General features: G+C 73.3%; 46 protein-coding genes and 1 pseudogene (2 of these 47 running past the window's edge). 11 read left to right on the top strand and 36 right to left on the bottom strand.

The annotated features are described in order from the left end of the window. The 4 genes and pseudogenes from C4U44_RS03545 to C4U44_RS03530 all read left to right on the top strand — a co-directional run. Positions 1-979, top strand: partial view of a TerD family protein gene (locus C4U44_RS03545; RefSeq protein WP_103884053.1) — the 3' portion only. Its footprint begins 281 nt before the window's first position; only the last 979 of its 1,260 coding nucleotides appear in the window; its start codon lies beyond the left edge, outside the window; the stop codon is at positions 977-979. Positions 980-1,235: 256 nt separating this feature from the next. Next, positions 1,236-1,757, top strand: coding sequence for a hypothetical protein (locus C4U44_RS41845; RefSeq protein WP_200823120.1), 522 nt, complete (start codon positions 1,236-1,238; stop codon positions 1,755-1,757). Between the two features lie 166 nt (positions 1,758-1,923). Beyond that, the gene (locus C4U44_RS03535; RefSeq protein WP_235031764.1) at positions 1,924-2,406 is read left to right on the top strand and encodes a hypothetical protein; all 483 of its coding nucleotides are present in this window, start codon (positions 1,924-1,926) and stop codon (positions 2,404-2,406) included. Positions 2,407-2,741: 335 nt separating this feature from the next. Next, positions 2,742-3,020 (top strand): annotated as a pseudogene (locus tag C4U44_RS03530) (HNH endonuclease family protein); the annotation flags it as partial. Positions 3,021-3,123: 103 nt separating this feature from the next. Here the strand turns inward: C4U44_RS03530 and C4U44_RS03525 are convergent. Continuing rightward, the gene (locus C4U44_RS03525; protein WP_146088189.1) at positions 3,124-4,701 is read right to left on the bottom strand and encodes a hypothetical protein; all 1,578 of its coding nucleotides are present in this window, start codon (positions 4,699-4,701) and stop codon (positions 3,124-3,126) included. A 329-nt stretch (positions 4,702-5,030) separates the two neighbouring features. Here C4U44_RS03525 and C4U44_RS03520 point away from each other — a divergent pair, with 329 nt between their 5' ends. Continuing rightward, positions 5,031-6,824 carry an ATP-binding cassette domain-containing protein gene (locus C4U44_RS03520; protein ID WP_103884196.1) on the top strand — a complete coding sequence of 598 codons (1,794 nt, stop codon included), beginning with the start codon at positions 5,031-5,033 and terminating at the stop codon, positions 6,822-6,824. Here C4U44_RS03520 and C4U44_RS03515 read toward each other — a convergent pair. Continuing rightward, a complete protein-coding gene (locus C4U44_RS03515) occupies positions 6,802-8,184 on the bottom strand; it encodes an aminotransferase class V-fold PLP-dependent enzyme (RefSeq protein ID WP_235031763.1) in 1,383 nt (460 codons plus the stop codon). The genes C4U44_RS03520 and C4U44_RS03515 overlap by 23 nt on opposite strands. Before the next feature lie 148 nt (positions 8,185-8,332). Here C4U44_RS03515 and C4U44_RS03510 point away from each other — a divergent pair, with 148 nt between their 5' ends. After that, entirely contained in the window at positions 8,333-9,622 is a 1,290-nt protein-coding gene (locus tag C4U44_RS03510) for a hypothetical protein (RefSeq protein ID WP_235031762.1), read from the top strand. Between the two features lie 50 nt (positions 9,623-9,672). On the opposite strand, the gene dapD is transcribed toward C4U44_RS03510, so the two are convergent. Together dapD and C4U44_RS03500 are read right to left on the bottom strand one after the other, a co-directional pair. Then, a complete protein-coding gene (gene dapD / locus C4U44_RS03505; protein WP_103884048.1) occupies positions 9,673-10,650 on the bottom strand; it encodes a 2,3,4,5-tetrahydropyridine-2,6-dicarboxylate N-succinyltransferase in 978 nt (325 codons plus the stop codon). Positions 10,651-10,922: 272 nt separating this feature from the next. Further along, entirely contained in the window at positions 10,923-14,933 is a 4,011-nt protein-coding gene (locus tag C4U44_RS03500; protein WP_146088188.1) for a family 78 glycoside hydrolase catalytic domain, read from the bottom strand. A 353-nt stretch (positions 14,934-15,286) separates the two neighbouring features. Here C4U44_RS03500 and C4U44_RS03495 point away from each other — a divergent pair, with 353 nt between their 5' ends. Continuing rightward, entirely contained in the window at positions 15,287-17,494 is a 2,208-nt protein-coding gene (locus tag C4U44_RS03495; RefSeq protein ID WP_103884046.1) for an alpha-L-rhamnosidase-related protein, read from the top strand. A gap of 47 nt (positions 17,495-17,541) precedes the next feature. On the opposite strand, the gene C4U44_RS03490 is transcribed toward C4U44_RS03495, so the two are convergent. The 16 genes from C4U44_RS03490 to C4U44_RS03415 form a co-directional block, all read right to left on the bottom strand. After that, the gene (locus C4U44_RS03490) at positions 17,542-19,359 is read right to left on the bottom strand and encodes a DUF2264 domain-containing protein (RefSeq protein ID WP_103884045.1); all 1,818 of its coding nucleotides are present in this window, start codon (positions 19,357-19,359) and stop codon (positions 17,542-17,544) included. 55 nt (positions 19,360-19,414) lie between these two features. After that, positions 19,415-20,830, bottom strand: coding sequence for a condensation domain-containing protein (locus C4U44_RS03485; protein ID WP_103884044.1), 1,416 nt, complete (start codon positions 20,828-20,830; stop codon positions 19,415-19,417). Positions 20,831-20,880: 50 nt separating this feature from the next. Next, positions 20,881-21,873, bottom strand: a complete 993-nt coding sequence (locus C4U44_RS03480; RefSeq protein ID WP_103884043.1) for an aminotransferase class I/II-fold pyridoxal phosphate-dependent enzyme — start codon at positions 21,871-21,873, stop codon at positions 20,881-20,883. Further along, complete coding sequence (locus C4U44_RS03475; RefSeq protein WP_103884042.1) at positions 21,870-23,282, bottom strand: nucleotidyltransferase family protein; 1,413 nt, start codon at positions 23,280-23,282, stop codon at positions 21,870-21,872. Before C4U44_RS03475 ends, C4U44_RS03480 begins: the two co-directional genes overlap by 4 nt. Continuing rightward, positions 23,279-23,557, bottom strand: coding sequence for an acyl carrier protein (locus C4U44_RS03470; RefSeq protein WP_103884041.1), 279 nt, complete (start codon positions 23,555-23,557; stop codon positions 23,279-23,281). Before C4U44_RS03470 ends, C4U44_RS03475 begins: the two co-directional genes overlap by 4 nt. Before the next feature lie 55 nt (positions 23,558-23,612). After that, complete coding sequence (locus tag C4U44_RS03465; RefSeq protein WP_103884040.1) at positions 23,613-24,839, bottom strand: class-II aminoacyl-tRNA synthetase family protein; 1,227 nt, start codon at positions 24,837-24,839, stop codon at positions 23,613-23,615. 15 nt (positions 24,840-24,854) lie between these two features. Continuing rightward, complete coding sequence (locus C4U44_RS03460) at positions 24,855-26,114, bottom strand: acyl-CoA dehydrogenase family protein (protein ID WP_103884039.1); 1,260 nt, start codon at positions 26,112-26,114, stop codon at positions 24,855-24,857. An 11-nt stretch (positions 26,115-26,125) separates the two neighbouring features. Continuing rightward, on the bottom strand, positions 26,126-27,211 hold the full coding sequence (gene pyk / locus C4U44_RS03455; RefSeq protein ID WP_200823119.1) for a pyruvate kinase: 1,086 nt from the start codon (positions 27,209-27,211) through the stop codon (positions 26,126-26,128). Beyond that, complete coding sequence (locus tag C4U44_RS03450) at positions 27,181-27,981, bottom strand: hypothetical protein (RefSeq protein ID WP_200823118.1); 801 nt, start codon at positions 27,979-27,981, stop codon at positions 27,181-27,183. The genes pyk and C4U44_RS03450 overlap by 31 nt, the downstream gene beginning before the upstream one ends. Then, positions 27,978-28,754 carry an adenylate kinase family protein gene (locus C4U44_RS03445; RefSeq protein ID WP_103884038.1) on the bottom strand — a complete coding sequence of 259 codons (777 nt, stop codon included), beginning with the start codon at positions 28,752-28,754 and terminating at the stop codon, positions 27,978-27,980. The genes C4U44_RS03450 and C4U44_RS03445 overlap by 4 nt, the downstream gene beginning before the upstream one ends. An 8-nt stretch (positions 28,755-28,762) precedes the next feature. Next, entirely contained in the window at positions 28,763-30,067 is a 1,305-nt protein-coding gene (locus C4U44_RS03440) for a hypothetical protein (RefSeq protein ID WP_200823117.1), read from the bottom strand. Between the two features lie 69 nt (positions 30,068-30,136). Next, the gene (locus tag C4U44_RS03435) at positions 30,137-31,303 is read right to left on the bottom strand and encodes a nucleotidyltransferase family protein (protein WP_103884037.1); all 1,167 of its coding nucleotides are present in this window, start codon (positions 31,301-31,303) and stop codon (positions 30,137-30,139) included. A gap of 39 nt (positions 31,304-31,342) precedes the next feature. Beyond that, positions 31,343-33,142: an ABC transporter ATP-binding protein gene (locus C4U44_RS03430; RefSeq protein WP_103884036.1), complete on the bottom strand. Its 1,800-nt coding sequence runs from the start codon at positions 33,140-33,142 to the stop codon at positions 31,343-31,345. Beyond that, on the bottom strand, positions 33,139-34,812 hold the full coding sequence (locus C4U44_RS03425) for an ABC transporter ATP-binding protein (RefSeq protein ID WP_235031761.1): 1,674 nt from the start codon (positions 34,810-34,812) through the stop codon (positions 33,139-33,141). The genes C4U44_RS03430 and C4U44_RS03425 overlap by 4 nt, the downstream gene beginning before the upstream one ends. A gap of 141 nt (positions 34,813-34,953) precedes the next feature. Beyond that, on the bottom strand, positions 34,954-35,961 hold the full coding sequence (locus C4U44_RS03420) for a methyltransferase (RefSeq protein ID WP_103884034.1): 1,008 nt from the start codon (positions 35,959-35,961) through the stop codon (positions 34,954-34,956). Positions 35,962-35,965: 4 nt separating this feature from the next. Next, positions 35,966-36,649, bottom strand: coding sequence for an LmbU family transcriptional regulator (locus tag C4U44_RS03415; RefSeq protein ID WP_200823116.1), 684 nt, complete (start codon positions 36,647-36,649; stop codon positions 35,966-35,968). A gap of 373 nt (positions 36,650-37,022) precedes the next feature. On the opposite strand from C4U44_RS03415, the gene C4U44_RS03410 reads away from it, so the two are divergent. Beyond that, the gene (locus C4U44_RS03410) at positions 37,023-37,610 is read left to right on the top strand and encodes a hypothetical protein (protein WP_103884033.1); all 588 of its coding nucleotides are present in this window, start codon (positions 37,023-37,025) and stop codon (positions 37,608-37,610) included. A 43-nt stretch (positions 37,611-37,653) separates the two neighbouring features. Here the strand turns inward: C4U44_RS03410 and C4U44_RS03405 are convergent, their stop codons facing one another. The 5 genes from C4U44_RS03405 to C4U44_RS03385 all read right to left on the bottom strand — a co-directional run bounded on the left by C4U44_RS03405 (position 37,654) and on the right by C4U44_RS03385 (position 43,734). Then, the gene (locus C4U44_RS03405; protein ID WP_200823115.1) at positions 37,654-38,841 is read right to left on the bottom strand and encodes an MFS transporter; all 1,188 of its coding nucleotides are present in this window, start codon (positions 38,839-38,841) and stop codon (positions 37,654-37,656) included. 124 nt (positions 38,842-38,965) lie between these two features. Further along, positions 38,966-40,432, bottom strand: coding sequence for a GMC family oxidoreductase (locus tag C4U44_RS03400; protein ID WP_103884031.1), 1,467 nt, complete (start codon positions 40,430-40,432; stop codon positions 38,966-38,968). Positions 40,433-40,484: 52 nt separating this feature from the next. Further along, positions 40,485-41,564, bottom strand: a complete 1,080-nt coding sequence (gene aroB / locus C4U44_RS03395) for a 3-dehydroquinate synthase (RefSeq protein ID WP_235031760.1) — start codon at positions 41,562-41,564, stop codon at positions 40,485-40,487. Between the two features lie 215 nt (positions 41,565-41,779). Continuing rightward, entirely contained in the window at positions 41,780-42,769 is a 990-nt protein-coding gene (locus tag C4U44_RS03390) for a sugar phosphate isomerase/epimerase family protein (protein ID WP_103884029.1), read from the bottom strand. Beyond that, positions 42,766-43,734 (bottom strand): BadF/BadG/BcrA/BcrD ATPase family protein, encoded by a 969-nt coding sequence (locus C4U44_RS03385; RefSeq protein WP_103884028.1) that lies wholly within the window; start codon positions 43,732-43,734, stop codon positions 42,766-42,768. The genes C4U44_RS03390 and C4U44_RS03385 overlap by 4 nt, the downstream gene beginning before the upstream one ends. Before the next feature lie 219 nt (positions 43,735-43,953). Between C4U44_RS03385 and C4U44_RS03380 the strand changes: the two genes are divergently transcribed. The 3 genes from C4U44_RS03380 to C4U44_RS03370 are packed head-to-tail and all read left to right on the top strand — an operon-like array spanning position 43,954 to position 46,901. After that, complete coding sequence (locus tag C4U44_RS03380; protein ID WP_103884027.1) at positions 43,954-44,871, top strand: SDR family oxidoreductase; 918 nt, start codon at positions 43,954-43,956, stop codon at positions 44,869-44,871. Further along, entirely contained in the window at positions 44,865-46,145 is a 1,281-nt protein-coding gene (locus C4U44_RS03375) for a glycosyltransferase (protein WP_103884026.1), read from the top strand. The genes C4U44_RS03380 and C4U44_RS03375 overlap by 7 nt, the downstream gene beginning before the upstream one ends. 42 nt (positions 46,146-46,187) lie before the next feature. Then, positions 46,188-46,901, top strand: a complete 714-nt coding sequence (locus C4U44_RS03370) for an HAD-IA family hydrolase (RefSeq protein ID WP_200823114.1) — start codon at positions 46,188-46,190, stop codon at positions 46,899-46,901. 70 nt (positions 46,902-46,971) lie between these two features. On the opposite strand, the gene C4U44_RS03365 is transcribed toward C4U44_RS03370, so the two are convergent. The 11 genes from C4U44_RS03365 to C4U44_RS03315 form a co-directional block, all read right to left on the bottom strand. Continuing rightward, complete coding sequence (locus tag C4U44_RS03365; protein WP_103884025.1) at positions 46,972-48,360, bottom strand: SGNH/GDSL hydrolase family protein; 1,389 nt, start codon at positions 48,358-48,360, stop codon at positions 46,972-46,974. A 203-nt stretch (positions 48,361-48,563) separates the two neighbouring features. Beyond that, on the bottom strand, positions 48,564-50,219 hold the full coding sequence (locus tag C4U44_RS03360; protein ID WP_146088187.1) for an MGH1-like glycoside hydrolase domain-containing protein: 1,656 nt from the start codon (positions 50,217-50,219) through the stop codon (positions 48,564-48,566). A gap of 139 nt (positions 50,220-50,358) precedes the next feature. Further along, positions 50,359-51,069: a DUF4232 domain-containing protein gene (locus C4U44_RS03355; protein WP_103884023.1), complete on the bottom strand. Its 711-nt coding sequence runs from the start codon at positions 51,067-51,069 to the stop codon at positions 50,359-50,361. A 305-nt stretch (positions 51,070-51,374) separates the two neighbouring features. Beyond that, complete coding sequence (locus tag C4U44_RS03350) at positions 51,375-51,722, bottom strand: metal-sulfur cluster assembly factor (protein WP_103884022.1); 348 nt, start codon at positions 51,720-51,722, stop codon at positions 51,375-51,377. Then, complete coding sequence (gene sufU / locus C4U44_RS03345; RefSeq protein ID WP_103884021.1) at positions 51,719-52,174, bottom strand: Fe-S cluster assembly sulfur transfer protein SufU; 456 nt, start codon at positions 52,172-52,174, stop codon at positions 51,719-51,721. Before sufU ends, C4U44_RS03350 begins: the two co-directional genes overlap by 4 nt. Before the next feature lie 13 nt (positions 52,175-52,187). Continuing rightward, a complete protein-coding gene (locus C4U44_RS03340; RefSeq protein ID WP_407642773.1) occupies positions 52,188-53,438 on the bottom strand; it encodes a cysteine desulfurase in 1,251 nt (416 codons plus the stop codon). 23 nt (positions 53,439-53,461) lie between these two features. After that, positions 53,462-54,226, bottom strand: a complete 765-nt coding sequence (gene sufC, locus C4U44_RS03335) for a Fe-S cluster assembly ATPase SufC (RefSeq protein WP_103884020.1) — start codon at positions 54,224-54,226, stop codon at positions 53,462-53,464. A 7-nt stretch (positions 54,227-54,233) separates the two neighbouring features. Then, the gene (locus tag C4U44_RS03330) at positions 54,234-54,551 is read right to left on the bottom strand and encodes a non-heme iron oxygenase ferredoxin subunit (RefSeq protein ID WP_103884190.1); all 318 of its coding nucleotides are present in this window, start codon (positions 54,549-54,551) and stop codon (positions 54,234-54,236) included. A gap of 8 nt (positions 54,552-54,559) precedes the next feature. Further along, positions 54,560-55,741 (bottom strand): Fe-S cluster assembly protein SufD, encoded by a 1,182-nt coding sequence (gene sufD, locus C4U44_RS03325; protein WP_103884019.1) that lies wholly within the window; start codon positions 55,739-55,741, stop codon positions 54,560-54,562. A gap of 76 nt (positions 55,742-55,817) precedes the next feature. Further along, on the bottom strand, positions 55,818-57,239 hold the full coding sequence (gene sufB / locus C4U44_RS03320; protein WP_103884018.1) for a Fe-S cluster assembly protein SufB: 1,422 nt from the start codon (positions 57,237-57,239) through the stop codon (positions 55,818-55,820). Further along, a protein-coding gene (locus tag C4U44_RS03315) for a helix-turn-helix transcriptional regulator (RefSeq protein ID WP_235031759.1) crosses the window boundary here: on the bottom strand, positions 57,236-57,671 show its 3' portion. 449 nt of this gene lie beyond the right edge of the window; only the last 436 of its 885 coding nucleotides appear in the window; its start codon lies off the right edge, out of view — the gene reads right to left on this strand; it ends in the stop codon at positions 57,236-57,238. Before C4U44_RS03315 ends, sufB begins: the two co-directional genes overlap by 4 nt.

Below are 57,671 nucleotides of genomic sequence, written 5' to 3'. Positions count from 1 at the left end.
CGGCACCACCCCGACCGCGACGGTCCGCGGGGTCGACGACGGCTCGGTGGTCGCGACCTTCGAGCCGACCGGGCTCGGCCCGGAGACGGCGCTGGTGATCGTGGAGGTCTACCGGCGGGCCGGCGCGTGGAAGGTGCGCGCGGTCGGCCAGGGGTACTCCAACGGCCTGGCGGGTATCGCCACCGACTTCGGCGTGAGCGTCGAGGAGCCCGCGGCGCCGGCCGCGCAGCCGGTGGCGCCGCCCGCCCCCGCCGCGCCGCCCGCTCCCCCGGTCGCGCCCTCCTCGCCGCCGCCGTCCGGCCCGCCCGCGTCCCACCTGCCGCCGCCGCCCGCCGGCGCGCCGGCCGCGCAGTTCCCGCCGCCGCCCGCCGCGGCTCCGCCGGCGGCCGCGCCCGGCGCGGGCCGGATCAGCCTCGACAAGGGCCGGGTGAACCTGCAGAAGAACCAGTCGGTCTCGCTGGTGAAGGCGGGCCGTCCGGTGCTGTCGCTGGTGCGGATGGGCCTGGGCTGGGAGCCGGCGTTCGGCGGCCGGGCGATCGACCTGGATGCCTCGGTCATCGTCTACGGCCCGCAGCGCGAGCACCTCGCCACCTGCTACTTCGGCAAGCTGACCGTCCTCAACGGCGCGATCCAGCACTCCGGGGACAACCTGACGGGTGCCGGCTCCGGTGACGACGAGGTCATCTCCATCGACCTCGGCACCCTCCCGCCGAACGCCACGGGCATGGTCTTCACCGTCAACTCCTACAGCGGCCAGAAGTTCAACAAGGTCGCGAAGGCGTACTGCCGGCTGTTCGACGGTTCCACCGGCGAGGAGATGGTGCGGTTCGACCTCACCAACGGCGAGGCGCGGCGCGGGGTGTTGATGGCCAAGATGATCAAGCAGAATTCCGGCGAGTGGGAGATGACCGCGCTCGGGATCTTCGCGGACGGGCGCACCGCGAAGGCGATGGTCGAGCCGGGGGCCGCCGCGCTGTAGCCGCCCGCCCGCTCGGCACCCGCCGAACCCGCACCCGCCAAACCGGTACCCGGCGGGGCACTTTGGCGCATCACGATTCGAACATGCGGCCCGGTTCCCCTGCGGGGACCGGGCCGTTGCCATGCCGTCACCGAACAAAATGTCATGGTCACCTAAAATTTACCGCTGACTGTCTACCCGCATAGACCAGAGCCCGGGACGCTGGTGGGGCACCTCTCCGCACCCTCCGCCCCTCTAGTCACGGGAGCGCTCGGTCATGCCCAAAAACCGTCTCCTGCACGGCATTTGCGCGGCAGCCGGCGCCGCACTGCTCGCGGCCACGATCCTCCTCACCGGCAGCGGCACCGCGCAGGCCGCGCTGCCGACGCCCATCGCGGCGTCCACGGCGCGCACGTACCTCTCGGAGATGACCGCGACCCCCGAGACGCAGGCCTCCACCTACGACCGCGACCTCTTCCCGACCTGGATCACGATCTCCGGCACCTGCGACACCCGCGAGTACGTCATCAAGCGGGACGGTTCCAATGTCGTGACCGACAGCTCGTGCAAGGCCACGTCCGGGAACCGGACCAGCCCGTACGACGGGGTGACCACCACCAACCCGTCGACCTTCGACATCGACCACCTCGTATCCGCACCTGCGTCGAACCATGCGCCAGGAACAGCAGTTCACATTGTCAGCGACATACCGCTCACAAACGCGGCAGCGCCCCCGATCGGCCGGACGTCCGCTCCTGATACGGCGACGAATCTGCCCGCCGAGACCCGCGGTCTGTAGCCCGGAGTGTGCCGCGGAGCCCAACGATCGGCGGCACAGCCCGGACGACGGAGCGCTGCCCAACGTCCGCGAAACACACCTGTCATGAGCCTGACTAACCAAGGAGATCGAGATTCCCGTGCCTTCCCGAATACGAATAGCGACTGCAACCGGCTCCGCTCTCGCCTTGGCGATCAGCGGCCTCATCCTCGGCGTCAGCGCCGGCACCGCACAGGCCAGCACCTGCTCCCAGTCCTATCTGCCGCTGCCGGACCCGTCGTGTACGCCCGGTGTGTACAACTCTGCTGTCACCCAGTCGACGATCGGCTCCACGATCTGCGTGTCCGGCTGGACGGCGACCGTCCGCCCGCCCACCTCCTACACCAACGCGCTCAAGGCGCAGGGGATCATCGACTACGGCTACAGCGACACGAACATGTCCGACTACGAGGAAGACCACCAGATCCCCCTCGAACTCGGCGGATCACCGCGGGACCCGAACAACCTGTGGCCCGAGCCGCACTCCGGCACAAAGAACTCCACCACCAAGGACGGTGTGGAGACGAAACTGAAGAACGCGGTGTGCAAGGGCACCATCACCCTCAACGCCGCCCGCACCGCGATCAAGGCGAACTGGACCACGGCTCTCAGCGTCACCGGCATCGGCTAGAAGGAAACTGGCCGGTGACGTCCATCCGGTATCAGGCGTCACCGGCCAGTGCCTGCCACTCGAACTGGGCGAGCGCCCGCCACAGGGCGAGGTTCTCGCCTTGCGGGACTTCCAGGGCCGTGCGGAGCCTTGCCACCTCCTCGTGGTGAGCGTGCTGTTGCCGCGTCAGGCGTGCACTCAGCGCTCGCACCGCGGCCGAGGTCGAGGAGTCGGTCGGACGATCCGCGGGAATTGCGGAAGCCGGTCCGCCCTTGGCGCGGTGCGGGAGTGTCTGATCAACGGCGCACGGCCGTCTGTCACCGACGTCAGCGGCAGTCATTTCAGGGTGCGGATACCACCTCGTGCCCCTCTCCGAGGCATGGGACTCCGGCGCCTGGGCCTGGACCACCGCCCAGCGGCAGGCGTACGCCAACGACACGACCCGCCCCCAGCTCCTCGCGGTCTCCGCGTCCTCCAACCGCTCGAAGGGCGACGACGACCCCGCCGAGTGGCTGCCGCGCGCGTCCTACCAGTGCACCTACGCCCGCGCCTGGGTGCAGGTCAAGCACTACTACGGCCTGACGGTGGACAGCGCCGAGAAGTCCGCGCTCAGCTCGATCCTGAGCGGCTGCTAGCCGTAACGTTCCGCCTCCCCCTCGCCGGAGGAGGCGGAACGTTCAGGCACCTGGCCGGGCGTGCCCGACTCCCGTGCCGGGCTGGGCGGTTCGGGGCGCCCGGTCAGCGACGGGGGCGCGAGCGGGCCTTGAAGGCGGCCTTGCGCGAGGCCTTCGCGGTGGGGCGATCGGGGTGCAGGCGGCCGATCGCCTCGAGGACCGCGGCGGTGGCCGGGTGGTCGACGCGCCAGGCGTCCGCGAAGAAGGCCTCGTGCCGGGCGACGAGATCGGTGATGAGCGAGGCGAGCTCGTCCGAGTCGCCGTCGGCGGCCAGTTGGGCGGCGATGGTGTCGATGGTGAGCCAGTAGACCATGTCGGTGCTGGGCGCGGGGACGTCGGGCAGCTGCCGCTCGGTGAGCCAGACCCGGGCGAGCCCGCCGAGATGCAGGTCGTCCAGGACGTCACGCACCGCGGGTTCGGCCTCGGTGCCCAGCAGCGCGAGCACCTGCTGGCAGACCAGCCGGCGGGTGGGCCCCTCCGCCCCGTCCTCCCCGGCCGCGGCCAGCAACTCCGCCGCCGCCTCGGACGGTTTGCGGCCGGCGAGCCACGCCTCCGCCTCGTACCGCACCGCGTGGTCCGGGTAGGAGCCCAGCGCGCCGAGCAGGTCGTCCGCGGCGACCTCCGCGAGGTCACCGAGCACGGGCGCGTGCGCCCCCGCGTCGGCCAGCCGCTCGCGTACGCCGTACACGCCGAGCGGGGTGAGCCGGACCGCGCCGTACCGGGCGATCTCGTCGTCGTCGGGCTCGCCCGAACCGCCGCCCAGTACGGCCACGCCGTCGTCGTCCGCCTCCTCGATCAGCGCCTCGTCCATCGGCGCGTACGCGAGCAGGCCGGTGGACTCCAGCAGCCGGAAGTGGTCGTCGAGCAGCAGCATCACCTCGGTGACCTCTTCGAGGACGTCCTCGCTCGGCTGGTCCATCTCCTCGGGCACCACCAGGGAGGCCGCGAGGACGGGCAGCGGCACGACGTGGCCGTCCTCCGCGAGGTCCTCGTGGTCACCGCTCTCCCGGGCGCCGCCGTCCGCCTCGCCCGCTCCGGGCTCGGCCACCGGCTCGATCGCCGAGAGCGCGTAGAGGTTCACCAGGGCCGCGTCGAGGAGTTCGGCCTCCTCCTCGGCCTCCCGGTCCGCGTCCTCCGGAGTGATCGGCTCGCCGTCGCCGTCCGCCTCGCCGGACAGGTGGTGGTAGTCGGGCGCGGTGGCCTCGGCCAGCGCGCACTCCACCGCCACGAGCCACAGGTCGAGGACGTCGTACGGGTCGGCGTCGGTGCCGTCCGCCGCGTCACCGCCGCCGATCCGCGCGTACAGCTCGCCGGGCACCGCCCGCCCGGCCGCCTCGCCCGGCGGGGTGGACTCCTCGGCCTCCTCGTCGATCTCCAGCACCAGCAGCCCGGCGTCCACCGCGACGCCCCACGCCTGCGCCGCCTCGGCCGCCCCCTCCTCGCCGCTCAGGCCCAGCACCTCGACGGCGGCGGCGAGTTCGTCCTCCAGCAGCTCGCCCATGCCGTCGACACGGCGCTGCTCCCCGGTCCACCGGGTCAGCCGCAGCACGCGGTCGAGCAGCGGCGCGGCCAGGGCCTGCCGGGCGAGCACGTCCACGGGCAGCAGCCGCACCGGTGGCAGGGCGAGAGGACTTGCGGACATCGTGCGGGCTCCGATTCGGCGTGAGGGGGTGAGGATACGGGCGGGGGTGCGGGGCGGCGGGCCGTTCCGCGGCGGGTGCCGGCGGCCGTGGGGCACCGGCCGGTCCGGCACCGCCCGCTCCGGCCGCGCGGGACCAGCGTATTGCCGCGGCGCCGCATCCCCGCATTCGCGGACCGGCGGATCGACACCGGCCCGCAGTGTTCATCCGTACGCAGGACACCGTTCACCTCTCCCGCGTTGACGCCGATCCTCTCGCGTACGCTACGTCCGCCCCGGGGGCAGGAGTTGGGACGGGTCCCCGGGACCGGACGGAGGGCGAGGTGGGCGAGATGGCGGACCCGGGCGAGGCGGCGGGCGCGGGCGGCCTGACCGGCACGAACGGCGTGGACGGCGCGGGCGGCGCGGGCGGCGTCGGGCTGCACGTGGCGGCCTACGGGGTGGGCCAGCGGGTGCGCGGCGGCCGGGAGACGCTGGACGGGGTGCACCTGGCGGTCGCACCCGGCGAGGTGCTCGCACTGGCCGGCGGCAGCGGCTCCGGCAAGACCACCCTGCTGGAGATCCTGGCCGGCATCCGGCTGCCCGCGCGGGGCCGGGTGCTGCACGACGGGGCCGACCCGGCGGGGCTGCGGCCCGCGCTGGGCTACCTGCCGCACGGCAACGTCATGCACGAGGACCTTCCGCTCGTGCGCGCGCTGTCCTACGCGGCGCGGCTGCGGATGCCCGCCGGCGCCGGACCGGAACGGCGCGCCGCCGCGGTCGACGGCGCGATGGCCGCGGTGGGGCTGTCCGCGCGGGCCGACCAGCGGGTGCGGACGCTGAGCGAGGGCGAGCGGCGCCGCGCCTGCATCGCCGTGGAGCTGCTGACCCGGCCGCGGGTGCTGTTCCTGGACGAGCCGACCACCGGCCTGGACCCGGCGTCCGGGGCCGAACTCATGCGCACGCTGCGGGACCTGGCGGGTGAGGGGGTCACGGTGGTGCTGACCACGCACGCGCCCGCCGACCTCGCCCGCTGCGACCGGGTGCTCTTCCTGACCCCGGACGGCCGCCCCGCCTACCTGGGCCGCCCGCGGGAGCTGACCCGGGTGTTCGCGGTGCCGACGGTCGAGGAGGTGTACGCGGCCGTGGCCCGCCGGGGCGCGCGCGAGCTGCCGGAGCTGCCCGAACCCGACGCCGTTGCGGACGGGTTCACCCGCACCCCGGGGAAGCCGGCCGGCCGGGACGCGGACCGCCCGCTCGGTGCGGCCGGCCAGTGGTGGCTGCTGACCCGGCGCAGCACCGAACTGATGCTGCGCAGCCGGCTGACCGCCGCCGTCGTGGTGGGGTCCCCGGTGGTGATCGTGGCGATGTTCGCGCTGCTCTTCCGGCCGGGCGCCTTCGACCCGGCCGCGCCGAGCCCGGGTTCGGCCGCGATGATCCTGTTCTGGATCGCCTTCGGCGGCTTCTTCTTCGGGCTGACCTACGGACTGCTGCAGGTCAGCACGGAGTTGCCGGTGGTGCGCCGGGAACGGCTGACGGCGCTGCGGCTGGGCCCCTACCTGCTGTCGAAGGCGGCACTGCTGATGCCGGTGCTGGCCGGGGCGGACGCCCTGCTGCTCGCGGTCCTGCGCGGCCTGAACCGGCTGCCCGCGGCCGGCTGGGGCACCTACGGCTCGCTGTTCACCACGGTGCTGCTGGCGTCGGCCGCGGCGCTGGCGCTGGGGCTGCTGGCCTCGGCGGCGGTGGCCGAGCCGCAGCAGGCGACGCTGATGCTGCCGCTGCTGTGCTTCCCGCAGGTGCTGTTCTCCGGCGCGTTCGTGCCGGTGCCGCAGATGGCCTGGGCGGGGCGGCTGTTGAGCGCGGCGATGACCAACCGGTGGGCGTTCGAGGGGCTGGGCGGCGGGATCGGGCTGCCCGGGCTGTGGGCACACGGCGCCTCGCCGCTGGGCCCGCCGCTGCTGGCCTCCTACGGCGACTCGTTCGGCCGGGCGGTGTGGGCGGACTGGCTGCTGCTGGCCGGGTTCACCGTGCTGTTCCTGTCGGGCGCGTGGGCGGTGCTGGCTTCCAAGTGCCGTACGGTGCACCGCCCCGCGCCCCGGACCGGTCCGGTGCCCGTGGTGGCGGTCAGCACACCAGCCGAGGGCTGAGGCCGGCCGGGTCGGGCCTGCGGTCGCGGTAGGTGCCGGCCACGAAGTCCAGGAACGCGGCGACATCGGCGCGGCTGGAGGACAGTCCGAGCGAGACCCGGACCGCACCGCCCGAGGGGAGGCCGAGCCGGCCGAGGTAGTCGTCGATCGTGCCGGTGGCGGTGCGCACCGCGCCGTCCAGGGTGCGCCGCTCGATCGCGAACGCGGCCTCCCCGGTACCGGGGTTGCAGAAGCAGCCGGTGCGCAGCGAGATCCGGTGGGCGGCGCTGTCGCGGGCGACGATCCGCTCGTCGACGACCGCCCCGTCCGGGCCGAGCAGGTTCAGCGCCACGGTGCCGCCGCGGCCGGTGGTGTCGGACGGCCCGTAGACGCGGGCCAGCGGCTCGCCGCCGGAGTGCCGCAGCGCGGCAAGCCCGTCGAGCAACTCTGCGGTGAGCGCGGTGACATGGCGGTGGATCGCGTCGGTGCCGATCGCCCGGATCCAGTCCAGGCCGAACTCGATGTCCGGGATGCTCAGGTAGTTGACGGTGCCGTCCTCGAACGCCGCCTCGCCCTCGGCCATGTGGTGCCACAGGCCCTGCGCGCTCACCACGTGGATGGTGCCGCCGGAGAACCAGGGGCGGCGCAGCCGGGCCAGCGCGTCGCGCCGGGCGACGAGGCAGCCGACGCCGGTGGGGTAGCCGAAGACCTTGTACCAGCTCACCGCGACGAAGTCCGGGTGCACCGCGGCCAGGTCGAGCGGGTTGGTCGGCACGTAGGCCGCGGCGTCGAGCAGGACGTCCCAGCCGGCCGCCTTCGCCCGGGTGATCCAGTCCAGGGAGTGCCGGACCCCGCTGAAGTTGCTCTGCGCGGGGTACGCCAGCAGGCCGCCGCCCTCGGGGGCCGCCGCCAGCACCGCGTCCATCGCGGCCGCGTCGAGGTCGAGCCCCGGCGCCCGGAGCGGCACGTACACCGTGTCCGCGCCGCGGCTCCTGGCGTATTCCCGCAGCCCGTTGACCGAGTTGTGGTTGTCCAGGGTCAGCACCAGCCGGCCGCCCGGCGCGAACGGGTACGCCTCCCCGACCAGCCGGCAGGCCCCGGTGGCGTTCGCCGTGAACACCACCGCGTACTCCCGCGGGTCCGCGCCGAAGTGCGCCAGCACCCTGCGGCGGGCCCGCTCCACCAGTTCGCCGGACGCCTCCGAGGCGGGGCTGACCGAGTGCGGGTTGCCGAAGCAGCCGCCCGCGATGCGCTCCGCGTGCGCCCACAGCTGGGCCCGGGCGGGAAGGCCCGCGCCGGTGTGGTCCAGGTAGACGTGGCCGCCCTCGTCCAGGTACCGGTACCCGTCCTCGGCGGCCCGCAACGCGTCAAGTGCGTGCATCCGTGCCCCCATTCGTGCTGTCGTCCGCCCGATCCCCTCCAAGGATGACGCTCCCGGCCCCGCCTTGCGGCTGCGTTGGGCAAGGGCTGCCCTTCCGTTGCGGACGGGCCGCTTGCGCGAGGGGGAAGGGAGGCGTGAGGGTAGGAGGGTGACGGAGCCGGGGGGCCAGACGGAAGAGCTGACGCGCGCGTTCATGGACGCGGTCGGCACCCGGCAGACCGTGGCCGTGCTGCTGCCGGTGCGGCTGCCCCAGGACCCGCCGTGGCCGGCCGGACCGCTTCCGGTCGCGGCCCACGCCGCCGAGGCCGAAGAGGCGGCGCGCCGGCGGCTGTTCACGCCGTCGGCCGGGCGGGTGCTGTACGACCGGCGCTGGCACACCCGCCCCGATCCGGGGCTGTCCCACGGCCCGATGCGCCTGGACGCCATGGAGTTGCTGCGCACCGCGAGCACCCGCTCCCCCGACCGGGCCCTGGCGGTCCTGCACTTCAGCGTGGCGGGCGCTCCGCTGCTGCCGCTGCTGCGGGCGATCAGCCACCGGCGCCAGAGCGCCGACGCGGACCCGCTGCGCGGCCCGTTCGATCCGGCGGCGCTGCTCGCGGGCGTCGCCGAGACCGAGGTGCCCGCCGGGCCGTTCGCGCTCGCCCGCCCGTACACCGTCGCGTTCATGACGCCGCCCGCCGCCCTCACCCGGGTGATGCGCGACCCGGCGACCGGGGAACTCCCCCTGGACGCCGACCTGTTGCTGCACGCGCTGGCCTCGCGGGCGTCGCCGTCGGACCTGCCCAAGGGAGCCGAGTCACTGCCCGAGCTGCGCGCCCGGACGAACCGGATCTCCGCGGACTGGAGCGCGCGGGTGCTGCGCCAAGGCGCCGCTTTCCTCGGGAACCGCCCCGACGGCGGGCCCGGCGACTTCTACGACTACGCCGTCGGCAACGCCCGCGGCACCTACCTCGACGCCATCCTGCTGGGCGCCGCGCAGCGCGATCACATCGACGAGCTGACCGACGACCTGTCCGCGGTCTTCGGCGGTCCCGGTCTGGCCCGCCGCGTCGCCGCCCTGGAACGCCGCATCGCGATGTTCCGCAGCACCCACTGGCGCCAGCACCTCAGTGCGTACGGCCCGGCCAACGACCTGCTGCTGGCCTTCCACCGGACCTACCACCTGCCCGAGCGGTTCGCGCAGATCCTCGCGGAGGCGGCCGACTACGCGCGGCTGGCGCAGAACCAGGAGAGCCAGCAGATCGCCGGGGCGCTGGGGGTGCTGACCGTGCTGGGCCTGCCGGTGTCCACCGCGCTGTCCGTCCTCCAGGTGCTCGGCGACACCAGCGCCACCGATCTGCTCGTGGCGCTGGGTGCCTCGCTCGCCGCGACGGCGGCCGCGCTCACCACCCGCTACGGACGGCTGGTGCTGTCGTCGCTGCGCGGCAGCCGCTCCTGACGGCGCCGGGCCGTCAGGAGCACTCGCGGTCGACTTTTCCTGACCCGCCGTCAGTTGTGGCTGTGCAGGGCCGCGTTCAGGCCGCCCCAGGAGCCGGTGCGCTGGAAGACCTCCACCTTGCCGGTGGTGGAGTTGCGGCGGAAGAGGAGGTTGTCCGCGCCCGACAGCTCGACGGCCTTGACGATCTCGCCGTCCGGGAGCGTGACGCGGGTACCGGCCGTGACGTACAGGCCGGCCTCCACCACGCAGTCGTCGCCCAGCGCGATGCCGAGTCCGGACTCCGCGCCGAGCAGGCAGCGCTCGCCGACCGCGACGCGCTGGGTGCCGCCGCCGGAGAGGGTGCCCATGATCGAGGCGCCGCCGCCGACGTCGGAGCCGTCGCCGATCACCACGCCCTGCGAGATGCGGCCCTCGACCATGGAGGTGCCCAGGGTGCCGGCGTTGAAGTTGCAGAAGCCCTCGTGCATCACGGTGGTGCCGGAGGCCAGGTGCGCGCCCAGCCGGACCCGCCCGGCGTCCGCGATCCGCACGCCGGCGGGTGCCACGTAGTCCGTCATACGGGGGAACTTGTCCACCCCGAACACCGACAGGTGGGTGCCCTCCGCCCGCGCGGCGATCCGGGTCTCCTCCAGGTGTGCCACCGGTACCGGGCCGAGCGAGGTCCACGCGACGTTGGCCAGCAGGCCGAAGATGCCGTCCAGGTTCTGCTCGTTCGGCCGGACCAGGCGGTGGCTGAGCAGGTGCAGCCGCAGGTACGCGTCGTGCGCGTCGAGCGGCTTGTCCTCCAGCGAGCCGATCACCGTGCGGACCGCCACCACCTGCACGCCACGGCGCGGGTCCGGGCCCAGCGCCTTCGGTACGGCCACGCCGAGGAGTTCCGCTGCGCGCTCGGCGGGGAGCTGCTCGGTCCCCGCCGGACCGGGCCGCTCGGCCAGCTCCGGGGTGGGGTACCAGGTGTCCAGTACGGTGCCGTCGTCGGCGACGGTGGCGAGGCCAGCGGCTACGGCGCCGGGGCGGGTATCAGTCATGGTCAGCACGCTACCCGCTTGCCGCGAGCTGAGCGGACCCGCCCGGCTGCCCCGTCCTGCCGTCACGGGACCTTGCGGTCCGCGGTGGCGTGGGGGCACCCCCAGGCGGAGCTCTGGGGGGAGCGCAGTTCCCCGCGCCCCTGGCTATCTGCGAGTCCCTCCGCGAAAGGAGGGTCACCAACCGAGGGGCGCGGGGAACTGCGCGAGCAACCCACCACCGGCAGGTGGTCCCTCAACCGGGGGACGGGGCAGCCGGGTGGGTCAGGGGCACCCTAGGGAGCCACCTCGGCGACGCGGGTGAAGCCGTCCTGGGTGCCGTTGACGACGACGCGGACCTGGGTGGTGGTGACGGACGAGGGGAAGTCGATCCGGCGGCTCACGGAGGAGTTGCCGGTGACGGTCGCCTGGGTGGTCCACTGGGACCCGTCCCACGTCTGGACGGTGAAGTCCGTGGGGACGCCGTCCGCGAAGGACACGAAGGTGACCCCGCCGAGCGCGACCGCGGAGGGCGAGGTGATCGTGAGCGTGTCCGGATAGGCGTTCTGCGTGTCGTCGTTCCAGAAGGTGGAGGTGTCCCCGTCGATCGCGTTGCCGGGATCGTAGGTCCGGGTGGCACCGTCGACGACGTTGGGGGCGTGGAAGCTGGACGCGGTCGCGGTGGTGCCGGCGGGCCAGCTGCCGTACACCGAGACCTGGACGGTCGTGGTGGCCAGCGTGCCGTCGGGCGCGCGGACCTGAACGGGTACCGCGTGCACGCCGCTCGCCGCGTCCGCCGGGACGGAGACCTTCACGGTGGCGAGGGTCACCGAGGACGCCGGAGTGAGCGGGATCCCCGCGGGGCTTGCCGTCGCGGTCCAGCCGGCGGGCACGTCGGCGCCGACGGTGGCGGTGCCGGCCCGGGTCGAGGACGCCTCCACCACCGCGCTGATGTCGCCGCTCGTGCCGGCCTTGATCGGCGCGGGGGCGGTCGCGGTGAGCGACAGCCGGGTGACCGGGGACTGCGGCGGGGTGACGGTGAAGGTGTAGTCACCCGAGCCGGCGGTCAGGGTCAGCGCCTGGTCCCCGGCAGCACCGACGGTCAGCCCCGGGTCGGACTGGCCGGTGTGCCCGCCGTTGAGGATCGTGCGGCCGCTCTCGCGGACCGTGGAGCCGCGCCCGCCCAGCAGCGGCAGCCGGATCGTCGCCGTGGAGCCGACGGGGATCACCGCGTGGTAGGTCAGGGTGCTGCCGTCACGCTGCCAGGAACTCTGCACGGTGCCGCGGACGGTCTGCTGGGAGGCCGACACGTGCGTGAGGTCGCCGACGACGCTGGGCGCGAGGGTGAGGTTGCCGTACCCCGCCTCGCCGGTGGCGCCCGTCGCACCCGTCTCGCCGCCGCCGGGCTGGATCCCGGCGAGCTGCTGGTAGAACCACTGCCCGATGGAGCCGCCCAGCCCGATGTGGTCCTTGGACGAGGTGCCGTCGGGCGCCGAGGAGTTGGGCCACTTCTCCCAGATGGTGCCCGGGCCCTGGTCCACCATGTAGCCGAAGCTCGGGTAGTCCGCGCGCTCGGCGATGGCCAGCGCGACGTCGTTGCGGCCGTAGGCGCCGAGTGCCTGGTAGACGAAGGTGGTGCCGACGAACCCGGTGGTGACGTGGTCGCCGTGCGCGGCGATGTCCTGGACCAGCCGGTCGAGGCTGGTCTGCTCCTGGCCGGCCGGGACGAGGCCCAGGACCAGCGGCATCGCATAGGACAGCTGCGAGCCGTTGCCGAAGACGCCGGTGGCGGCGTTGTAGTACCGCTTGAGGAAGCCCGCCTTCACCTGGTCGGCGACCGCGCCGTAGTGGGCCGCGTCGGCGGTGTTGCCGGTCACGGCGGCCATCTTCGCCAGCAGGCTCGCGTCGAGGTAGGAGAAGCCGGTCTGGAAGTAGCTGTGCGGGGTGCTCACAGTGGACAGCCAGTCGTCTCCCCACGAGGTCGGGGAGTTCACCACGACGTGGTCGGCGTCGCTGATGGTGGCGAGGTAGTCGACCCACGCCTTGACCTGGGCGTAGTTGGCGGTGATGGCCTGCTTGTCGCCGTACTGCGTGTAGGAGTCCCAGATGATCTGCGGGTAGGCCGTGCCCCAGGCCGGGTCGGTGGCCCAGGAGCCCTGTCCCCCGTTGGCGGGGGCGACGGACGGAAGGCTGCCGTCGGCGTTGGCGCTGGAGGTGATGTCGCCGAACCACTTGGCGTAGAACGACTGCATGTCGTAGTTGCTCATCGCCTCCTGGTCGCTGTCGCCGGCGTCGCCGAGCCAGCCGTGCCGCTCACGGGTCGGGCAGTCCATCGGGATGGACTCCAGGTCGTTGAGCTGGGTCTGGGCGACCGCGTCCTGGATCTTGTTCAGCAGCGGGTTCGACGTGCTGAACTGCCCGGTGGTGGGCACGTCGGAGTGGGCGGCCTGCGCCGTCACGGTGACCTGCGCGTCGTCGGGCAGCCCGGTCAGCTCCGCGTAGCGGAAGCCCGCGTAGGTGAAGTGCGGGGTGTAGGTCTCCGTGCCGGAGCCGCTGAAGGTGTAGTGGTTGGTCTGCCGGGGCGGGTCGGAGGCGGAGAAGCTGATGTTGGAGGTGGTCACCTGGCCGGTCGCGTCCAGGATCTCGCCCTGGGTCAGGGTCACGGTGGTGCCGGCGGGTTCGGCGGCCTTGATGGTGACCCAGCCGGTCCGGTTCTGCCCGAAGTCGTAGACGCGCTCGCCGGCCGCGGGGCGGGTCTCCTTGACCGGGGCGACCGTCCGGACGACCCGGATCGGCGGTGACACGTCGGCCCGCAGCGCGGTCATGGCGTCGTAGCCGACCGCCGGGTGCGCGCCGTAGACGCCGAGTTCGGCGAGCCGGAAGGTGCAGCCGGCGGAGTTGCAGGGCAACTCGGTGGCGGTGACGCGGACGTAGCGTGCGGTGGTGTCGGTGCTGAGGGTCACCGGTGAGGTGCCGGGGTTGGGCTGGTCGGAGCCGGTGCGGTCCACCACGGTGGTCGCGGTGGCGAAGGTCGGGTCGTCGCTGACCTCGACCTTGTAGCGCAGCGGGAAGCCCGCGCCGATCAGGTCACCGGACGTGTCGTTGGTGGGGCGGGCCGGGAAGAGCGTGATCGACCGCAGCGGCTGGTCCGAACCGAGGTCGGTCTGCACCCACTTGGTGGTGTCCGCGGTGGTCTCGATCTTCGAGTGGTAGCCCTCGGAGGCGTCGACGGAGTTGTCGATGCCGTCGGTGAGCGCGGCCGGCGACCATCCGGCGGTGGTCGTGGTGTCGAGGGAGGTGACCGGCTTGCCCTGCGCCAGGCTGACCGGGTGCGCGACCGGGAAGAGCGCGTGCACGGCCGTCCAGGAGGAGTCGTCGTACCCGGGGGCGTCCCAGCCCGGCGCCGCCTTGCGGGCGTCGTAGCTCTCGCCGTACCAGAAGTCCTCGCCGGTGACCGGGCCGGCCGTGGTCCTCCACGACGGGCCGGTGCCGAAGGTCGCGGTGGAGCCGTCGGTGTAGGTGATGTCGAGCTGCGCGACGAAGACCGGCTGGCCGCTGAACTGGCCCTTGGCCGCCATGAATCCGAGGGTGTTGGTGCCCTGGCGCAGCTGCTCGGTGACGTCAAGGTCGCGGTAGAGCACCCGCGTGCTGTAGTCGGTGACCGAGGAGTCGAGCACCTCGGACGGCTGCACCCGGGCACCGTTCAGGTGCGGCTCGACGATGCCCTGGGCGCCGAAGTACAGGCGGGCCCGGGCGACCGGGCGCTTCACGTCGAAGTCGCCGCGGGTGAGGGCGCCGTCGGAGGTGCGCAGCCACCACGCCGACCAGTCGGTCGCCTTGAGCAGCCCGGTGTCGAAGGAGGCGGGGGCGGACCAGGGCGACGCGTGGCCCTGGCTGTTCCAGGTCCTGACCGTCCAGGTGTAGGTCCGGTCGGCGGCGAGCGCGGGCCCTGCGTAGGCCACGTCGGTGGAGTTCGCGGACGCCACCCGGCCGGAGTCCCAGCCGGTCGCGGCGGCGTGCTGCGCGCCCGCGGCGACGGGGGCGACCCGGATCTCATACCCGGTCTGCGACTCGGCCCGGCCGGTGTCGCGCACCGTCCAGGCGAACGACGGGTGCGCGGCGTCGGTGAGCACGTCCGATGCCTGCCCGTCGGCGCGCAGCCCGGTGGGGGCGAGCGGACCGCCGTCGGCGTGCCCGGCGGGCGGTGCAGCCGACGCGGCGGTGGGTACGCCCAGCGCGGTCGCGACGAGGGCGGCCAGCACCGCCCCCAGTCTCCTGCGGCCTCTTCGACGTCCGGATACGGTCATGTGGCCTCTCCCCAGGGGAACCATAACGTTTCATACGCGACGGCCACGTCCTACCGGTAATCCCGCGCCGAGGACAAGAGTGAGGACGCAGATCGGTACCGGAAGCGAAAACCCGGCGAGGGCTTTTCCACCGAATCATCCGGTAAGCGCCTCCTCGATCCTGCGAGTTGCCGGAAAACTGGGCCCCGCACGACGGTTGCCCTGCCGGAGTGGCCGTGGATAGCGTGTCCACCGATCGGGTCTGAAACATTTCAATCCGCAGCACCCTCACCGACGACGACGTACGCCCCGGCGCCGGCCGTGACCGCGTACGCGACCCCCGGACCACCTCACCGCCCCGACAGGAGCGAACCATGTCGAACAGCACGGAACCGGGCGCTGGGCCGAAACGGCGGGCGTTCCTCAGAGCCGGCGCGGCGACGGTGGTCGCCGCCGCCGCGATGCGCGGCGTGACCGCCGAGGCCGCCACGCCGGAAGGGGCGGTGCCGGAGGCCGCGCCCGGGGCCGCACCGGCCGCCGCGGCCTCGGCCGCCGCCGCCGGCGGCAAGGCGTCCGCCGGGCGAGCCGCCCCGAGCGGCCCCTGGGACGCCTTCAAACTCTCCCCGGCGAGCCGCACCGTCACGCCGGTCGCGGTGCACGCCACCACCGGCAGCGTCGCCAACTCCGGTGACCTGGTGCGCAAGTCCGGTTCCGCGGCCACCCGGCTGAGCGAGGCCGGCTCCTCCGTCACCCTCGACTTCGGCCAGGAGACGGGCGGTTACGTCACCCTGACCTTCGGCGACACCTCGGACGCCGACCAGCGGGTGGGCCTGACCTACAGCGAACTGTCGACGTACGTCAGCACCACCTCCAGCGACGGCTCCAACGGCGGCTCCAACAACGAGCCCCCGGTCTGCTACACCGCCGAGCCCGCGGGCCGGATCAGCACGCAGACCTCCGTACCGGTCTCCGGTACCGACGCCGCCGACAACCCGGCGACCCAACTCCGCGGCGGCTTCCGCTACCTGACGGTGGTCAACCAGACCGCGGGCGCGGTGCTCCTCACCGGCGTCAGCGTCGAGGTGACCTTCGCCCCCAACGCGGCGGATCTGCGCGCCTACCCCAACTACTTCTCCTGCGACGACGACCTGCTCACCCGTATCTGGTACGCGGGCGCCTACACGGTGCAGACCAACATCGTCGCCAACAACCAGGGCCGGGTGTGGGGTCCGCCCGCGCTCGGCTGGAACAACGGCGCCAGGATCGGCGAGGCGGGCGACACCGTGCTCGTCGACGGCGCCAAGCGCGACCGCACCGTGTGGCCGGGCGACCTCGGCATATCGGTGCTCACCGACTACGTCTCGCTCGGCGACATGCGGACGGTGCGCGACTCCCTCCAGACGCTCTACAACCACCAGGCGGGCAACGGCGCCCTCCCCTACGCGGGCCCGGCCGTCGACTTCATCGGCAACTCCGACGCCTACCACCTGTGGACGCTGATCGGCACCGCCTCCTACCTCCAGTTCACCGGCGACACCGGCTGGTCGACCGCGATCTACCCCAAGTACAAGGCGGCGCTGGACTACATCACCGCCAAGATCGGCACCGACGGCCTGCTGAACGTCACGCAGAGCGCCGACTGGGCGCGCGGCGACTCCGACGGAAAGAACATCGAGGCCAACGCCATCATGTATCGGGCGCTGACCAGTGCCGGGGCCTTCGCACGGTCGGCCGGCGACACGGCCGCCGCCGCGGACAGCGCCGCGAAGGCCGCCGCCCTCAAGTCCGCGGTCGAGGCGGGTGGTTACTGGGACGCGGGCGCCGGCCTCTACCGCGACAAGCCCGGCAACTCCCTGTACCCGCAGGACGGCAACGCGCTGGCCGTGTGGTTCGGGCTGGTGCCCGACGCCGACCGGGCGAGCGCCGTCAGCCAGGCGCTGGGCGAGCGGTGGACCGCGGTCGGCGCGCTCACCCCGGAGAAGAGCGCCACCTCCGTGCACCCGTTCCCCGGCGGGATGGAGGTGCACGCCCACTTCGCGGCCGGGCGGGACGGCACCGCCCTTGACCTGATCCGGCGGGAATGGGGCTACATGCTCAACGCGCCCCAGGGGACGGCCAGTACGTTCTGGGAGGGCTACCGCACCGACGGCAGCTCCGACTACTCCGGCTCCTACATGAGCGCCGCGCACGGCTGGTCCACCGGGCCCACCTCGGCCCTGACCTTCCGGCTGCTCGGCATCGCGCCCGACGACGAGGGCGGCACCGGCGGCTACCGCGTGGCCCCGCACCCGGGTGGAGTCGGGCGCGCGGAAGGGCAGTTGAGCACCCCCGGCGGGGTGATCGGGGTGTCCTGGCAGGACCGTGGCCGTGGCGGGTTCGACCTGAAGGTGACGGCACCGGCCGGCGCGGTCGGGGAGATCGCGGTGCCGGTGCCGACCGGCGGGTCGTACGCCGTGCGGGTCGACGGCGCCCTCGCCTGGGACGGGTCGCCCCGGGCGTACGCCGCCCGCCAGGACGGCGGATACGTGCGGCTCACCGGGGTACCGGCGGGCAGCAGGAGCATCACCGTCCGGCGCGGCTGAGCACGGCGGGGGCGAGCGGCCCGCCCGGGCAGCGGGCGGGCCGGGCGTCAGACGGTGGGGGGCGGCACCGGCCCGTCCCACGCCGCCGCCCGCGCGGGCCCCGCACCCAGCACCGCGCACCGCAACCAGTGCTCCCCCGGGGCCAGTTGCGCGGTGAGGGTGGGCAGCACGGTGCGCCGGGCGAGGAGGTTGGTGCCGGGCAGCACCTCGATGACCCGCCCGGCGCGGGCGGCGCCGTCACCGGCGTCGCGCAGCCCGCTGAGATCGCCGGCGGCCGACACCGCGACCGCGCTGCCGTCCGCCTCCTCGCGGCGGGCGAGCCCGCCGTCGCGGTCGACGGCGAACCCGCCCTCCGCGGTGTGCAGCGGCCGGGCGGTGCGTATGCGGTGGGTGCGCAGGTGCCAGGGCGCCGCCGCCGTGACCCACGTGGTGATCTCGACGTCGGGCCAAGGGTGCCAGGTGGCGCACACGGTGCCGTCGTCCGTGGTCCGCGGCTCCTCGCTCGCCTCGCGCACCCGGAAGTGCACCGGCTCCGCCGCGGGGTCGTCGTCGCTCACCGCGAGCATCGAGTCGTACGCCCCGTGGATCAGGCCGAGTTCGCCGGCCGGGACGCTGAACCCGAAGCGGGTCGAGTACGCGAACTTGGCGTACTTCGCCGAGCCGCCGCGCGGCCAGGTGCCGTGCTGGAGCCCGCTGAGCAGGGTCACGTCCCCGCCGGAGCGCATGACGACGGCGCCCGCGTGCGGCTGCACCGAGATGCCGGAACCGGGCGGGTCGGCGGCCTCGGCCGGCGCGGCGGCCGGGTGCGGCTCCTCCGGCGCGGTCCAGAACGGGTGGGCGGCGGGCAGCGCGAGGGGCAGGAACGCCTTCATCGCCCAGTACGGCGAGCCGGGCGAGTTGTACTGCTCGGCCATCAGCGGCTGCGGGTAGGCGTACCCGATCGACAGCACCCCGTCGGTCGCGGTGTCCGCCTGCCGGGCCCGCCACCAGCGCAGGTGCCGCAGCAGCAGCCCCTTGACCTCGCCGTGCGACGGCGTGTCGACCCCGGCGTACGGCAGGGCCCCCCAGAAGGAGCCCTGCGCGAAGCGGTAGGTGAGGCTGCGGCCGAAGGGCACCGCGGAGCCGTCGTCGGCGAACCAGTGCCGGAAGTCCCCGGCGAACGCGGCAGCGCGCTGCCGGAAACGCTCGGCCCGGGCCGGGTCCTGGTCGCCCGCGAGCGCCGCGTGGACGAGGCCGTAGAAGTGCATGGCCCACGGGACGTAGTAGTCGCGCTGCGGGGTGGCGCCGTCGCCGTACCAGCCGTCGCCCAGCGCGTAGGACTCCAGGGTGTCCAGGCGGGCGTTCCGGGCGTCGCGGTCGTGGGCGTGGCCGACCCGGTCCAGGCCGAGGCTCACCAGGACCGGGAAGAAGTTCCAGTTGTTGGGCGGGGTGGCGCGGTCCAGGGAGCCGGCCAGCCAGCGGCCGACGCGGTCGCGCTCCTTGCCGTCGAGCGGGTCCCAGAAGCGCTCGGGGGCCAGGGCCAGCGCGAAGCCGATCGCGGCGGTCTCCACCTGGCGCTGGTCGAGGTCGCCGATGTCCCCCCAGTACTCGGGGTGCGCGGGATCGGTGCCGGCGGCCAGCCCGCGGGCCCACAGGTCCCAGTGCGCGAAGTCGCCGCCGCCCGCGGCCAGCGGCGCCAGGCCCCACAGCGGGCGGGCGTAGCCCTCCAGGTCGGCGGCGGCGTCGTCATGGTGGGCGATGTTCAGGCCCGGCCTGATCCGCGCGCCCCCTGGACTCGCGTGCGGGACCAGCGCCTGCGCCAGTTCACCGACGTACGCCTGAAGGTCCGCGCGCGCCTGCGCGCCGCCGCCGATCCCGGTGGTCATGGGTGCCGCCTCCCGATCGAAGTTGCGATAATTTTCGCAACGCGATCGGGAGGCGTCAACGGCCTTCGGTCCCGGACCCCGTGGACCGCGTGGACGGCGCTTGCCGTGCGGCGAAGGCCCGCCGCATCTCCTCCGGGCCGCTGCCCGTGCGCCACATCGCCACCCCGACCCAGTCGAGGTCCCACAGGAACCTGTCCGGCGCGACGAACCGGCGGTCCGCGCACAGCGTCAGCACTGCCTCGTCACCGACCGCCGAGACGTAGACGAAGAACTTCGACCCCTTCTGGTCGCCACTGCGGTCCGGCACCGTCACCTCGGTGCGGTGCAGCAGGTCGACGATCGCGTCGCGCGCGCCCTCGACCGCGGCGGGCGGCGGATCGGCCACCGGGCGCACGTCGTTGAAGAAGCAGTAGCCGTCGGCCTCGATGCCGCGTTCCCGGGCGGCCTTCATCACCACGTCGTTCAGGAGGTCCTGGCTGCACTCGCAGGTGGTCAGCGCCTTGAGCCCGGCCCGCCTGACCCGCGCGAAGAAGTCCGGCGCGGGCTCGTCCACCAGGTCGAGCCGGAACATCGCGTTCAGGTTGAACGCGCCGACGAGTTCGGCCGTCTGCGGCGTGAAGCGGGTGCCGACGATGCCGCGCAGCGCCCCGTCGGTCTCGTCGTGCTCGAAGGCGAGGGTGAGGGAGATCAGCGCCTGAAGGACGGTCGCGGTGGTGAGCCGGTGCTCGGCGCCGATCTCGCGGACGGCCACCGCCAGTGCGGGTGACCGCAGTTCGGCCCAGCGCCGGTCCGCCGGCCCGGCCTCGGGCAGGTCGGCCAGCCAGGTGGCCGCGGTTTCCCGCGTGCACTGCTCCCAGAAGTCCAGCGCGCGCCGCTGGCGGCGCTGCATCACCGGACCCGCCTCGTGCCGGGCCCGTTCCAGCGGCTGCTGGGAGCGGGGCCCGAGCTGCCGGCCGGACAGCAGTCCGTCGAGATCGGCGGCGACGATCCGCAGGCTCGACGCGTCGACGGCGAAGTGGCTCAGCGCGAGGCACAGCCGCACCGGCGCGCCGTCGCTGACCACGACCCCGGCGCGCATCCCCGGGTCGCGCGCCAGGTCGAAGGGCAGGGCCCGCAGGTCGGCGGCGAGTTCCGTGCCGGCCACTCCCGCTTCGGCGGCCGGCGCCTCTCGGGTCCAGAGGTCGAGCGCGCCGGCGCCGAGGCGGACCTGTGCCGGCTCCTCGCCGGTCGTGTCCACCGTGGTACGCAGCGAGTCGTGCTGCCGGACCAGGGCCAGCAGCACGCCCTCCACCTCGTCCCTGCCGAACGTGTCCGGCACGGCGCGGACGAGGGTCTGGTTCAGCGAGGCCTTGCGTCCGGGGGGAAGCCAGTTCAGCACGTTCCAGATGGCGTTCTGACCCCACATCAGGGGCGCCCGGTCGCCGTCGCCGTAGTCGAACGGGACGAGGGTCCTGGCTGCCGTACGGTTCATGGGTACTCCCGTTCGGTGGTCGGGGTGGGATGGACCGGCGGCGTCCCCGGTCAGGGGAACGACGTGGGGGTGAAGCCGGGCCGGAGGCGCGCCATCGTCTCGGCCGCCCGCACCGCCTGCGCCGCGGTCGTCCCGGAGAAGGCCAGCCGTACCGACGGCGCAGGGCAGCCGAACGCGCTGCCCGGCGAGACCTCCAGCCCCTGCCGGGCGAGCAGTTCGACGGCCTCGGCCTCGCTGCTGCCGGGGCAGGTGAACACCGCGGACAGGCCGCCGCCCGGCACGCCCCGGCCGGTCAACTCGCAGGCGCGGGCGGCGAACGCCTGCCGTGCCTCGGTGGTGGGTTCGACGCAGTCGGCCCGCAGGGCGCGCAGCGTGGCCTCGTCGAGGAAGCCGGCGCAGGCCCGCTGCCAGGCGGTCGGCGGCCCGTCGCTGGTGAGCGTGCGGGGGACGGCGTCCGGCCGCGGGGCGACCGCCCAGCCCAGCCGCAGGCCGCCGCCGGCCATCTTCGCGAACGAGGTCACCGTCCACGCCCCGTCCGGTGCGGCGGGTGCGGGACCGGCCGCGTGGAACCAGCGGTAGACCTGGTTCACCACCACGGTGTGCCCCTGCCCGGCCAGCCGGCCGACGGCCTCCGTCTCGCCCGCCGTCAGCGACCTCCCGTCGGGGTTGCGGAACGGGCTCGTCAGCCAGATCGTGCCCGGCGGGCCGGCGGCGCCGCCGGTCAGCTCCCGCCACGGCACGCGGCGCACCGGCAGGCCCGCGCCCAGGATCTGCGGGATGTCGGCGAAGGTCGGCGCCTCGACGGCCGCCGGGCCGGTGCGCACCGCCCAGCTCGTCGCGAACTGCCGTACCCCGCCGGTCACGACCGTACGCTCGGGCGGGCTGCCGAACAGTTCGGCCAGCCGGTCCAGCAGTTCCGGCTCACCGCGCGGCGCGGGCGGGCGCCACCACGACCGGGTCCGGGCCCCGCCCGCCAGGCACCGCGCGAACCGCTCCGCCAGCCGGGCGGACCACGGCCGGAGCGGGCCGGTGAGGTCGATCACCGGGCCGGAGCCGGGGCCGCGGCGGCCGCCGCGGCCGCCTGCCGGACCAGGCGGGGATCGAGCCGGTAGAGGACCGTCGCGACGAAGAACTCCTCCTCGACGCGGACGTACATGCCCGCCGGGGTGTCGATCCGCTCGACGTCGGTGCCGGTCCCGACGAAGGACCTGCGCTCCGGCAGCGTCGCGGGCCGGCCGCCGGCGGTGCCCTCGTCCAGCAGCGCGACCGCGAGGTCGACCGGGACCAGCCGGACGCACGTCCACGGGTTGAGCGCGAAAGGCCGGACGGGGGACTGCCGCCCGCCCGGGGCCAGTTCCAGCTTCAGGTGCCTGCGGTAGTAGCCGAAGGCGTCCGCGGCGACCCTGACCGCCGGCACGATCCCGTCGGCGCGCCTGGTGGCGAAGGCGTGCAGCGCGGTGCCGGCGCAGCGCCGGTTCCAGTCCGGCGCGTCCGGCCTCGGGGCGGGCTCCGCGGTCCGCGGGGTGGGGATGGCGGCGAGCCGGCCGCGCTGCTCCGCGGTGAGGACCGACGACGCCTCGAGCGTCCTGGCCACGAAACCGAAGAAGCCGGCCAGGTGGGAGGAGCGCAGCAGTCCGGCGAAGCGGTCGGCGTCGAAGCCGGGCAGGGACAGCGCCATGAGCAGGTCGTTGGTGTCCTTCGCCGTCACGAAGTAGTCGCCGGCCGCGTTGTTGACGATGCAGGCGAGGTTCTCCTCCGCCGGCACCATCCGCAGGCCCGGCGCGCCGCCGGTGTACATGCCGGTGATGTCCAGCCGGCCGCAGTGCCGGACCGAGTAGTCGCCGAAGTGGATGTCGGCGTTCACCAGGTCGGGGCTGCCGTCGGGCGCGACCAGCGCGATCTGGCCGTACAGCATGCCGTCGGACGGGTCGAGCTTGAACCACGGCAGTTCGTACTTCTGGTAGCGGAAACCGAGTTCGTGGCGCAGCACCCGGGACAGCGCCGTCGCGTCGGCGCGGGTGCGGACGAACAGGTCCAGGTCGTTGAAGTCGCGGGCCGACCGGTCGGTGTAGGTGGCGTGGGCGCTGATGCCCTTGCCGCCGAAGAGCTCGACGCCCAGCCGGATCGCCAGCTGCTCCAGGCGCTTGAGGTTGTCGTCGAGCACGTCGTGCATGTGGCGCAGCCGGGCGACCTTCGGGGCGAGCGCCTGCGCGCACGCGCGGACCGCGGGGTGGGCGGATTCCACCGCCGCCAGCCGCCGGGCCACCAGGGACCTCATGCGCAGCGAGTCCAGGAAGCGGTGCGACTCCTGCGCGCCCAGCGCCTCGATGGCGGCCAGGGACCGCTCCAGCGGATGGCGCGGCTGAAGGGCGGACAGGCTCCTGAGCGCGAGCAGGTGCCCGTCGCGCTCCGCTCGGCGGGCGGCCGGGCCGGCCGCTCGGTTCCCGGTCATCCGGCCGCCTCCTGACCCTCGTCCCGCTCCGCGCCGGCCTTCGCCAGCAGCGCCCACAGGCCGGCGGTGTCGGCCGAGCCCAGCACGGCGAGCTGGTCGTCGGCGAGGGTGATGGCGTACTGCTCCTCCAGGTCGAGCAGCAGGCCCACCGTCGACAGCGAGTCCAGTCCGTAGTCGAAGGGGGTCAGCTCCGGGGCGATCTCCTCGCCCTCCCCGAGGGACAGATGGGTGCGGAGCAGCGCGTCGAAGCTCGGCGGCCATGGGCGTTGCGGCATTTTTCCCTCCGGTGCTGGGCAACTGGCTTTCCGTGTGCGGTGGGTGGGTCGTGGGTCAGCTCGGCAGGCGCGCCCGCAGGGCGGCGGGCCATCCGGTGGGGTCGGTGCCGTGCCGGCAGAAGAAGGCGAACGCGAGCCGTTCGAGCCCGAAGCCCACGCACGCGGTACCGGCGGTGGTGCCGTTCGGCAGGGTGATCCGGTAGCTCTCGCCGAAGGTGGTGCCGTGCACGTTGAAGGAGGCGGCGGCCACGCTCCGGCCGTCGTCGACGGGCAGCCGCAGTTCGTACTTGGCGGCCGTCAGCCGCTGCGCCAGCAGGCGCCTCGGCACGGTCGGGGCCGCGAAGAAGGGGTCGCTCGCGGGCTCCACCCAGCCGGCCAGGCCGAGTTCCCCGACGTAGCCGCAGGCCGCCGTCAGGAAGTCGGCGCGCCGGCGTGCCACGGTGTCCGTGTCGCCGAGGAACACGATCTCCCGGATGGTGAAGTCCCACAGCCGCTCCAGGGACCGGCTGTAACGCGACTCGAAGCGGAAGGACTTGCCGCGCGAGGTGACGACGGCGCCGCCGGCCGGCAGCGGCCGGCCGGCCAGTTGCAGGTAGGTGTGGAAGCACATCGTCGGCGGCAGGCAGTACCCGGAGTGCCGGCTGTACCGGTCGATGACCGCTGCCGGGGAGTCGGCGTCCTCGCTCGGCGGCGCTCCGGCCGACGGCTCCGCGGCCGCCGCCATCCCGTCGACGAACGCGCGGTACACGTCGAGGTCGGAGCTCACGCAGCTCGCCGTCATCGCGAACTGCGGGAAGGACGTCAGGTAGCCGCCCTTGTGCAGGGCGGCGGTGCTGATCAGGGCCGGGTAGCGGAACTCCTCGGCGCCGAAGGCGTCCGTCGCGAGGGCGAGGACGCCCGCGTCGAGCGCGTCCAGCACCTCGCTGAACAGCCGTCCGGTGGCAACGGCCCCGGGCCCCATCTCGTGGACGGCCCCCAGTTCCCGCAGCCGCTCGAAGGTGCCCGAGGAGGCGGCGGGCGGGTGCGGGGACGTCCACAGGGGTGCCGCCGCGGTCAGCCGCTGCGGTCGGACCTCGGTGCGGCTGACGTGGTCGAGCCTCCTGGCCAGCCCGGCGGGATCGGCGTCGGCACGGGTGGTGATCTCCACTCCGGTGACCCGGTCCTCGCTGCGGACGAGCGCGAAGGCGTCGATACCGTCGGCGAGGTAGTAGATCCGCTTGGCGAGTTCGTCGCCGAGTGATTCCGGGAGGGGTTCGGCGAGGTTCACGAGGTAGGTCGGCATCGTGTCCAGGTCCCGTCAGATGAGGGTCACGCCGCGGTCGAGCATGGAGAGCGCGCCGACCCCCACGGTCAGCGCGTCGTTGGCGTGGTTCAGGCTCGCCGAGCGCAGGTCGCGGAAGTGCCGCTCCAGGGCGAGTTCGGAGTTCTTCAGGTAGCCGGTGCGCAGTCCGGCGATCTGCACCATCCGGTCCACGGCCTCGAACGTCAGGTCCGCCGCCGCGATCTTCAGCGTGTTCAGCTGGATCTGGCCGCGCGGACCGTCCATGCCGGACCCGCCGGACCGCGCCCGCTCGACCTCCTCGCGCACCCGGGTCAGATACGCGCTGACCAGTTCCAGGGAGATCCGGACCCGGCCGATCCGCTCGGAGGACAGCTCCGACGGGCCGCCGTCCCGGCCGCGGCCGCCGCCCGAGGCCGCCTGCCAGCGCAGCAGGTCCCGCAAGGCCCCGCGGGCGGCGCCGAGCCAGCACGCCGACCAGCCGAGGTGGGAGAGCGGCACCATGCTCTGCCGGGCCACGTCGGCGAACCTCCCGGGCACACCGACGACGTTGTGGGCCGGCACCGTCCCCTTGAGCTTCATGCCGATGCTCTCGGTGGCGCGCATGCCGAGCGCGTCCCACTCCCCCGCGGTCTCGATCTGCAGGTCGGTACGGTCGGCGTAGACCAGCGAGACCTCGTGCGGCCGGGCCGTCGGCGAGGCGCGCATCGTGATCAGGTACCCGTCGGCGTGGTCGCCGCCGGTGACGACGGGCGCGTCGCGCTCGAGGGTCAGGCGGTCCCCGCCGCTGCCGGCGTCCAGCGGCGCGTCCGCGCTGAACAGGTCGGCCCTGCGGCCCCGTTCGCTGGTCACGGAGCCGATGTAGACCTCGCCCGCGGCGATCCTCGGCAGCAGGGCCGCCTTGAGCGCCGGGGTGCCGTGCCGGACGATCGCGTCGACCTGGAAGCAGTGCATCGCCCAGATCTGGCCGGTGGACAGGCAGTGGCCGGACAGGCCCTGGGCCACCTCCACGAAGGCGGCCAGGCCGGCTCCGGTCCCGCCGTACTCCGACGGGACGAGCAGGCCCATCAGGCCGTGCCGGCGCAGGGCCGCCACCGACTCGCGCGGGAACGTCGCCCGCTCGTCGTGGGCGGCGGCGTGCTCGCGCAGCACCGGCGCCACCAGGTCGACCGCCGTCGTCGGTGCGGCCGTCCCCGCCGGAGTGCCGGTGCCCGTGCCCGGGTCGGCCTCCGTGCCCGCGCCCCGGTCCGTTCCCGTCTCGGCCCTGTCCGTCCCCATGTCCGTCCCTCCTACTCGGTAAGGGTGTTCATCGCGGCGGGGCCCTCCTGCTCCGCCCGCTCGACGATCCGGCGCAGCACCTCCACCACGTGCACCGGGTGCCGTCCGTAGCCGGTCTCACCGGTCAGCAGCAGCCCGCCCGCGCCGTCCCGCACCGCGTTGGCGACGTCCGACACCTCCGCGCGGGTGGGCCGGAGGCTGGTCCGCATCGAGTGCAGCAACTGCGTCGCGACCATGGAGTCCCTGCCGCTGCCGCGGCAGCCGGCGAGCACGGCGCGCTGGACGTGCGGGACCTCCTCGAAGGGCAGTTCCACGGCGAGGTCGCCGCGGGCGACCATCAGGCCGTCGAACGCCTCGACGAGTTCGGGCAGCCGGGAGACCGCGGCCAGGTTCTCGACCTTGCCGATGACGACCCGGCCGGGGGCCAGCGCCCGCACCGCGGCGCAGTCGTCGGCGCTCTGCGCGAAGGAGAGGGCCACCATCTCCACCCCGAGCCCCGTCGCGAACTCCAGGTCCGCGCGGTCGCGTTCGCCGAGGCCGGGCGGGAAGAGCGTCAGCCCGGGGATGGTCACCCCGCGGCCGTTGCTGAGCGGGCCGCCCTCGACCACCTCGCAGTGCAGCTCCGCCCGGCTCACCTCGGTCACCGCCAGGGTCACCGCACCGTCGTCGACGAGGACAGCGGTGCCCTTGCCGATCTGCTCCGGGTCCCAGGAGTAGCTCAGCGACGTACGGTCCGGGGCGAGCGGGCCGGGCGACGCGGTGAGCACCACCGCGTCGCCGGCCGCCCACCGCGTCTCGCCTCCGGGGAAGGCTCCGAGCCGGTTCTTGCGGCCCTGCAGGTCGGCCAGGAACCGCACCTCGCGACCCTGCTCGGCGGCGGCCTCGCGGACCAGCCGCACCACCGCGCGGTGGCGCTCCCGGGTGCCGTTGCTCATGCTCAGCCGGACCACGTCCATGCCGGCGGCGACGAGCCCTTCGATGCAGGAGCGGGTCTCGCTCACCGGTCCCAGGGTGGCGGCGATGGCGGTCCTCCTGGCCGGCCGGTCCACCCGCTGCGCGTCGCTGGTCAGCAACTCGGCACCCCCTTCACGCTGCACCGGTGGAACTCCCGGACGAAGCTGCTCCGGTCCTCGGGCACGACCGGGGTGAAGCCGTGCAGGACCCCCGCGCCGGGAAAGTTGTTCACGTAGACGATCTCGTCGGGCCCGGGGCGCCCGAGGTCGATGCCGCACTCGCCGAGGGCCGGCCCCTCGTGCTCGGCGCGCAGCACCGGCTTGCTGCCGGGGGTCGGCTCGCGCGACCACTCGAAGAGGTCGTCGAAGCGCAGGGCGCGCCGCCGCATGTAGGTGCGGATGTCCACCAGTCGCAGCGTGCCGCCGCCGAACCCCGCCGCCGGGCCGTAGAGATGGGAGAAGAGCAGCGCGTCCCGGTCCATGTGCAGCTGCTTGAAGCTCCACCGGCTGCCGTACAGCTCCAGCGGTATCGCCCCGTCGGAGGTGACGTTGACCTTGATCCGGTAGTGGTCGCCGGGGCCCTGCGGGCCGGAGCGGCGGTTGACCTCGTCCCACACCCGACCGAACAGCGCCTCGTGGAAGGCCCGTGCGGCGGGCAGGTCGAAGGAGCGGGACAGGCCGGTCAGCACCGCAGCGCCCGCCCCGTGCGTCCCGTCGTCGCGGACGAGCCGGTCCGCCACCGCGGTGACCAGGCCCGGGGGGATATCCCGGGCACCGTGCGGCGGCAGGTGGTCCTCCAGCCGGACCCGGACGCCGGCGAACGGCCGTCGCGCGGCGGCCGGTTCCGGGAGATCGGCCATCGCGTTCAGGGCCGTGCGCCGGGCGGTCATCATGTCCGTCATCGGCGTGGTCATGTGTCCCCTCCTTCGGGGTCGGGCCGGGTGGCGGGCGGTGCTCCCGCCGCGGATGCGGCGGCCGTCGGCAGCAGCAGGTCGAGCAGGTGCCGCCGCACCTGCGCCGGGCTGCGCAGCCCGTCCACGGTGTGCAGCAGCCCGCGGGCCCGGAAGTACGCGCGGACCCCGGCGCTCACCGTGCGGTAGTCGGCCAGCCGCCGTGCCAGCCGCTCCTCGGCGTCGTCGTCGCGCGGCGCGACGGCTCCGCCGCACGCGGCGCAGCGCTCCTCGGGGCGGCCTGCCGCGGGCATGGCGGCCCCGGCCGCTCCCGCCGCTGGTGCGGCGGCCGTGGCCCCTTCCGGCGCGGGGATCCCGCAGCGGGTGCATATCCGCCGGCCCACGACCCGGGCCCGGACCTCCTCGTCCGGCAGTTCAACCGCGACGAGCCCGGCGAGTTCGCCGTCCACCGCCGCCACCACCTCGGTGAAGTCCCGGCACTGGCGCGGGTCGCGGGGGTACCCCTCGACGGCGACGGCGGCGACCTCGCCGGACAGCCGGTCGAGGAAGCACCGGAACTCCCGCCGCACCAGCGCGTCGGAGACCAGCCCGCCGCGCAGCAGTGTCTCGCGCATCCGCAGGCCCAACGGGTCGCCCGCGCGGGCGAGTTCGAGGCCGAAGTCCCGTACGCCGAACCTGGCGAGCTGCGGGTGCTGGGCCGCCAGGGAGATCAGTGCGGTGGTCTTTCCGGCCCCCGGCGGCCCGGTGACCGGAAGGATGCGCCTCTTCGGTGCCATCGCCGGCCTCACCCCCGTCCCGGCAGCGGCACGCCCTCGTCGGCCAGCGCCTGCCAGGCCCTGGCCAGCAGCTTCGGCTCGACCGTGACGCGGCCCTCCTCGACGTGGAGTTCCAGCGCGCGCAGCGTCGCGTACAGGCGGCGCTCGGGCGTGGTGAGCAGTAACTCGGTCAGGTGGTAGAGCTGGTTGGTGTCCGCCGCGACCGTCGCGGCCTCGGGAAAGGCGTCGCTGATCAGGGCGGCCAGGGCCTGGGGGCCGTTGTCGACCAGGTACACCGTGATCGGGTCGGCGTAGAGGTACGCCACCGCCTCCGGCCAGTGGTCGATGTCGCGGACGTTCACGCAGCGGTGGGGGTCGTTGCCCTCCAGGATCCGGACCCGGCCGTCGTCGTCGATCAGGCAGGCGAGCCCGTCCAGATGGCGTACCTGCGGGCCGTTGTACGTCCGCGCGGGGACCTGGCGGCCGTTGCCGTCGACGAAGCGCTTGCCGAAGACGTCCGCCCGGGAGGCGGTGGGCAGGCCGATCGGCAGCCTGGACAGCTTCCGCTCGTTCATCCGCCCGTCGACGATCAGGTTCTTGTAGTAGACGAGGATGGTGCGCCCGTCCGGGAGGACGATCTCCTGCTGGTAGTCGCGCAGTTCGGTCAGGTGCCCGCCGAGCATGGCGCTGAGGTCCGCCATGGTGGAGTCGTTGTCGAGGAGGACCGAGCGGACGTAGCAGCCGACGTCCCGCATACCGGGGTCGCCGAGCACGCGGATCACGCGTGCGGCGGGCTCGACCCCGATGCGCTGGGCGTGGAACCAGTCGAGGCTGATGCGCACCGAGAAGTGCGCCCGCGCGAGGTCGGGGGACCTGCTGCGCCACGCCTCGACCAGCCGTTCCAGGCGCAGCCGGGTCTCGGCCGGGTCGGCGGCGAAGTGGGCGCTGGTGATGAGTTCGATCTCCTCCAGGCCCGGGGAGTCGATCTCGTTCACGAAGCGCTCGCAGAACTCCGGTTCCACCATCGGCTCGCCGCCGCCGGACAGCACCGCCTTCCACAGGCCCATGCTGTTCATCAGGCGCAGCACCGGTCCCGGGTCGCGGGCCACGCTGTACCTGGTCAGCCGGTCCAGCGACAGCGGCGAGGCGTAGTTGCAGTGCCCGCAGCCGACCGGGCACTCCGAGGACGGCCACACGTAGCAGGTGGAGGCGTGAGTGGGTCCGTGCTCGGAATACCGGGGTATCCCGTCGATGATCTCCTGGCGGACGAGGTCGAGTTCCGAGGTCTGCTGCGCGGACGAGTGGGTGGTCTGTTTGAACACTGAATCGGGCACGAGTTCTCCTCTTCCCGTTCCGTATCACGGTGTGCCGCGACGCCCGCGGACGGGAATCGGCGCGACGTGTCAGACGACCGAACGCGGTCCCGGCACCTTGCTCCGGCCGGCGACTTCCTCCACTCGGCGCGGATCGAAAAGGCGCTCGCTGAAACTCCGCTGCCAGGTGTACCGCACGCCGTCGAAACCGCCGTACTCGTCGAGATAGGCGATGTCGTCGGGCCGGAACCCCTCCAGGAGTTCATCGGACACTGCATCAGGATAGAGCAGCCGGGTGAAATGCAGTGAATAGAAGGCGCTCTTCTCGACACCGAACTTCGCGACCCGCTTCCGGAACGCCTCGGGGAAGCCGGCGGGCGCCTGCCGGAGCAGGTGGGCGAGGTCGAGGAAGTTTCGGACCAGCAGGTCCTTGCCGCTTTCGATGTAGTAGAACAGGGTGGCCCTGAGATGGATCTGGATGCAGGAGTCGAGTACCTGGTCCACCGGGTCCAGCATGCGGGAGGGCTCGCCGTACAGCACGGTGGGAACGCTGCGTTCGAGGAAGTCGTCGGCGTCGTCCTGAATTCCGAGCATCGGCTGGAAGAGGCTGAACATGCACGACAGGAGATACGACTCGACGAGGTCGCGATCGCCCACCCGTGCATAGGGCAGGGAGGTGTTGGTGAGATTCATCTTCCAGTACAGCTCGGTCTTCCGCGCGAACGGCACGATCGACGACCCGTTCGCGGACAGCTCGCCCATCCGGAATCCGAGATCGGTGGCGAGTTGCTGGAACCGGGGATAGTCCCGGCGGCGCATGAAGACGTCGATGTTCGAGATCCGGCGTGCCGCGCGGTCGTGGTAGACGTGCTCGCCGAGGACCGGGCCCTTGCGGATGAGGTAGTCGATGCCCACCTCGTCGAGGGCGCGCAGGACGACCGCGTACTCGTTGGCGAGGGCCTCGTTGCGGCGGCGGCTGCCGTTGTAGACGTCCGAGTAGAGCCATGCGAAGGGGATGATCTGCTTCCCCTCCTCGGTGTGGGTCAGGCGCAGCCGGGTGAGGTGGCGGGAGACGAGGGGCATCACCTGGTGCCGGGCCGCCTGCTCGACGAACTCCCCCCAGTGCAGGTGGCCGGCGGAGCCGGCGACGAGCCGGCGGACGTGCTGCTGGTCGGCCGCGGTCAGCCGCGGCTGGGACAGGGCGAGGATCAGCTCGTGTTCGGGCCGCACTGCGCGAAGTTCACTGCTCTTGGGCATCGCAACCTCATTCGGCTGGGTGTCAACGGACTGCGGGTGTCAGCGGAAGCCGCCTTCCGCGGGGGCCTGCTCGTCGAGGGGCCGCGCGAACTGCGCGGCGTGCAGCCGGGCGTAGGCACCGCCCGCGGCCAGCAGCTCGTCGTGGGTGCCCTGCTCGACGATGTCGCCGTCCACCATCATCAGGATCAGATCGGCCTCCCGGATGGTGGACAGCCGGTGGGCGATGACGAAACTGGTACGGCCCCGGCTCAGCCGTGCCATCGCCTGCTGCAGGAGCAGTTCGGTCCGGGTGTCGACGGAACTGGTCGCCTCGTCCAGGACGAGGATCAGCGGGTCGGCGACCATCGCCCGGGCGATGGTGAGGAGTTGCCGCTCGCCCGCGCTCACCCCGGAGCCCTCGTCGTCGATGACGGTGTCGTAGCCGTCGGAGAGGGTCCGGACGAAGTGGTCCACGTGCGCCGCGGCCGCCGCCGCCCTGATCTCCTCGTCGGTGGCGCCGGCCCGGCCGTAGCCGATGTTCTCCCGGATCGTGCCGCCGAAGAGCCAGGTGTCCTGGAGCACCATGCCGATCAGGGAGCGCAGCGCGTCGCGGTCCATGGTCCGGATGTCCACGCCGTCGACGGTGATCCGGCCCGCGTCGATGTCGTAGAACCGCATCAGCAGGTTGACCAGGGTGGTCTTGCCGGCGCCGGTCGGCCCGACGATGGCGACCAGCCGGCCGGGTTCGACGGTCAGCGTGAGGTTCCGGATCACCGGCCGGTCCGGCCGGTAGCGGAACGCGACCTGCTCGAAGCACACCCGGCCCCGGTCCGGCCGCGGCGCGGCGGCGCCCGGCGCGGTCGGCACCTCCTCCGGCGCGTCGAGGAACGCGAAGACCCGGTCGGCGGAGGCGACCCCTGACTGGACGAGGTTCGACAGCGCGGCGGCGGCCATCAGCGGCTGGGTGAACTGGCGCGAGTACTGCACGAACGCCTGGACCGCGCCGATCGACAGCGCGCCGGAGGCCAGTTGGAGCCCGCCGACGACGGCCACCACCACGTAGCTGACATTGCCGATGACCGTGGTGACCGGACCGATCGCGCCGGAGACGAGCTGCGCGCGGGCGGAGGAGTCGTAGAGCAGTTCGTTGTGCGCGTCGAACTCCGCGGCGCTCTCGTCGTGCCGGCCGAACGCCTTCACCAGGGCGAAGCCGGTGTACGCCTCCTCGATGTGGGAGTTGAGCTCGCCGGTGGTCTTCCACTGCTGGTCGAACTGCGGCTGGGCGCGCCGCCCGATCAGGCGGGTGGTGTACATCGACAGCGGCACCGCCACCACCGCCACCAGGGCGAGCAGTGGCGAGATCCAGAACATCGCGCCGAGCACGCCCACCAGCAGGAGGACGGAGTTGGTGATCTGGCTGAGCGTCTGCTGCATGCTCTGCGCGATGTTGTCGATGTCGTTGGTGGTCCGGCTCAGCACCTCGCCGCGCGGCTGCTGGTCGACGTACGACAGCGGCAGCCGGGTCAGCTTGTCCTCCACGCTCGCGCGCAGCGCGTACACCGCGCGCTGGACGATCCTGGTGGTGAAGCGGCCCTGCAGGGCCCACAGCAGTCCGGAGCCCGCGTAGGCGCCGGCCGCGGCGAGCAGGGGCAGGACCACCCCGTGGACGCTCAGCCCCGACGACGTGGCGCGGGCGTGGAAGACGTGGTCGGTGGCGCGGCCGAGCAGCCAGGGGCCGCTCACGTTCAGGGCGATGCTGCCGACGCCGAGGACGGCGACCCCGGACAGCCGCCGATACGGCCTGATCAGGCCGAGCAGCCGCAGCGAGGTGCGCCGGAAGCCGGGCGGAGCGGTGGTCATCGCCGGGCCCCTTCCACTCCCTGGGAGCGCGCGATCTCGCGGTAGACCGGGCTGTCCCGCAGCAGCGCGTCGTGGGTGCCGACGCCCGCGACCGCGCCCTCGTCGAGGACCACGATCCGGTCGGCGCGGGCGATGGTGCTCACCCGCTGCGCGACGACGATGACGGTGGCGTCGGCGGTCCGGGCGGTGAGGGCGTGCCGCAGCGCCGCGTCCGTGGCGTGGTCCAGCGCCGAGAAGGAGTCGTCGAAGAGGTAGATCCGCGGCCGGTGGACGAGCACCCGGGCGATCGCCAGCCGCTGCCGCTGGCCACCGGACAGGTTGCGGCCGCCCTGCGGGACCACCGCGCCGAGCCCGCCGTCCATGCGCTCCACGAAGTCCCGTGCCTGCGCCGTCTCCAGGGCCTGCCACAGTTCCTCGTCGGTCGCGTCCGGGCGGCCGTAGCGCAGGTTGGAGGCCACTGTCCCGGAGAACAGGTACGGCTGCTGCGGCACGAGGCCCACCGCGGCGGAGAGCGCGGCCGGGTCGAGCGACCTCACGTCCACGCCCCCGACCAGGACCCGGCCCCGGGTGGGGTCGAAGAGCCGGCAGGCCAGACCGATCAGGGTGCTCTTCCCGCTGCCGGTCGAGCCGACGATCCCGGTGGTGGTGCCCGGGCCGGCGACGAAGCCGACACCGCGCAGGATGTCCTTCTCCGCGCCGGGCGAGCGGAAGTGCACGTCGCTGAACTCCACGTGCCCGGGCACCGCGAACTCCCCGACCGGAGCCGTCGGCGGGGCGACGCTCGGCTCGGTGCGCAGCACCTCCTCGACGCGCGCCGCGCACACCTCGGCCCGGGGCAGGCCCATGATGACGAAGACCGCCGAGAGCAGCGCCGTCTGGACCATGACGAGGTAGACGAGGAAGGCGGTCAGCGCGCCGACCGGGGTGTCCCCGTGCTGGACCCGGTACCCGCCGATCCCCACCGCGAGGGCGCCGAAGACGTTCACCGCGTTGACCACCAGCGGCAGCATCAGCGTGGTGACGCGGCCGAGCGACTCGGAGACGTCGGCGAGTTGGCCGCTCGCCGTCCCGAAGCGCCCGCGTTCGTACGCCTGCCGGCCGAAGGCGCGGGTGACGCGGATGCCGGCGATCTGCTCCCTGACCACCCGGTTGACGGTGTCGACCCGGGTCTGCAGGGTCCGGGACAGCGGCCGCATCCGCCGGATCAGCAGGGCCACCAGCACGCCGATCACCGGGATCAGCACGACCATCAGCAGGGACAGGACGACGTCCTGGGCGAGCGCGAGGACGACACCGCCGACCGCCATGACGGGCGCGGTCACCACGAGGGTGAGCAGCGACAGGAACAGCATCTGGATCTGCTGTACGTCGTTGGAGGTACGGGTGATCAGCGAGGGGATGCCGAAGGACTCCATCTCCCGGGCGGAGAAGCGCTGCACCGTCCGGAAGACCGCCTTGCGGATGTCCCGTCCGACGGCCATCGCGGTCCGCGCGCTCAACCGCACCGCGGCGATCGTGGCCGCGCCCTGCACCGCGGCGACCAGGATCATCACCCCGCCGAGCCGGCGGATCAGCCCGGTGTCGTCGTCGGCCATGCCCTGGTCGATGATGTCGGCGCTCAGCCGCGGCAGGTAGAGCAGGGCGACCGTCTGGACGACCTGGAGCAGCACGACGACGCCGACGGCCCGGGCGTGCGGCCTCCCGTACGTCCTCAGCTGCCGCAGCAGCGCTCCGCTGCCGGCTCTCGAGTCGACGCTGGTCAGAACCTTCTCCTTTGCGACGTCGCTGGTGGTGGCGGGCTCGGGTCCCGGTCAGGCCGCCGCGGCGGGGTGGCCGACCATCAGGAGTTCCAACTCGCCGACGGGCGCGTGCCGCACCAGCTCGGCGCCGGCCCGCGCGAAAAGGCGCCGGTAGTCGGCGAGTGAGCGGTGCCGGCCGCCGGAGAAGACCATCAGCTGCAGGTCCTTGAGCAGCGTGTCCAGCGCCGCCCCGGCCGGTTCGATCACCTCGTCGACCACGATCACCCGGCCGTACCGCTCCAGGCACCGGCGCAGCAGCGCGACGCAGGCGTCGTCGTCCCAGCTGTGCAGGACCGCCGAGAGCAGGCAGACGTCACCGCCGGCCGGCAGGTCCCGGCGGAAGTCCCCGGCCACGACCTCGCAGCGGTCGGCGACGCCGAACTCCGCCAGCAGGTCGGCCGCGCCACTGACCGCGTAGGGCAGGTCCATCAGGATCCCGCCGAGGTGCGCGTGGCGGCCGAGCACCTCCGCCAGGACCGCCCCGCGGCCGCCGCCGGCGTCGACCAGGCAGGTCGCCGAGGAGAAGTCGTACGCCTCGGCGATCTCCTTCCCGCGGCGCTTTGCCTCGTCGGTGACCCGGTTCATCATGGTGTCGCCGGTGCCGGGGGTGCGGTCGAAGAACTCGAAGGAGTTCGATCCGTGTGCGGCTTCGAAGGCCGGAACTCCGGTGGTGACGGACTCCAGGAGGCTGCCCCAGGCGTCCCAGTGCCACGGTTCGCCCACCAGCGAGGCCCGTAGCCACTGCGAGCTGTCGGCGTCCCGGCACAGCAGCCGGCCGCGCCGGGTCAACGCGAAGCTGCCGTCGGCGAGTTCCTCGGTGATCCCCATGGCCCGGCCGGCCCGCAGCATCCTGAGCAGCGAGTCCGCGTGGCAGCCGGTCCGCTCGGCGACGTCCGCCGCCGGCGCCGGCCCCGCGGCCAGCGCGTCCGCGACTCCCAGCCGGGCGAGGACGTACAGCACCTGGCTGAGCCGGTAGCCCAGGATCATCGCCTTGAGCGCGCCGCCGTCGGATTCCGTCACGGCGTCAGATCCGTTCTGCGGGCTGCTCGCCGGAAGGGAGCCGCGGTGCTTCCCGTGCTGCGCATACGACACCGTCCAGTACCTCCACGATCCAGTCCTGAAGTTCCGCGTGGTCGAGTTGCGCCGCCCGTTCCCAGCGCAGGTACCGCTCCCGGCTGAGATCGAGTTGCAGGCTGATGCCGGCGTCCTGCTCCTCGCCGCCCGACGTCTCGGCGCTGGCCCGCAGTTGCCTGCGCAGCTCGTTCCTGGACCATTTGAGCCGGACGGCGAAATCCAGCCAGTGGTCCTGCTCGGCCGGCCGCAGCTTGGTCACTTCCATGTGGTGCTGGAACGTCAGGGTGTCTCGCCGGCGAGACGGCGGGAACGCCCGTGCGACCCACGCGTAGTTGCGCAGCGTCTGGTAGTCCAGCGAGGTTCCCGCTATCGCCCGCTTGTAGCGGTCGGGGTACTTCTCGCACCCGAAGACCAGCCAGTCCCCGACCCACCAGCAGGACGCGTCGGAGACGGCGAGTAATCGGTCTCCGATCCGGCACCAGTCGTTCAGTGTCAGGTCGTCCGGCAGGGAGAGTCCTGTCCTCTCCACGGCCGCCCGCGGGTCGATGTCCCCGCAGTATCCGCAGGTGTCCGGACCGGACCGCTCGTCGGGTCCGGCTGCGCGAGGTAGCCGCGCTGTTCTCGTCGCCGGCATGGGTCCCTCCTCCGTCGTGAGCGCTCACCAGGAGTGCACGACGGAAGCGGCATCGGTCGCCGTGTACGGTCCCATCCCCCGCGCAGACCAGCTCTCGTTCTTGGGATTGTGCCATCCAATGGATCGGATTTTGCAGCAGGATGTTCACTTGGCCGCAATCAAAGGGGCGAGTGGGGCAGGCGGGGCGACAGAAAATCCGTTCATGGCGGATGACGTCAGTGTTTTTCATCGTTTCTCAGCGGTTTCCGCCCTTTCCCGACGTGACCCCGGTGCTCGGCCCGCACGCACACCCCGCACACCCGCAGCCGGCACTCACCCGCACCACGGCACGCACCCCGCACCTGACCCCGCACCCGATCGGAGGCACCGCAGAATGATCCGTCCCGGATCCCCCTCCGCCGGCGCCGGCTCTGCCCCGCACCGGCAACCGCCGCGCCTCATCGATCAGTTCGCCGCGCTGCTACCGCCCGGCGCGGAGTGCGCGCTGGCCCAGGTGGTCGGAAGCGGAGCGGCCGCCGAGCTCCTCGACGCCGGATCCTTCGACACGGCGGAGACGTGCTACGAGCGCGTCACCGGATCGCCCCCGCGGCTCACGGTGGAACGCATCCACCCCACCCGGCACGGCCACGGCAGGGCCGTGTTCTCCGGTGTCTGGTGTCCCCGCCTCGATCCCGCCGCGGACACGGACTCCGCGCTGCGGAACTTCGCCGACCTGCTCGTGCCGCACGGCGCGCTGTGTCTGGGAGTTCCCCTTCCGTCCGTGGAGCCGTCAGAGACGGAAGCGGAACTCGCGGCCCGCCTCGGCGGCGCGCTTCGCGACGCCCGGTTCCACGCCTTCTCCCTCACCGTCCAGCGGGCGGCGGAAGGGGACGCCGGCTTGGTGCGCGCGCTCGCGATCAGGAAGGGGCGCTGCTGCGCCGACGGTTGGCAGGTCAGCTACGACCGGCACGCCCTGTCCTGAGCGGCGTCCCATCCTGTCCCGAGGGGTGCGGTGTCCTGAGCGGTCACCGCGCTTCGGCGGACTCCGCGGCCGCGGGCATCCGCGGGACGACGGGGTCCTCGCGCCGTCGGGCGGCGGCCGCGGCGAGGGCCGTCGGCGCGATCAGCGTCGCGATCACCCCGACGGTGCCGACGGCGAACGGCAGGCTGGACAGCGACGCGATGCCGCCGATCATGGGCGGACCGAGGAGGAAGCCCGAGTACGCCACGGTCGTCACGAAGCTGATCTCCCCCTCGCCGCCGGTGCCGTCGCCGCGCCGGCCGGCCGCACCGGCGAGGTCGAGCACGACGGGGAAGGCGAACGCGACGCCGGCGCCCGCCAGGACGTACCCGGCGAAGGTGACCTGCGCGACGGGCACGCTCGCCGCCGCGAGCAGGCCGATCCCGGTGACCACCGCACCGGCGACCAGGACCCGCACGGCGCCGAGGCGTTCGATCTGCTCGCCGAAGAGCCTGACCAGCCCCATGGCGAGGCAGAAGACGGAGAACATGATCGCGCCGACCGCGGGGGTCATGCCCCGCTCCCGGACCGCGAACAGCGAGGACCAGTCGTAGCTGGAACCCTCCACCACGGCGGAGAGCAGCGCGACCGCGCCCAGCAGCCACAGCACCGGGCGGCGCAGCATGCCGCGCCGCAGTCCGCCCCGCGGTCCCGCGCCGGTACCGGGCGGTTCCCGCGGCACGAACCGGATCACCGCCAGGGTGACGGCCAGCGCGGTCGCCGCGGCCGTACCGAAGTACGGCAGCAGGGCGAGGTGGTGGCCGGCGGCGAACGCGGCGCCCACCGAGCCGGCCAGCGCGCCGAAGCTGAACCCGGCATGGAAGACCGGCATGATCGGCCGCCGCACCCGGCGGACGACGGTCACGGCGGCGATGTTCATCGACACGTCGAACAGGCCGAAGGACGCACCGAGCAGCACGAGCAGCAGCCCGAGTTGCAGCGGGGTCGTCACCAGTGCGAGCACCGGCAGGACGCAGGCGGCGAGCAGCACCGCCGCGCACACCATCACCGGTGCGCCGAAGCGGGCGCACAGCCGGCCGGCGAGCGAGGCGGCCGCGGCCAGACCGATGTTGGAGCCCAGCAGCACCAGGCCGAGCACGCCGGGGCTCGCGCCGATCCGCTCGGCGAGCGTGGGCATCCGCGGCGCCCACGAACCGGCGACGACCCCGTTGAGGACGAACACGACGAACACGGAAATCCGCTCCGAGCGCACTGGGCAGACCCTTCTCCTCGTCACTGCGGACCGCCGGCGGCGTGGCACCCGGTCGGCCGCCGCCGGTGCGCGGTCCCCGGCCCGGCGGGCGGGGACCACGGCCTCACCGGACCGACCCCGCCACCCGGGCGGCGACCGCGACGGCGGTCAGGTGGGTGTTGGCGCGCGGGATCACCGGCATCAACGACGCGTCGCCGACGTAGACATTGGACAGGCCGTGCACGCGCCCGTCGGCTCCGGCCACGGCCGCCGGGTCGCCCGCCGGCCCCATCGCACAGGTGCCGACCGGGTGCCAGTACCCGCCCGCCGCCTCGACGAACGCCGCACGGCGCGCCGGTGACCAGGCGTCGAGCGCGGCCAGCTTGCGCACCGGTGCGGTCGCCGCCAGCTCGTGGGCCAGTTCGACGCCGTCCAGGGCCACTTGGCGGTCGTGGCCGTCCGGGTCGGAGAGATAGCGGTGGTCGATCAGCGGCTCGGCCAGCGGATCGAGCGACCGGGCCCGGACCACGCCGCGGGATCGGGGCGCGAGCACGAACACGTAGAGGGCGACCGCAGTCGGGCCGGCGTAGCGGCCGCGCGCGTCCTCCTCCGGTCCCGCGGTCGGCACGATGTGCAGGTCCCAGTGGTCGTCGGCGGCCAGCCCGGACCTGGCCTTGACCAGGCTCTGCGGCACGTACACCCCGTGGCCGGGGAGGACCAGCGCGTCGGTCGGGTCCAGCAGCAGGTGGGCCTTGGGGTGGTCGATCAGGTTCTCCCCCACCCCCGCCAGCGGCAGCACCACCGGCGCGCCCAGCTCCCGCAGCAGCGGCTCGGGGCCGATGCCGCTGCGCATCAGCAGCGGCGGGTTGCCGTAGGTGCCGGAGGCGAGTACCACCGTGCCCGCCGTCACCGTCTCCGGCCGCCCGGCCCGCAGGATCTCCACTCCGGTGGCGCGCTCGCCGCGGGTCGGGATCCGGACGGCCTGCGCGTCGGCCACCACCCGCAGGTTCGGCCGGCCGCGGGCGGGGTCGAGGTAGGCGAACGCCGCGTTCCAGCGGGTGTGGCCGACCGCGTTGAGCGGCACCCAGCCGGCACCCTCCCTCGCGTCGGGGCCGTTGACGTCGCCCAGGCGCGGCAGGCCCAGCTCCTCCGCCCCGGCCAGCACCGCGCGGTGCCAGGCGCCGCGGTCGGACTCCGGCACGCCGCGCACCCGCAACTCGCGCAGCGCGTCCGCCAGGTGGGGCGCGAGCGCGGCGTGGTTCCAGGCGCCGCCGGAGTACGGTCCCCAGGCGTCGTAGTCGGCCGGCGCGCCGATCGTGACCCAGCAGGCGTTGCTCACCGAGGAGCCGCCGATCACCCGCGCCCGCGAGTGGTGCGGCGGCCCGTCCGGGTCCCAGTCGTGGCTGCGGGCGGGGAACCGGCAGTCCAGCAGGTCGGCCGGCCAGCGCCCCTCCTGGCGGGGCCCGTAGTCCGGGCCCGCCTCCAGCAGCAGCACCGAGCGACTCCCGTCCGCGCTCAGCCGGTTGGCCAGCACGCAGCCGGCGGCGCCGCCGCCGACCACCACGACGTCGGCTCGCAGTTGGTGTGCCATCGTCCCTCCATCCCCCTCGCGTCCGGCCGGCGGTCGCCGCCGGCTGCCGGTCTCAGGCCGTGATCGCGGTGCGGACCTCCGCGTCGCCGACGTCGTCGACGATCACCGTCTCGCCCAGCGCGACCGGCAGCACGAAGCGCAGCCCGCCGTCGCGGATCTTGCGGATCTGCCGCAACGCGGCCACGGTGGCCGCCGGGTCCAGCGGGGCGGGCAGGTCGCCGATGACGACCGGCAGCCCGACCGCCGCGAGCAGGCCGGTCAGCCGCGCCGAGGTCCTCGGGTCCAGCAGGCCGCGCCGCTCGGCGATCCGCGCCGCGCACGCCATGCCGAACGCGACCGCCTCGCCGTGCGCGATCGGCCGGTAGCCGGTGACCGTCTCCACCGCGTGGCCGACGGTGTGCCCGAAGTTCAGCGCCCGCCGCAGGTCCTGCTCGTACGGGTCCCTGGCGATCAGGTCGCACTTGACCGCCGTCGCGCCGTGCACCAGCCGGCTCGTGGTCGTCGGGTCCGCGGCGAGGACGTCGCCGTGGTGCCGCTCGACGAACGCGAACAGGTCCGGCGAGGCGATCACCCCCTTCTTGATCACCTCGGCGAGCCCGGAGCGCAACTGGCGCCGTTCGAGGGTGCGCAGGTAGCCGACGTTGGAGACGACCGCCTTCGGCTGGTAGAAGGCGCCGACGAGGTTCTTCGCGCTGGGGTGGTCGACCGCCACCTTCCCGCCGAGCGCCGCGTCCACGTGGGCGAGCAGGGTGGTGGGCACGTTGATGTACGGCACCCCGCGCATATAGGCGCTGGCCACCCAGCCGACGGTGTCGATGACCACCCCGCCGCCGACCGCCAGCACCACGTCCCGCCGAGCCAGCGCGGTGCCGGCCAGCCAGTCCAGCAGCCTGGAGGCGGTCGTCAGGCTCTTGCTGGCCTCGCCCGGCGGGAAGGCGGTCATGGTGACGTCGAGGCCGGTCCCGGCGAGCGCGTCGGCCAGCCGGCGGGCGTGCAGCCCCGCCACGGTGTGGTCGCTGATCAGGGCCACCCGCCGGCCGTCGATCTCGGTGCGGAGCCGGTCGATCGCGCCCCGTTCGTGCCGGTGGACGGACACCGTGTACCGGTCGTGCCGGTCGGCGCTGGCGGTCACGTCGCCCTCCCCCGGGCGCGGCAGCGGGAGCCGGTCGCGTAATCGGACCGGCGGCGCCGGCGCGGCCGCCGGTGCGGCGGCCAGGGATTCCCGGCCCCGGGAGTGCGGGCCGGCGGGTTCCGCGTCCGGCCGGTACGGAGTAGCAGAAGTCAGTTCCATCGCATGTCCCCTGGTGGGCGGGTATGGACGTGGGCAAGGAGCGGGGCGGCGCGGGATCACCAGGTGCGGCCCTGCGGGGGGCCGGCCGGCAGGAGCGCGCGCAGCGCCGCCACGGAGGTGGCGACGCCCTGTCCGGTCGGCAGCAGCGCGTCTTCGTGTTCGACGTAGACCACTCCCCGGTAGGCGTCGTCCAGGAGAGCCGAGACCGTGGCGGGCCAGGGCAGTTCACCGCAGCCGAGTGCCCGGAACCGGATCGGCGGCCCCGGCCCGTACCGCGACCAGCCCGCGCCGGGCGGGTCCTCCGGCAGGCGCCAGCGCTGCAGGTCCTTCGCGTGCACGGCCGCGAGCCGGTCTCCCCAGCCCCGCGCGACGAGCACCGGGTCGTGCCCGACCGCGGCCAGGTTGGCGACGTCGAGGCAGAGCCCGACCTCCGGCGCCTCGGCCAGCAACGCCCGCGCGCTGGACGGGTCGTAGACCACCTGCTTGGGGTGCGGCTCCACCACGACCCGCACGCCGCACTCGCGGGCGAGCGCGAGTGCGGGGGCGGCGGCCTCCAGCCAGGCGGCCACGTTGTCCTGCCAGGAGACCTCGCTGCCCCACCAGGACAGCCACCGGCCCAGGTCCGGCACGCCGAGCATCAGCCGGGCCTGCGGCGCCCCGACACCCGCCGCCAGCGCGACCGTGGCGAGCGCGGCGCGCTGCCCGTGGGCGCGCTTCTCCGCGGGCGTCCCGGACCGTACGGGATCGGTGTGCGGCCCGTACGGACCCAGCGCGAGCTGGGTGTCCCGGCTGTTGCTCACGCAGCCGACCCGGACCCCGGCCGCGCCCAGCACCGCGGCCAGTTCGGCGTGGTGGTCCGCGTCGGCGGACCGGTCGGCGTCCACCAGCCCGAAGCAGCGGTCCGCCGGCAGGTCCACGACGCCGACGCCCAGCCCGGCCGCGGTCGCCGCCGCCCCGGCCAGGCCCAGCGGGGACAGCGCCGCCAGGCACAGGCCGATACGTACCGGCGGCTCGGACGCGGCCGGTTCACCGATGTGCACGCTCACCTGCCACCACCCAGTCGTCGGGGCCAGGCCCAGCGGCCGGCCAGGAAGTCGGGGAACCGCCCGCGATAGGTGCGGGCCGCCGAGAGCACCGTCCGGGTGGGGTCGTCGACCACCGCGGGAAAGGCGGCCGCGCCCAGTTCCGCGCTGATCCGGCGGGCCAGCTCGGCGCCGAACTCCGCGCAGCCGCGCGGCACTCCGCCGGACAGCACGGCCGACCACGTCCCGCCGGCGAGACCGGCCCGGTCCCTCGCCGCACGGGCGCCGGCCACGAGTTCGCCGATCGCCCGGCCGATCACCTCGGCGGCCACCGGATCGCCGTCGAGCCAGCACCGGCACACCTCCGGGGCCAGCGCGGCGACCGCCGCCTTCGGGAACGACCGCGCCGCCAGCGCCCTGGAAAGCTCGGCGACCGTGCCGCCGGACACGCCGTGCCGCCCGGTCAGCGCCTCGGCGAGGAGCGTCGGCCGGCCCCGCCCGTCCGCACCGCGCACCGCGGCCCGCAGGCCGGTCAACCCGATGTCGAACGCGCTGCCCTCGTCACTGCCGAGGTACTCGCAGCCGCCGACGGACACCGGCGCGGCCGCGCCGTCACCGGCCAGGAAGCCGGACCCGGTGCCGCACACCACCGCGACGCCGCGCCCCCGCAGGGGACGCGCGGCCAGCAGCGGCACGATGTCCCGCGAGATGACGAGGGTGCCGGCGAGCCCGGCCGCCGTGGCGGCCCCGGCCAGCCGGGACAGCTCCGGCTCGGGGGCGCCGGCGTCGACCGTCGCGGTCGCCAGCCAGCCGAACGCCGGCCGGGGGCCGAGGCGTTCCGCCAGTTCGGAGAAGAGCGAGGCCAGTTGCTCCTCGGCTGCCGCCGGACCGACCGAGGCCGGGTTGACCGAGCCGCACCTCCACCGCTCGCCGCCGTCGATCATGACCGTGGTACCGCTGCCGCCGGCGTCGACCGCCCAGCACTCCACTCGCGGACACCTCCCGTCGTCGGTCGAGCAGGATGGGCGAACCCGGCGCACGCTACCGGCCGGCGGTCACTCGTACGTGTTCCGGCGGGGGTTGACTCCGGCGCGGTTTCCCGGTCCGCCGCACCGCCTTTCCCCGGCGGGCTCCGGCTAGGGTGGCAAACAGCTGCGTACCGTCACACCACGTCACGACGTCACCACGCTTCGCCGGGGAGGGCACCGATGGGCGACCGTTCACGGGTACTGGTGGTGGGCGCGGGCTATCTCGCCGCGCACATCGGCCGCCGGCTGCGGGCCGACGGCCATGACCCGACGCTGAGTTCACGCCGCCCGCCGGTGACCCCGGAGTCGCAGGGCCTGCACTGGGCACCGGTCGACATCGGTGACCCGGCGCGGGTGCGCGCGCTGGTCGACGAGGTCGAGCCGGACGCGGCGGTCGTGGTGCACGGCCCCTCCGACGTCACCTGGTGCGAGGCCCACCCCGAGCGGGCCGCCGCCGCGCACGCCGGCGGCGCCGCCCACCTCGCCGCCGCGCTCGGCGGCCGGCGGGTGCTGCTTGTCTCCACCGACAACGTGTTCGGCGGCCGCAAGGACAGCAAGGACAGCAACGGCGAGTCGGAGCCCCCGGACCCGGCCAACGCCTACGGCCGCGCGAAGCTGGCCGCGGAGAAGGAACTGGACGCCACCGGAGCTGCGTTGACGCTGCGGGTGAGCCTGGTCTTCGGATGGGACCCGGCCGGCCTACGCCCGAACTTCTTCACCACCAGCCTCCAGCACCTGCGGGCCGGCCGGCCCGTTCCGGTGCCGGACGACCACTGGAACACCCCGGTACTGGTCGACGACGTCGCGGCGTGGTCCGCGGCGCTCCTGGACTCCCCGCACACCGGAGTGCTGCACCTCGGCGGCCCCCGCCGGCTCAGCCGGGCGGCCTGGGCGCGCCATCTGGCCGAGGCGTGCGGCGCCGACCCCACGCTGGTGCGTCCCGTGCCCCGCACCGAGGGCGCCTACGCCTGCCGCCCGCGCAACGCCTGCCTGCACAGCGAACGAGCCGAGCACATCAAGGAGTTGGACGGCCTGGCCGCCGCGGACGTACTGGCCGCCGGCGAGCACCTGCTCAGCAGCGGAGGCACGGCGTGGTGACGGCGACCCTCACACCGGTCTGGGAGATCGACCCGGGCAGCGGGAAACCGCTGGTCGTCCACGTCAACGCGACGGCGACCGGCGGCGGGGTCTCCGAGCTCCTGCGCGGCCTGCTGCGCCACCAGCCCGCGGGCTGGGCGGTGATCGGCGGGAACGCCGATTTCTACGCGGTGACGAAGTACCTCCACAACCTGCTGCACGGACAGGCCGACCCTGCGCGGCTCGCCGACCCGGCGATGGTGCGGACCTACCGCGCGACGCTCGCGCCGCAGGGCGAGTGGTTCGCCCGTCGGCTGTCGGCGGGCGATGTGGTGGTCCTGCACGACCCGCAGACGCTCGGACTCGCCCCGGCGGTCAAGGCCGCGGGCGCGCGGGTGGTCTGGCACTGCCACATCGGGGCCGAGATCGCGCCCGAGCGCGGGCCCGGCGCGGTGTGGCGGGCGTTCGCGCCCGAACTCGCCGCGGTGGACGCCGTCGTGACCACGATGCCCGGGTTCGCCCCGCCCGGCGCCCGCGAACTGTTCGTCGTCCCGCCCGCGGTCGACCCGGCGGCCACGAAGAACCGCGAGCTCACCGCGGACGAGGTGGCCGCGGTGCTCGCCGGGATCGGCCTCACCACCGGCCTCACCACCGGCCGCGCCTCGGCCGGCGTGACGGTCCGGCAGGACGCGCCACTGCCCGCCGGCGCGCGCGTCGTGCTCCAGGTGTCACGCTGGGACCCGCTCAAGGACATGCCCGGGGTGGTGCGTTGCGTGGTCGGCCTGCCCAAGGACGTGCACGTCGTACTCGCGGGCACCGAGCCGGCGGAGATCCCCGACGACCCCGAGGGGCTCGCCGTCCTCGCCGAGGTGGACGCGGTCCTCGGCGGGCTGCCGGACGAGGACCGCGCGCGGGTGCACCTGGTGAACATCTCGCTCACGGACCCGGAACGCAACGCGCTCGTGGTGAACGCCCTGCAACGCAGGGCCGACGTGGTCCTCCAGAAGAGCCTGCAGGAGGGCTTCGGGCTCACCGTGACCGAGGCGATGATCAAGGGCCGCCCGGTGGTCGCCGCCGACGTGGGCGGTCTGCGGCTCCAGGTCACGGACGGTCACAACGGCCTGCTCGTCGACCCGGCCGACCTCGCGGGCGTGCGGGCCGCGATCACCCGGCTGCTCGACGACCCGGTGCTGTGCCGGGAGTTGGGTGATCGTGCCAGGGCCGGGGCGCTGGAGCGCTACACGATGCGGCGGTTCGCCGCGGACTACCTGAAGGTGATCCACCGGACACCGTGACGGTCGCCGTGCGGATCTCCGGCCACTGCTTGGGGGATGAAGATGACCGCGATCTCCGCGCCGACCACCGTCGCCGTCGCGGCGGTGCTGTTCGACATGGACGGCACCCTCGTCGACTCGACCGCGGTCGTCGAACGCACCTGGCGCGCGTTCGCCGACCGGCACCACCTGGACGCCGAACGGATCCTCGCGGTCTCGCACGGGCGCCGCACCGAGGAGACGGTGGCGGCCTTCGCACCGCCCGGCGTCGACACCGGCGCCGAGGCACGGCGCCTGGTGGCGCGGGAGGTCGTCGACACCGAGGGGATCGTCGCGGTGCCCGGCGCGGCCGAGTTGCTGGCCTCGCTGCCGGAGGACCGCTGGGCGCTGGTGACCTCCGCCGGGCGGGACCTCACGGCGGCGAGGATGGGCGCGGCCGGGTTGCCGATGCCGCCCGTCGTGGTCTGCGCCGACGACGTGTCCGCCGGGAAGCCGCACCCGGAGGGCTATCTGACGGCCGCGGCACGGCTCGGCACCGCGGCCGGCCGGACGCTCGTCTTCGAGGACGCCGAGGCGGGCCTGCTCGCCGCGCGGGCGTCCGGCGCCCGCACCGTGGTGGTCGGTCCGTACGCCGCGGCCGCCGCGGCAGGGCTCGACCGCGTCGCCGATCTGCGGTGCGTCCGGGCCGGACACGCGGCCGGCCGGCTCGTCCTGTCGTACCCCGCCTCCGCCGTTCCCCCCGGCGGGCCCGGCGCAGGACCCGCCCCGGGGGCCTGAACTCACCACGCTGCCGGGCTTCGTGGGCCCGACGGCGGCCGGCCGGGCGGCCGCCGTCGAGAAGCGCCGGTCAGCTCGGCAGCGTCCAGTTCTGCGCGGCCGTGCCGTTGCAGTCCCAGATCCGCAACTGGGTCCAGTCCGCCGTCGAGCTGTTCGGGTCGTCCAGGCAGCGCCCGGACTCCGGGTTGACCAGGGAGCCGTTCGGCCCGGCCAGCCAGCGCTGCGCCCCGCTGCCGTTGCACTGCCACCACTGCACCAGCGTGCCGTTGGCCGTGCCGCTCGCGCTCACGTCCATGCAGCCGCCCAGGGCGCGCAGCGTGCCGCCCGCGCCCGGCACCACCGTCCAGTTCTGGGCACCGGTGCCGTCGCAGCCGTAGAGCTGGACGTGGGTGCCGTTCGTGGTACCGGAGTTCTCGACGTCCACGCATTTGCCGGGGATGCCGGAGGTGACCGGGCCGGTGCGGGTCTGACCTGCGGCGGCGAGCGCGGACTCCACCAGCGTGGCGGCGCCCCGCATCCCGGCCTCGTTCGGGTGGTACTGCGACCGGCCGGCGGCCGGCGTGTACGTCTCCACCCACGGGACGGCGGCGCACGCGTCGTGGCCGTGGCTGGCCGCGGCCAGGTCGACCAGCGTCGCACCTGTCGCGGTCGCGGCGGTGGCGGTCGCGGCGGCCAGCCGGGAGGCGATGCTGTGCTCGAAGGCCGACTGGTCGGCGGTGAGCGGCACTCCGGTGCAGACGCCGGAATCCGGCAGGATGGTGAAGTAGTTGACCAGTAGCACCCGTGCCTGGGGGGCGGTGGCGTGCACGGCGTTCACCACGTCCTCGATCCGGCCGGCCAGCACGCCGAACGTCTGGTTGATCGACGCCTGGTCCACGCTCCCGCAGTTGGAGCCCCCGCTGGTCTGGCAGGAGTAGGAGTCGATGCTGCCCAGGTAGTCGACGTCGTTGCCGCCGATGGTGACGGTGACGAGCTGGGTGGCGCTGGTGACCGCGTCGATCTGCGGCGGCTGCCCGGACTGGCCGGTGGTGAGTACGTTCGCCGTCGTCGCGCCGCTGCACGAGGCGTCGCTGAGGTTCGCGCCGATGTCCTCGGCCACGAGGCTCGCGTAGTTGACCGCCGACCGCGCGCACGCCGCGGCCCCGGTGCCGGTCTGGGCCGGGGGGATGCCCGGGCCCGCGGCGAAGGAGCTGCCCATCCCCACGTAGTCGAGCCCGGCGCCCGTCGCCGCGGCCGAGGCCCGGGGCGCCGCCTTGCCGCCGGCCGCCGGTGACGCCTTGACGCCGGCCTCCGCGGTCGCGGTGGCCTTCGGCGTCGCCTTCGCCGGTGTGCCGGCGACCGCGGCCGGGGCGAGGAACACCGCCGCCGTCGCGGCGGCGGCGACGGCGGCGGCGGCGGCGGGCAGTAACGCCCACCGCCGCCGGCCCGCCTGCTTGCTGCTGTCACGAGGAGTACCCATGCCACCTCCACCCATCGGGAGCCGCACCGCGGCTCGAAGGACACTGCGCTGCGCGCCGTTCGCCGGGGTTCGCCGCGCACCGGGGCTCGAAGCACCCGGTGCGCGGGAGCGGAGGGGGCGGCCGCCGGCCGCCTCCACGGACCGTCGGCCACCTCGGCGGACCATCGGCCACCGAGGGGCCGCCGGCCGCCAGGAAGGAACTCTCAGTCGCCGAGGGCGATTTCCACCGTGTGGTGGCCGGTCGCGGCGGCCGGCAGCACCGGGGCCGAGCGGCGGCCGTCCACCGTGCAGGACCGCACCCGGCCGCCGGAGCCCGTGAGCGTGATGTCGAGCGTGGCATCGCGGTACGCCAGCCCGCCCAGCGTCACCGTCCCCCAGCCGGACGGCAGCGTCGGGGACAGCCGCAGGCCCTCCTCGGTGAAGCCCACGCCGAACAGCCCGGAGAGGATCATCCGCAGGTAACCCGTCGCCGACCACGCCTGGTCGGGCTGCGAGGTGAAGTGGGACTCGGTGCCGTCGCCGCCCGTCTGCCAGCCGCCGTCCACCGCGCCGGACTGCGAGTTGTACAGCTCGTAGAAGCTGTTGTCGCTGCTCCGGACCAGCGAGGCCAGTTCCTGCACGGCGCGGGCGAACAGGTCCGCCCGCCCGGCGACCGCCGCCGCGTGGCCGAACATCGAGTGGACCATCGGCCACACCGACACGTTGTGCCGGCCGGGCTGGTCGTCGCTGAACCGCTCGAAGTGCGGCCAGACGTTGACGATGCCGTGCGGCTCCCAGTGGGTGGCGGCCACCACCCGGCGCGCACGGTCGGCGTCGGCCACGCCCAGCAGCACCGCGAACGCCAGGCCCGCGCCCTCCTGGGAGGTGTCGAGCCGCCCGGCCAGCGTGTCCTGGCCGTGCACGAAGTAGCCGTAGAGCCCCGCGTCCTCGCGCCACAGGTGCGTGTTGACCGCGTCCCGCACGCTCTTCGCGGCGGCGCGGTGGGCGGCGGCGTCCGCCTGGTGCCCCAGCGCCTGCGCCATGTTCCCGGCCGCCTGGTAGGCGCCGTAATAGAGGCAGTTGGTGGACAGGCACATCAACTCGTCGGTGTGCGGGTAGTCCAGCACGAACGAGGAGTTGATGCCGCTGCTCCACGGCGGCGCCGGGTAGCCGGCGATGCCGTCGTTCATGAACGACGGCCCCTGGAACAGCCCGAAGTCGGCGTTGAGGTTCTTCGCCCTGCGCGCGGTCAGGGTGTTCACGGACGTGGTGTAGGCGTCGGCCAGGAAGTCCCGGTCGCCGGTGACCAGGTAGTGGTTCCAGGCGCCGAGCACCCAGATCACCTGGTCCCACCACTGGTTGTCCTGCTGGACGATCAGGCCGCCGTCGCCGCGGTCGATCACGGCCCACAGCGTGTTGCGGCCGATCACCGGCCCGAGCAGGCTGGCCGCGTTCCAGGCGTTGACCGCTGCGTCCCGCGTCCACCGCTGCGGTGACGGGTAGCCGCCGCCGGCCCGGACGAACGAACCGCTCGGATACGTCACCAGCTTGGCGGCGTCGTACGTCCCGGGGTCCGCGTAGGCGGTGTTGATCCCGAACAGATCGGTCAGCGCCGACTCGTAGGCGGTGCCCAGCAGTTGCTGCGTGGCGGCGTCGCCGAACGCCAGGGTCGGCATGGTGTACCCCACCCGGCCGCCGCCGGGACGGTTCCCCTGCGGGATACCGGCCCGCGACGGCTCGTCGGCATGCGCCGACGTCGCCCCCAGGCCGGCCAGACCGGCGGCCGCGAGGGTGCCCGCCACGACGCCGGTTCCGGCGGTCCCCAGGATGCCCCGTCTGGTGACGCCTCGTGATTCCCGTGCGGCCGCATCCGAGTCCATGGCGTCCACTCCCCTTTCGCGCCGCGCGCGCGATGGCAACGTTGTCAAAGTCCCAACCCGGAAGCTAGCAGCCTCCGTTGGGCACCGCCAAGGGGTCGGACCGCACCTCCTGCCCCAGCCGACACAGCCGGGGCCGCGGCTACTTGTTGCCGTGCACCGGCCCCACCTGGAGGTTCTGGATCGACGAGCCGACGCACTCCTGCCGGTTCCAGGGGATGTTCGTGGACTCCTTCTGGTTCGGCGGGTAGACGCGCAGGGTCGGCACGGTGGTCAGGTCGCACTGCGCGGCGGAGTACCCGCCGACGCCGTTGACGGTCCGCACGTCGGCGTACGCGTGGGCGTTGGGAATCAGGGTGACCCGGGTGGCCGGGGTGTCGCTGGTGCGCGCGGCGGCCTTGCCGAGCTGGATGTTGTGGATCTTCACGAAGGACACGCCGGGGTAGCCCGAGAGGCTGCACGGCGAGGAGCCCTTGTTCTGGAAGACGATCTGGAAACCGGTGCTGCCCGCGCCCGAGGAGAAGTTGGCGGCGGTGGCGCGCAGCTGGTCGGTGGTACAGGCCGGCACGGACGTCCCCGCGGAGGCGGTCGCGCCGGACCCGCCCGACACGGCGGACTCCCCGGACTTGCCGGAGTCGCCGGACACCCCGCCGACGGTGGCCGGATCGGCCGTGGCACCGCCCGCCGAGGTGCTGCTGGGATCGGGCTGGGACGACGACGCGGCGGAGGAGGACGTGGCAGAGGAGGAAGCGGCGGTGTCGCTCGCGTCGGACCCGCACGCCGCCAGGGCGAACCCTGCGGTGGCGAACATGACGACGAGCGTTCCGGTGCGGACGGTCCTGGTGGTGCGCATGGTCCTGGCCTTTCCTGTGCGACGGCTGAGGCGTTCGGTGCGCCTGCGTTGATCGTGTACCCACAGGACGGGCAATGTCAGCGATCTCCGGCGTGCCGTTACACCTTGGGGACACAGCGGGACATTCGCCGCGACATTCGTACGATCATCATCACTATGCGTGACGGTGTCGACGCGCTGAACGAGGCCCTACCGGCACGATGCCCCACCGCACGGGCGCCGGGCCGGAACGACGCGACGGCCGCCGTACGCAGCGAGTGCGTACGGCGGCCGTCCGGTGGGACCGCGTGTCCGGGGGGAACCCGTCAGACGTTGAAGCCCAGCGCGCGAAGCTGCTCGCGGCCGTCATCGGTGATCTTGTCGGGGCCCCACGGCGGCATCCAGACCCAGTTGATCTTCAGCTCGCGGACGATGCCCTCGGTCGCGCTGGTGGCCTGCTCCTCGATGACGTCGGTCAGCGGGCAGGCCGCCGAGGTGAGCGTCATGTCGAGCGTGGCGACGTTGGAGTCGTCGATGTGGATGCCGTAGATCAGGCCGAGGTTCACCACGTCGATGCCCAGCTCGGGGTCGACGACGTCGTAGAGCGCCTCGCGCACCTCCTCCTCGGAGGCAGGGGTGGTGCTCAGGCCGTTGGGCACGGTGTTGTTCGTCATGCGGGCTTCCCTTCGGACAGCGCCTGCGCCGTCGCGTCCTTCCACGCCATCCAGCTCAGCAGCGCGCACTTGACGCGCGCCGGGTACTTGGAGACGCCGGCGAACGCGATCGCGTCCTCCAGCACCTCCTCCATCGCCTCGTCGGGCTCGATCCGTCCGCGGGACTGCATCAGCTCCAGGAAGGTCTCCTGGATCTTCTGCGCCTCGGACACGTCCTTGCCGACCAGAAGTTCGTTGAGCACCGAGGCGCTGGCCTGGCTGATCGAGCAGCCCTGACCCTCGTAGCTGACGTCACCGATCACGGTGCCGTCCATCCGCACCCGCAGGGTGATCTCGTCCCCGCAGGTGGGGTTGACGTGGTGCACCTCGGACTGGCCCTCCCGCAAGCCCCGCCCGTGCGGGTGCTTGTAGTGGTCGAGGATCACGTCCTGGTACATCGAGTCGAGTTTCACAGCAGCACCGCCATCAGCCGAAGAAGTTCCGGACCTGCTCCAGCCCCTCGACCAGGGCGTCGACCTCGGCCGGAGTGGAGTACAGATAGAACGACGCTCGCGTGGTCGCGGGAATTCCGTACCGCAGGCAGACCGGGCGGGCGCAGTGGTGGCCGACCCGGACCGCGATGCCCTGCTCGTCCAGCACCTGCCCGACGTCGTGCGGGTGGATGTCGCCGAGCGTGAAGGAGATCGCCGCGCCGCGGTCCTCGCCGGTGGTCGGGCCGATGATCCGCAGATCGGGCACCTCCAGCAGCCGGCCCAGCGCGTACTCGGTGATCGCGTGCTCGTGGGCGGCGACCTTGTCCATGCCGAGCGCACTGAGGTAGTCCACCGCCGCGCCCAGGCCGATCGCCTGCGCGATCGGCGGGGTGCCGGCCTCGAACTTGTGCGGCGCGGGCGCGTAGGTGGAGGAGTGCATCGAGACGGTCTCGATCATCTCGCCGCCGCCGAGGAAGGGCGGCAGGTCCTCCAGCAGCTCCTGCCGGCCCCACAGCACGCCGATGCCGGTCGGGCCGAGCATCTTGTGGCCGGTGAAGGCGACGAAGTCCGCGCCGAGCGCCTGGACGTCCAGCGGCATGTGCGGGGCGGCCTGCGAGGCATCGATCAGGACGAGCGCGCCGACCTGCTGGGCGCGGCGCACGATCGCCTCGACCGGGTTCACGGTGCCGAGGATGTTGGACACCAGCACGAACGAGACGATCTTGGTGTCCTCGGTGATGACCTGATCGATCTCGGACAGGTCGAGCCGGCCGTCGTCGGTGAGGCCGAACCACTTCAGCTTGGCGCCGGTGCGCTGCGAGAGCAGCTGCCACGGCACGATGTTGGAGTGGTGCTCCATCTCGGTGATGACGATCTCGGTGTTGCTGTCCACCCGGTAGGGCTCGTCGGCCCAGCCGAGCATGTTCGCCACCAGGTTCAGCGACTCCGAGGCGTTCTTGGTGAATATCACCTCGTCGCGGCTGGGCGCGTTGATGAAGGCGGCGACCTTGTCGCGGGCGCCCTCGTACAGCGCGGTGGCTTCCTCGGCGAGCACGTGGACACCGCGGTGCACGTTGGCGTTGGACTGCTCGTAGTACGCGTTGAGCGTGTCCAGCACCTGGCGCGGCTTCTGCGAGGTCGCGGCGTTGTCGAGGTAGACCAGCCGGCGGTCGTCGTGGACCAGGCGGTCCAGGATCGGGAAGTCCTTGCGGATCGCCTCGGTGTCCAGGAGGCCGGCCGGCACCCTGCCGATCGGCGAGGTCGATGTCACGCGGCAGCGCCACCCTTCACGTAGGACTCGTAGCCCTCTTCCTCCAGCTTGTCGGCGAGCTCGGCGCCACCGGACTCGACGATCCGGCCGGCCGAGAAGACGTGCACGAAGTCGGGCTTGATGTAGCGCAGGATGCGCGTGTAGTGCGTGATCAGCAGGGTGCCGACCTCGCCGTTCTCACGGACCCGGTTGACGCCTTCGGAGACGATCCGCAGGGCGTCGACGTCGAGGCCGGAGTCGGTCTCGTCGAGGATCGCGATGCTCGGCTTGAGCAGTTCGAGCTGGAGGATCTCGTGGCGCTTCTTCTCGCCGCCGGAGAAGCCCTCGTTGACGTTGCGCTCGGCGAAGGAGGGGTCCATGTGCAGGTGCTCCATGGCCTCCTTGACCTCCTTCACCCAGGTACGCAGCTTGGGCGCCTCGCCGCGGACGGCGGTGGCGGAGGTGCGCAGGAAGTTGGAGACCGACACGCCGGGGATCTCGACCGGGTACTGCATGGCGAGGAAGACGCCGGCCCGGGCCCGCTCGTCGACGGTCATCGCCAGCACGTCCTCGCCGTCGAGCGTGACGGTGCCGCCGGTGACGGTGTACTTCGGGTGCCCGGCCAGCGAGTAGGCCAGGGTGGACTTGCCGGAGCCGTTGGGGCCCATGATGGCGTGGGTCTCGCCCTGTTTCACGGTGAGGTCGACGCCCTTGAGGATTTCCTTGGTGGCGTTGTCGGCTTCGACGGTGACGCGCAGGTCGTGGATTTCAAGCGTTGCCATGGGTGACTCAGGACTCCTGGGTGACGGAGACGAGCACGTCGTCCCCAACGATCTTGACGGGGTAAACGGGGACGGGCCGCGTGGCGGGCAGTCCGGAGGGCTTGCCGGTGCGCAGGTCGAAGCTGGAGCCGTGCAGCCAGCACTCGATCTGGCAGTCCTCCACCTCGCCCTCGGCGAGCGAGACGTTGGCGTGCGAGCAGATGTCGTTGATCGCGAACACCTCGCCCTCGGTGCGGACCACCGAGACCGGCACACCGTCGACCTCGACGCGGTGCGGGGTGTCGTCCTCCAGCTCGCTCAGCGCGCAGACGCGGACGAAGGGCACGGTGCTGGTCATCCGACCGCCGCCTCCAGTTCCGTGTCGATCTTCGCCATCAGCCGCTCCTCCAGGTCGGGCAGTCCGATCTGCTGGACCAGCTCGCCGAAGAACCCGCGCACCACCAGGCGCCGGGCGTCCTCGGCGCGGATACCGCGGCTCATCAGGTAGAAGAGCTGCTCGTCCTCGAACCGGCCGGTCGCGGAGGCGTGGCCGGCGCCGACGATCTCGCCGGTCTCGATCTCCAGGTTGGGCACCGAGTCGACCCGGGCGCCGTCGGTGAGGACGAGGTTCCGGTTCAGCTCGTAGGTGTCGGTGCCCTCGGCCGCGGCCCGGATCAGCACGTCGCCGATCCACACCGCGTGCGCGTCCTGGCCCTGGAGGGCGCCCTTGTAGGCCACGTTGGACCGGCAGTGCGGCGTGTCGTGGTCGATGAAGAGGCGGTGCTCCTGGTGCTGGCCGCGGTCGGTGAAGTACAGCCCGAACAGGTCGGCCTCGCCGCCGGTGGCGCCGTAGACGACCCGCGGGTGCAGCCGGACCACGTCGCCGCCGAAGGTGACCACCACGGACTTGAAGCTCGCGTCGCGGCCGACCAGCGCGGTGTGCTGGGCGACGTGCACCGCGGTGTCGGCCCAGTCCTGGACGGAGACCACGGTGAGCTTGGCACCGTCGCCCACCAGGAACTCGACGTTGGCGGCGAGGGTGGTGTCGCCGGTGTGGTCCAGCACCACCACGGCCTCGGCGAAGGCGCCGACCTCGACGACCTGGTGGCCGTAGGCGACGCCGCCCTCGCCGTGCACGGAGATCCGGACCGGCTCGGTGAGCACGGTGTCCTTCGGGACGCTGATCACCGACGCCTTCTCGAAGGCGCTGAACGCCTGCGCGACGACCCGGTCGACGGGCTTGCCGGCCTTGCCGACCCGCGGGTCGGTGCGGTCGACGGTCTGCACGGTGACGGCCTCGGGCGCCGTCACCTCGACCCGCAGCGAGCCGGTGGCCTCGGCGGTGCCGTCGTGCAGCCCGCGCAGCCGCTCCAGCGGGGTGAAGCGCCACTCCTCCTCGCGCCCGTTCGGCACGGGGAAGTCGGCCACGTCGTAGGACGGGGCGGCGCTGACCCGGGCGTCGGCGGGCTGCTCAACCGGCTGCCCCACCGTGATGGCACCGTCCGTGGTGCTGCCCGCAGGGGTGTTCTCGGCCATAGGTGTACTGCTGCTCCTCTGGGATTGCTTCGATCGGTACGGACGGGGGCGGCGGGGATGCCCGGGGGGACCCGGGTCAGCCCACCGCGCCTTCCATCTGCAGCTCGATCAGCCGGTTCAGTTCGAGGGCGTACTCCATCGGCAGCTCCTTGGCGATCGGCTCGACGAAGCCGCGCACGATCATCGCCATGGCCTCGAACTCGGTCATGCCGCGGCTCATCAGGTAGAAGAGCTGGTCGTCGGAGACCTTGGAGACGGTCGCCTCGTGGCCCATCGACACGTCGTCCTCCCGCACGTCGACGTACGGGTAGGTGTCGGAGCGCGAGATCGTGTCGACCAGCAGCGCGTCGCACAGCACGTTGGACTTCGCGCCGGAGGAGCCCTCGCCGATCTCGATCAGACCGCGGTAGGAGGTGCGGCCGCCGCCGCGGGCCACCGACTTGGAGACGATGTTGGACGACGTGTTCGGCGCCATGTGCACCATCTTCGCGCCCGCGTCCTGGTGCTGGCCCTCGCCGGCGAACGCGATGGACAGCGTCTCGCCCTTGGCGTGCTCGCCCATCAGGTAGACCGCCGGGTACTTCATCGTCACCTTGGAGCCGATGTTGCCGTCGATCCACTCCATGGTGGCGCCCTCGTAGGCGACGGCGCGCTTGGTGACCAGGTTGTAGACGTTGTTCGACCAGTTCTGGATGGTCGTGTAGCGGCAGCGGCCGCCCTTCTTCACGATGATCTCGACCACCGCGGAGTGCAGCGAGTCCGACTTGTAGATCGGCGCGGTGCAGCCCTCGACGTAGTGCACGTAGGCGTCTTCGTCGACGATGATCAGGGTCCGCTCGAACTGGCCCATGTTCTCGGTGTTGATCCGGAAGTACGCCTGCAGCGGGATCTCCACGTGCACGCCCTTCGGCACGTAGATGAACGAGCCGCCGGACCACACCGCCGTGTTCAGCGAGGCGAACTTGTTGTCGCCGGCCGGGATGACGGTGCCGAAGTACTCCTGGAACAGCTCCGGGTGCTCGCGCAGCGCGGTGTCGGTGTCCTGGAAGATGACGCCCTGCTCCTCCAGGTCCTCGCGGATCTGGTGGTAGACGACCTCGGACTCGTACTGCGCCGCGACACCGGCGACCAGGCGCTGCTTCTCCGCCTCGGGGATGCCGAGCTTGTCGTAGGTGTTCTTGATGTCCTCGGGCAGGTCCTCCCAGGACTCCGCCTGCTTCTCCGTGGACCGCACGAAGTACTTGATGTTGTCGAAGTCGATGCCGGTGAGATCGGAGCCCCAGGTCGGCATCGGCTTCTTGCCGAACAGCCGCAGGCCCTTCAGCCGCATCTTCAGCATCCACTCCGGCTCGGACTTCTTGCCGGAGATGTCGCGGACGACCTCCTCCGACAGGCCGCGCTTGGCGGCGGCGCCGGCGGTGTCGGAGTCGGCCCAGCCGTACTCGTAGGTGCCGATGCCCTCGAGCTCCGGGTGAGTGGTCTCCGTGGGAGCAGTCATGCGGGGTTCCTCCCGGACGTGCTGACTGGTGCGTGGTCGGTTGCTGCATTTGCTGCGGGTGCTGCTGGGGTCGCAGGTGCTGCCGGTCCTGGCGGTCCCGCGGGTGGCTCGGGTGGTGGTGCGGGTTCCTCGGGTGCGGTGACGGACCGCCCCCGGGGCGACTGCGGGATGAAGGTGGTGCACACCCCGTCGCCGTGCGCGATGGTGGCGAGCCGCTGGACGTGGGTCCCCAGCAGGCTGGAGAAGACCTCGGCCTCCGCCTCGCAGAGCTGCGGGAACTGCTCGGCGGCGTGGGCCACCGGGCAGTGGTGCTGGCACAGCTGCTCTCCCCCGACGCTGCGCCCGGGGGCGCCCCCGGCCGGGCCGGGGGCGCTACGCGCTGTTGCAGCGTACCCGTCCGCGGTCAGGGCGCGGGCGAGGGCCTGCGCCCGG

It is taken from the genome of Actinacidiphila yanglinensis, from assembly GCF_900107965.1.
In the GTDB taxonomy this organism is placed as follows: domain Bacteria; phylum Actinomycetota; class Actinomycetes; order Streptomycetales; family Streptomycetaceae; genus Actinacidiphila; species Actinacidiphila yanglinensis.
Note: the sequence above shows the minus strand (reverse complement) of the source record. Positions and strands in the feature narration are given on the sequence as shown.

What these genes read in the sequence shown, in the direction of transcription:
- sufC (WP_103884020.1), bottom strand. Translation starts at nt 54,226, where the DNA reads ATGGCAACGCTTGAAATCCACGACCTGCGCGTCACCGTCGAAGCCGAC.
- C4U44_RS03500 (WP_146088188.1), bottom strand. Translation starts at nt 14,933, where the DNA reads ATGACCGTATCCGGACGTCGAAGAGGCCGCAGGAGACTGGGGGCGGTG.
- C4U44_RS03465 (WP_103884040.1), bottom strand. Translation starts at nt 24,839, where the DNA reads ATGCCGACCTACCTCGTGAACCTCGCCGAACCCCTCCCGGAATCACTC.
- C4U44_RS03445 (WP_103884038.1), bottom strand. Translation starts at nt 28,754, where the DNA reads ATGGCACCGAAGAGGCGCATCCTTCCGGTCACCGGGCCGCCGGGGGCC.
- C4U44_RS03415 (WP_200823116.1), bottom strand. Translation starts at nt 36,649, where the DNA reads ATGCCGGCGACGAGAACAGCGCGGCTACCTCGCGCAGCCGGACCCGAC.
- C4U44_RS03485 (WP_103884044.1), bottom strand. Translation starts at nt 20,830, where the DNA reads ATGAACCGTACGGCAGCCAGGACCCTCGTCCCGTTCGACTACGGCGAC.
- C4U44_RS03460 (WP_103884039.1), bottom strand. Translation starts at nt 26,114, where the DNA reads ATGGGGACGGACAGGGCCGAGACGGGAACGGACCGGGGCGCGGGCACG.
- C4U44_RS03370 (WP_200823114.1), top strand. Translation starts at nt 46,188, where the DNA reads ATGACCGCGATCTCCGCGCCGACCACCGTCGCCGTCGCGGCGGTGCTG.
- C4U44_RS03450 (WP_200823118.1), bottom strand. Translation starts at nt 27,981, where the DNA reads ATGACCACGCCGATGACGGACATGATGACCGCCCGGCGCACGGCCCTG.
- C4U44_RS03470 (WP_103884041.1), bottom strand. Translation starts at nt 23,557, where the DNA reads ATGCCGCAACGCCCATGGCCGCCGAGCTTCGACGCGCTGCTCCGCACC.
- C4U44_RS03475 (WP_103884042.1), bottom strand. Translation starts at nt 23,282, where the DNA reads ATGACCGGGAACCGAGCGGCCGGCCCGGCCGCCCGCCGAGCGGAGCGC.
- sufD (WP_103884019.1), bottom strand. Translation starts at nt 55,741, where the DNA reads ATGGCCGAGAACACCCCTGCGGGCAGCACCACGGACGGTGCCATCACG.
- C4U44_RS03400 (WP_103884031.1), bottom strand. Translation starts at nt 40,432, where the DNA reads ATGGCACACCAACTGCGAGCCGACGTCGTGGTGGTCGGCGGCGGCGCC.
- sufB (WP_103884018.1), bottom strand. Translation starts at nt 57,239, where the DNA reads ATGACTGCTCCCACGGAGACCACTCACCCGGAGCTCGAGGGCATCGGC.
- C4U44_RS03410 (WP_103884033.1), top strand. Translation starts at nt 37,023, where the DNA reads ATGATCCGTCCCGGATCCCCCTCCGCCGGCGCCGGCTCTGCCCCGCAC.
- C4U44_RS03355 (WP_103884023.1), bottom strand. Translation starts at nt 51,069, where the DNA reads ATGCGCACCACCAGGACCGTCCGCACCGGAACGCTCGTCGTCATGTTC.
- C4U44_RS03430 (WP_103884036.1), bottom strand. Translation starts at nt 33,142, where the DNA reads ATGACCACCGCTCCGCCCGGCTTCCGGCGCACCTCGCTGCGGCTGCTC.
- C4U44_RS03350 (WP_103884022.1), bottom strand. Translation starts at nt 51,722, where the DNA reads ATGACGAACAACACCGTGCCCAACGGCCTGAGCACCACCCCTGCCTCC.
- C4U44_RS03360 (WP_146088187.1), bottom strand. Translation starts at nt 50,219, where the DNA reads ATGGACTCGGATGCGGCCGCACGGGAATCACGAGGCGTCACCAGACGG.
- C4U44_RS41845 (WP_200823120.1), top strand. Translation starts at nt 1,236, where the DNA reads ATGCCCAAAAACCGTCTCCTGCACGGCATTTGCGCGGCAGCCGGCGCC.
- C4U44_RS03365 (WP_103884025.1), bottom strand. Translation starts at nt 48,360, where the DNA reads ATGGGTACTCCTCGTGACAGCAGCAAGCAGGCGGGCCGGCGGCGGTGG.
- C4U44_RS03515 (WP_235031763.1), bottom strand. Translation starts at nt 8,184, where the DNA reads ATGCACGCACTTGACGCGTTGCGGGCCGCCGAGGACGGGTACCGGTAC.
- C4U44_RS03525 (WP_146088189.1), bottom strand. Translation starts at nt 4,701, where the DNA reads ATGTCCGCAAGTCCTCTCGCCCTGCCACCGGTGCGGCTGCTGCCCGTG.
- C4U44_RS03520 (WP_103884196.1), top strand. Translation starts at nt 5,031, where the DNA reads ATGGCGGACCCGGGCGAGGCGGCGGGCGCGGGCGGCCTGACCGGCACG.
- dapD (WP_103884048.1), bottom strand. Translation starts at nt 10,650, where the DNA reads ATGACTGATACCCGCCCCGGCGCCGTAGCCGCTGGCCTCGCCACCGTC.
- C4U44_RS03380 (WP_103884027.1), top strand. Translation starts at nt 43,954, where the DNA reads ATGGGCGACCGTTCACGGGTACTGGTGGTGGGCGCGGGCTATCTCGCC.
- C4U44_RS03490 (WP_103884045.1), bottom strand. Translation starts at nt 19,359, where the DNA reads ATGACCACCGGGATCGGCGGCGGCGCGCAGGCGCGCGCGGACCTTCAG.
- C4U44_RS03495 (WP_103884046.1), top strand. Translation starts at nt 15,287, where the DNA reads ATGTCGAACAGCACGGAACCGGGCGCTGGGCCGAAACGGCGGGCGTTC.
- C4U44_RS03435 (WP_103884037.1), bottom strand. Translation starts at nt 31,303, where the DNA reads ATGCCCAAGAGCAGTGAACTTCGCGCAGTGCGGCCCGAACACGAGCTG.